The 48264-nt window shown below is 37.2% G+C and carries 43 protein-coding genes (1 of these 43 cut by a window edge); 19 read left to right on the top strand and 24 right to left on the bottom strand.

Annotated elements, in window-relative coordinates:
- Window positions 1-191: 191 nt before the first annotated feature.
- Window positions 192-1169 carry a zinc-binding dehydrogenase gene (locus GH715_RS04775; RefSeq protein ID WP_153834394.1) on the bottom strand — a complete coding sequence of 326 codons (978 nt, stop codon included), beginning with the start codon at window positions 1167-1169 and terminating at the stop codon, window positions 192-194.
- Window position 1170: 1 nt separating this feature from the next.
- Entirely contained in the window at window positions 1171-1644 is a 474-nt protein-coding gene (locus tag GH715_RS04770) for a DUF6884 domain-containing protein (RefSeq protein ID WP_153834395.1), read from the bottom strand.
- 666 nt (window positions 1645-2310) lie between these two features.
- Between GH715_RS04770 and ilvB the strand changes: the two genes are divergently transcribed.
- From ilvB to GH715_RS04730, 8 genes are all read left to right on the top strand, one after another.
- The gene (gene ilvB / locus GH715_RS04765) at window positions 2311-4044 is read left to right on the top strand and encodes a biosynthetic-type acetolactate synthase large subunit (RefSeq protein WP_153834396.1); all 1734 of its coding nucleotides are present in this window, start codon (window positions 2311-2313) and stop codon (window positions 4042-4044) included.
- Window positions 4041-4559 carry an acetolactate synthase small subunit gene (gene ilvN / locus GH715_RS04760; RefSeq protein WP_153834397.1) on the top strand — a complete coding sequence of 173 codons (519 nt, stop codon included), beginning with the start codon at window positions 4041-4043 and terminating at the stop codon, window positions 4557-4559. Before ilvB ends, ilvN begins: the two co-directional genes overlap by 4 nt.
- Window positions 4560-4617: 58 nt before the next feature.
- Window positions 4618-5649: a ketol-acid reductoisomerase gene (ilvC, locus tag GH715_RS04755; protein ID WP_018932850.1), complete on the top strand. Its 1032-nt coding sequence runs from the start codon at window positions 4618-4620 to the stop codon at window positions 5647-5649.
- Window positions 5636-7159, top strand: a complete 1524-nt coding sequence (locus tag GH715_RS04750; protein ID WP_018932851.1) for a 2-isopropylmalate synthase — start codon at window positions 5636-5638, stop codon at window positions 7157-7159. Before ilvC ends, GH715_RS04750 begins: the two co-directional genes overlap by 14 nt.
- 24 nt (window positions 7160-7183) lie before the next feature.
- The gene (gene leuB, locus GH715_RS04745; protein WP_153834398.1) at window positions 7184-8254 is read left to right on the top strand and encodes a 3-isopropylmalate dehydrogenase; all 1071 of its coding nucleotides are present in this window, start codon (window positions 7184-7186) and stop codon (window positions 8252-8254) included.
- Between the two features lie 129 nt (window positions 8255-8383).
- On the top strand, window positions 8384-9802 hold the full coding sequence (gene leuC, locus GH715_RS04740; RefSeq protein ID WP_153834399.1) for a 3-isopropylmalate dehydratase large subunit: 1419 nt from the start codon (window positions 8384-8386) through the stop codon (window positions 9800-9802).
- A 21-nt stretch (window positions 9803-9823) separates the two neighbouring features.
- Window positions 9824-10408 (top strand): 3-isopropylmalate dehydratase small subunit, encoded by a 585-nt coding sequence (leuD, locus tag GH715_RS04735; protein WP_153834400.1) that lies wholly within the window; start codon window positions 9824-9826, stop codon window positions 10406-10408.
- A 164-nt stretch (window positions 10409-10572) separates the two neighbouring features.
- Complete coding sequence (locus GH715_RS04730; protein ID WP_153834401.1) at window positions 10573-11271, top strand: TraR/DksA C4-type zinc finger protein; 699 nt, start codon at window positions 10573-10575, stop codon at window positions 11269-11271.
- A gap of 66 nt (window positions 11272-11337) precedes the next feature.
- Here the strand turns inward: GH715_RS04730 and GH715_RS04725 are convergent, their stop codons facing one another.
- The 9 genes from GH715_RS04725 to GH715_RS04685 all read right to left on the bottom strand — a co-directional run bounded on the left by GH715_RS04725 (window position 11338) and on the right by GH715_RS04685 (window position 19317).
- Window positions 11338-11943, bottom strand: a complete 606-nt coding sequence (locus GH715_RS04725) for a DUF421 domain-containing protein (protein ID WP_018932856.1) — start codon at window positions 11941-11943, stop codon at window positions 11338-11340.
- Between the two features lie 104 nt (window positions 11944-12047).
- On the bottom strand, window positions 12048-12794 hold the full coding sequence (locus GH715_RS04720; RefSeq protein WP_153834402.1) for a CPBP family intramembrane glutamic endopeptidase: 747 nt from the start codon (window positions 12792-12794) through the stop codon (window positions 12048-12050).
- A gap of 904 nt (window positions 12795-13698) precedes the next feature.
- On the bottom strand, window positions 13699-14370 hold the full coding sequence (gene deoC / locus GH715_RS04715; RefSeq protein WP_153834403.1) for a deoxyribose-phosphate aldolase: 672 nt from the start codon (window positions 14368-14370) through the stop codon (window positions 13699-13701).
- 9 nt (window positions 14371-14379) lie between these two features.
- Entirely contained in the window at window positions 14380-14781 is a 402-nt protein-coding gene (locus GH715_RS04710; RefSeq protein ID WP_153834404.1) for a cytidine deaminase, read from the bottom strand.
- A gap of 20 nt (window positions 14782-14801) precedes the next feature.
- Window positions 14802-15614: a purine-nucleoside phosphorylase gene (locus tag GH715_RS04705; RefSeq protein ID WP_163578454.1), complete on the bottom strand. Its 813-nt coding sequence runs from the start codon at window positions 15612-15614 to the stop codon at window positions 14802-14804.
- A 16-nt stretch (window positions 15615-15630) separates the two neighbouring features.
- On the bottom strand, window positions 15631-16809 hold the full coding sequence (gene deoB / locus GH715_RS04700) for a phosphopentomutase (protein ID WP_153834405.1): 1179 nt from the start codon (window positions 16807-16809) through the stop codon (window positions 15631-15633).
- A gap of 17 nt (window positions 16810-16826) precedes the next feature.
- Complete coding sequence (locus GH715_RS04695) at window positions 16827-16991, bottom strand: XapX domain-containing protein (protein WP_153834406.1); 165 nt, start codon at window positions 16989-16991, stop codon at window positions 16827-16829.
- Between the two features lie 95 nt (window positions 16992-17086).
- The gene (locus GH715_RS04690) at window positions 17087-18388 is read right to left on the bottom strand and encodes a pyrimidine-nucleoside phosphorylase (RefSeq protein ID WP_153834407.1); all 1302 of its coding nucleotides are present in this window, start codon (window positions 18386-18388) and stop codon (window positions 17087-17089) included.
- 203 nt (window positions 18389-18591) lie between these two features.
- Window positions 18592-19317, bottom strand: coding sequence for a GntR family transcriptional regulator (locus GH715_RS04685; RefSeq protein ID WP_153834408.1), 726 nt, complete (start codon window positions 19315-19317; stop codon window positions 18592-18594).
- Window positions 19318-19544: 227 nt separating this feature from the next.
- Between GH715_RS04685 and htpG the strand changes: the two genes are divergently transcribed.
- The 3 genes from htpG to GH715_RS04670 all read left to right on the top strand — a co-directional run bounded on the left by htpG (window position 19545) and on the right by GH715_RS04670 (window position 23783).
- On the top strand, window positions 19545-21425 hold the full coding sequence (gene htpG, locus GH715_RS04680) for a molecular chaperone HtpG (RefSeq protein WP_153834409.1): 1881 nt from the start codon (window positions 19545-19547) through the stop codon (window positions 21423-21425).
- 224 nt (window positions 21426-21649) lie between these two features.
- Window positions 21650-23587: an aconitate hydratase gene (locus tag GH715_RS04675; protein WP_153834410.1), complete on the top strand. Its 1938-nt coding sequence runs from the start codon at window positions 21650-21652 to the stop codon at window positions 23585-23587.
- Between the two features lie 34 nt (window positions 23588-23621).
- Window positions 23622-23783 carry a hypothetical protein gene (locus GH715_RS04670; protein ID WP_163578451.1) on the top strand — a complete coding sequence of 54 codons (162 nt, stop codon included), beginning with the start codon at window positions 23622-23624 and terminating at the stop codon, window positions 23781-23783.
- A 45-nt stretch (window positions 23784-23828) separates the two neighbouring features.
- On the opposite strand, the gene GH715_RS04665 is transcribed toward GH715_RS04670, so the two are convergent.
- From GH715_RS04665 to GH715_RS04635, 7 genes are all read right to left on the bottom strand, one after another.
- On the bottom strand, window positions 23829-24872 hold the full coding sequence (locus GH715_RS04665) for a lactonase family protein (protein WP_153834411.1): 1044 nt from the start codon (window positions 24870-24872) through the stop codon (window positions 23829-23831).
- A gap of 268 nt (window positions 24873-25140) precedes the next feature.
- Window positions 25141-25398 (bottom strand): hypothetical protein, encoded by a 258-nt coding sequence (locus GH715_RS04660; RefSeq protein ID WP_153834412.1) that lies wholly within the window; start codon window positions 25396-25398, stop codon window positions 25141-25143.
- 77 nt (window positions 25399-25475) lie between these two features.
- Window positions 25476-26012, bottom strand: a complete 537-nt coding sequence (locus GH715_RS04655) for an RNA polymerase sigma factor (RefSeq protein WP_153834413.1) — start codon at window positions 26010-26012, stop codon at window positions 25476-25478.
- A gap of 14 nt (window positions 26013-26026) precedes the next feature.
- Window positions 26027-28033 carry a DUF6449 domain-containing protein gene (locus tag GH715_RS04650; RefSeq protein WP_153834414.1) on the bottom strand — a complete coding sequence of 669 codons (2007 nt, stop codon included), beginning with the start codon at window positions 28031-28033 and terminating at the stop codon, window positions 26027-26029.
- Window positions 28008-28907, bottom strand: a complete 900-nt coding sequence (locus GH715_RS04645) for an ABC transporter ATP-binding protein (protein WP_153834415.1) — start codon at window positions 28905-28907, stop codon at window positions 28008-28010. Before GH715_RS04645 ends, GH715_RS04650 begins: the two co-directional genes overlap by 26 nt.
- On the bottom strand, window positions 28882-29289 hold the full coding sequence (locus GH715_RS04640) for a GntR family transcriptional regulator (RefSeq protein WP_153834416.1): 408 nt from the start codon (window positions 29287-29289) through the stop codon (window positions 28882-28884). Before GH715_RS04640 ends, GH715_RS04645 begins: the two co-directional genes overlap by 26 nt.
- 434 nt (window positions 29290-29723) lie before the next feature.
- Window positions 29724-30332: an alpha/beta hydrolase gene (locus tag GH715_RS04635; protein WP_153834417.1), complete on the bottom strand. Its 609-nt coding sequence runs from the start codon at window positions 30330-30332 to the stop codon at window positions 29724-29726.
- A 185-nt stretch (window positions 30333-30517) separates the two neighbouring features.
- Between GH715_RS04635 and GH715_RS04630 the strand changes: the two genes are divergently transcribed.
- Window positions 30518-31141, top strand: coding sequence for a precorrin-2 dehydrogenase/sirohydrochlorin ferrochelatase family protein (locus GH715_RS04630; RefSeq protein ID WP_153834418.1), 624 nt, complete (start codon window positions 30518-30520; stop codon window positions 31139-31141).
- On the opposite strand, the gene GH715_RS04625 is transcribed toward GH715_RS04630, so the two are convergent.
- From GH715_RS04625 to nirB (GH715_RS04605), 5 genes are all read right to left on the bottom strand, one after another.
- Window positions 31138-32184 (bottom strand): anthranilate phosphoribosyltransferase, encoded by a 1047-nt coding sequence (locus GH715_RS04625; protein WP_153834419.1) that lies wholly within the window; start codon window positions 32182-32184, stop codon window positions 31138-31140. The genes GH715_RS04630 and GH715_RS04625 overlap by 4 nt on opposite strands.
- Window positions 32156-32923 carry a sirohydrochlorin chelatase gene (locus GH715_RS04620; RefSeq protein ID WP_153834420.1) on the bottom strand — a complete coding sequence of 256 codons (768 nt, stop codon included), beginning with the start codon at window positions 32921-32923 and terminating at the stop codon, window positions 32156-32158. The genes GH715_RS04625 and GH715_RS04620 overlap by 29 nt, the downstream gene beginning before the upstream one ends.
- Before the next feature lie 12 nt (window positions 32924-32935).
- Window positions 32936-33718: a uroporphyrinogen-III C-methyltransferase gene (cobA, locus tag GH715_RS04615; protein WP_153834421.1), complete on the bottom strand. Its 783-nt coding sequence runs from the start codon at window positions 33716-33718 to the stop codon at window positions 32936-32938.
- 672 nt (window positions 33719-34390) lie between these two features.
- A complete protein-coding gene (nirD, locus tag GH715_RS04610; protein ID WP_018934047.1) occupies window positions 34391-34717 on the bottom strand; it encodes a nitrite reductase small subunit NirD in 327 nt (108 codons plus the stop codon).
- 17 nt (window positions 34718-34734) lie between these two features.
- On the bottom strand, window positions 34735-37134 hold the full coding sequence (gene nirB / locus GH715_RS04605) for a nitrite reductase large subunit NirB (protein WP_153834422.1): 2400 nt from the start codon (window positions 37132-37134) through the stop codon (window positions 34735-34737).
- 235 nt (window positions 37135-37369) lie between these two features.
- Here nirB (GH715_RS04605) and nirB (GH715_RS04600) point away from each other — a divergent pair, with 235 nt between their 5' ends.
- From nirB (GH715_RS04600) to GH715_RS04585, 4 genes are all read left to right on the top strand, one after another.
- The gene (nirB, locus tag GH715_RS04600; RefSeq protein ID WP_153834423.1) at window positions 37370-39694 is read left to right on the top strand and encodes a nitrite reductase large subunit NirB; all 2325 of its coding nucleotides are present in this window, start codon (window positions 37370-37372) and stop codon (window positions 39692-39694) included.
- Window positions 39695-39943: 249 nt separating this feature from the next.
- Window positions 39944-42079 (top strand): assimilatory nitrate reductase catalytic subunit NasC, encoded by a 2136-nt coding sequence (nasC, locus tag GH715_RS04595; protein WP_153834424.1) that lies wholly within the window; start codon window positions 39944-39946, stop codon window positions 42077-42079.
- Window positions 42080-42506: 427 nt separating this feature from the next.
- Window positions 42507-43949 (top strand): MFS transporter, encoded by a 1443-nt coding sequence (locus GH715_RS04590; protein ID WP_153834425.1) that lies wholly within the window; start codon window positions 42507-42509, stop codon window positions 43947-43949.
- Between the two features lie 144 nt (window positions 43950-44093).
- On the top strand, window positions 44094-45539 hold the full coding sequence (locus GH715_RS04585; protein WP_153834426.1) for a nitrate/nitrite transporter: 1446 nt from the start codon (window positions 44094-44096) through the stop codon (window positions 45537-45539).
- A gap of 57 nt (window positions 45540-45596) precedes the next feature.
- Here GH715_RS04585 and GH715_RS04580 read toward each other — a convergent pair whose 3' ends face one another.
- Entirely contained in the window at window positions 45597-45824 is a 228-nt protein-coding gene (locus tag GH715_RS04580) for a hypothetical protein (protein WP_163578453.1), read from the bottom strand.
- A 230-nt stretch (window positions 45825-46054) separates the two neighbouring features.
- Between GH715_RS04580 and GH715_RS04575 the strand changes: the two genes are divergently transcribed.
- The 3 genes in view from GH715_RS04575 to GH715_RS04565 are tightly spaced (each overlapping or abutting the next) and all read left to right on the top strand, a layout consistent with a single transcriptional unit that may run on beyond the window.
- Window positions 46055-47188 (top strand): ABC transporter ATP-binding protein, encoded by a 1134-nt coding sequence (locus GH715_RS04575; protein WP_153834427.1) that lies wholly within the window; start codon window positions 46055-46057, stop codon window positions 47186-47188.
- Window positions 47185-48111: a carbohydrate ABC transporter permease gene (locus tag GH715_RS04570; RefSeq protein WP_153834428.1), complete on the top strand. Its 927-nt coding sequence runs from the start codon at window positions 47185-47187 to the stop codon at window positions 48109-48111. Before GH715_RS04575 ends, GH715_RS04570 begins: the two co-directional genes overlap by 4 nt.
- Window positions 48108-48264, top strand: partial view of a carbohydrate ABC transporter permease gene (locus GH715_RS04565; protein WP_153834429.1) — the start only. The gene runs 656 nt beyond the window's last position; 157 of the gene's 813 nt are visible here — the first part of the coding sequence; its start codon is at window positions 48108-48110; its stop codon lies beyond the right edge, outside the window. The genes GH715_RS04570 and GH715_RS04565 overlap by 4 nt, the downstream gene beginning before the upstream one ends.

Raw genomic sequence — 48264 nt, 5'->3', positions numbered from 1 at the left:
TGAAGGTAAAACCCCACGGAAAGGGAAGCGGGCAGCCGCAGCGATGGTTTCCTGTACATGCTATTTCAAAATGGCTCCTCTGCATACAAATGCGTTGATACCGCGGATTATATACTTTCTTTCCTTGGAACAAATGTCCGTACGCTCAGCCCAGAATCATTTGTACCTCGCAGCATACGCTGTTTAGCTTTTTACATATAAATATATATTTTGCCTAGCTGCTTTTGTGACTCTAGATGAGTAAAGGCTTTATCTATATCAGCCAGTGGATAACCTTTATCAAGTAGCGGTTTTATATGATGTTTTTCGATGAAATCAATCAACTCGCGTAACTCTTCCCTACTCCCCATTGTCGATCCAATTAGTTTGTATTGTCCATAGAAAAACGAACGCAAATTAAATGTAATCTCATCGTTAGTAGATGAACCAAAAGTAACTATTCTGCCACCTTTTTTCAGTACTTCTAAAGACTTGTTAAACGTAGCACCTCCTATACTTTCAATCACGATATCAATCTGTTCATCAGCTAAGACAGTTTTCCAATCTTCATCAGTTAAGATTCCACGATCAAAGCCTAGTTGCTCTGCTTGCTTTAATTTATCATAATCTCTCGAAGAAGTTATCACTCTTGCTCCTGCTGCTTTAGCCATCTGGATGATAAAGGATGTTACTCCTCCTCCTACTCCAGGAATAAATAATGTTTCCCCTTCTTTTATTTGTCCTTGTGTAAATAATGCACGATAACCAGTAAGGGCAGATAAGGCAAAAGTTCCTGCTTCTTCCCAATTTAAATGAGTTGGTACTCTTTCAACAAAGTCTTCTTCAATAAGAATTTTTTCAGCGAATGTACCATTATATGGTACTCCCACGATTTCAAAATCTTTCGGTGGTGCCTCTGAATTATTATACCAGTTTAAGCCTGGATTAATAATTACTTCCTCCCCCATTTTAAACCGAGAAGATCCCTCACCAGCTTTTTCAATCACACCAGCTCCATCAGATCCTAGAATATAAGGTTCTGGTTTATTACCAACACGATCTTTTATTTTCAAATCCCTATGATTTAACCCTGCTGATTTTAAACGTACTAAAACTTGCCCCGCTTTCGGCTCTAGCTCAGGCATATTTACTAATTGATATGTTCCGTTTTGGACAACATATGCTTTCATATTAAGACTCCTCTCTTATAGTATGTAGAGCTTGGTTATTCTCAATGCTATTCTTTAATAATCCTTGCATCTGGCCAATGCCTTTTGTTCCTAACAAAGGGTATTGAATACTATCTGCTTGCTGAAATGTTTGATTAATAATTGGTTGATATTTTTTTCCTGTCAACACAACAATATCGTGAAATACATCAAGCCCCTTTTCCTTTAATTGATTTCGTAATAGATTAACCGATATTACATCTGGATCATTAGGGCGAAATGTGACATCATAGTTACTCGGTACCGTATCATCTGGTAATAACAAACCGTGTTTTCCAGATATAATAACCCAATTTTCGAAATACAATTCAGCATATTGACGGCATAAACGATGCAATACACCTATGTACGCATATTTTGCTTGAGTTGGACCTATATCAGGGGTTTTATCCCATATTTTCTTTTTCCCACAAGGGATAATACACAATTGCGACATGATCATCTCTCCATTCTAACCATTCTATTATATATAACTAATTAGCAGCATGTAAAATGTAAAAAAAAGATTGTCAGATTAAAACTAGATAACAGCAATAATGTAATCGCTTACGAATATTGCACCCCGAAAGAAATGTCAGAAAATTATTAAAAAACGGTTGACCAAACGACTTTTTGGTTGTATTATTGTCGTCAATCAGATATTTCAGAAAATTAAACATTTTTTAAAAAATATCTGTAGACAGGATAGAATCAATCGTATAGTATAAATTATAGAATATATATATAAAGCGTTGACGGGAACAAAGGATTAGGATCATGTATTGAAAGAGAGCCGAGGATGGTGGAAGCTCGGTAATACACCCTTTTCCGAATACTCATCCCAGAGTGCTATGTTGAACAGACTTTCCTAGTAAGCATAGCCAGGTGTTCATACACCTGTTATCAAAATGAAGCTAGTTAAAAATGTAGCTTCATAAGGCAATATTTGTAAGAATATTGCGAATCAGGGTGGTACCGTGAAAAGAAAGGCCTTTTCTCCCTTGTTATTTGCTATTTCGGTAGCAAGAACAAGTTAGAAATGGCCTTTTTTCTATATATAATGAAAATGAAATGATTATATTATATTTAATTTTTCAGATTCTAACATTTAGGAGGGATTATAATGGAAAGAACACAAAAGCAAGTACAATCAGCTACAGACTATAATGAACCCAAAACAGGCGCTGATTTACTTGTCGAATCGTTAATTAACGAAGGTGTCGATACATTATTCGGTTACCCAGGCGGAGCAGCTTTGCCTATTTTCGATGCTCTTTATAAAGCTCAGGATGCTTTCGATCAAATCCTAGCTCGACATGAACAAGGTTCCATACATGCAGCAGAAGGTTATGCAAGAGTTTCCGGAAAACCTGGTGTTGTCGTGGCCACTTCAGGTCCTGGTGCAACTAACTTAGTAACTGGTATTGCTGACGCAATGATTGATTCGTTGCCGATGATCATCATTACGGGTCAAGTTGCCCAAGGAGTAATTGGAACGGACGCATTTCAAGAAGTAGATGTAATGGGTGTGACTACACCAATTACAAAGCATAACTATCAAGTTCGCGATGTTAAAGATTTACCCCGCATCGTCAAAGAGGCGTTTCATATTGCAACAACAGGACGTCCTGGACCAGTATTAATTGATATGCCGAAAGATATATCTGGTGAGGTGATTGAAGCAGAATTCAAACCAAATGTGGAATTGGATCTACCAGGATATCAACCAACAACCAAACCGAACCCATTACAAACGAAAAAACTTGCTGAAGCGATTGGTAAGGCAAAAAAACCAGTCTTACTAACAGGTGCAGGTATCTTATTTGCAAAAGCTTCTGAGGAAGTCCAAGAGCTTGCTGAAAAATATTCTTTACCTGTCGCCTCTACTCTTTTAGGTTTAGGAGCATTCCCTGGTGACCATCCATTATTTATGGGAATGGCAGGTATGCACGGGACATACGCTTCTAATACCGCTTTGTATGAATGTGACTTATTAATCAATATTGGAGCAAGGTTTGACGACCGTTTAACCGGTAAATTAACATCCTTTGCTCCGAACGCAATAGTAGCTCACATTGATATTGATCCAGCAGAAATTGGTAAAAACGTTGCTACAGATATACCGATTGTTGGAGATGCCAAGGCAGCAGTAGAGAAACTTTTGTCACATGATATCCAACATCCTGAGCATGATGAATGGCTTGTGCGCATTCACGAAAACAAAGAAAGCTATCCACTATGGTTCAATAACCCTGATCAGGAGATGATCGGACAATGGGTTATTAAGAAAGTCCACGAGGCAACCAAAGGAAATGCCATTGTGACAACTGATGTCGGGCAACATCAAATGTGGGCAGCACAATATTACACCTTCACCAAACCAGACAAATGGGTATCATCTGGTGGCTTAGGAACAATGGGTTTTGGCTTTCCAGCAGCAATTGGTGCACAGCTTGCTAAGCCTGATGAGACCGTTGTAGCTATTGTTGGTGACGGTGGTTTCCAAATGACGCTTCAGGAATTATCGATACTGCAAGAAAAAGGCTTGCCAGTCAAAGTAATTATTGTAAATAATCAAGCATTAGGAATGGTTAGACAATGGCAGGAAAAATTCTATTCCGAGCGTTATTCACAATCCATTTTTAGCATTCAACCTGATTTCGTTAAGTTGGCAGAATCCTACAATGTTAAAGGATTACAAGTAACAACTCAAGATGAGTTTATTCAAGCATTGCCTGAGATTTTCGATTATGAGGGTCCAGTAGTAGTAGATGCTCGCGTCTTGCAGCAGGAAAATGTATTCCCAATGATAGCACCTGGTACAGGACTAAATGAAATGATTGGGGTGAAACCATGAAACGAATTATAACTGCAACGGTGAGAAATCGCAGTGGTGTATTAAACCGCATAACAAGTCTCTTACAACGACGTCAATTTAACATCGAAAGTATCTCTGTTGGCAGAACTGAAACAGAAGGTATGAGTAAAATGACTTTCGTTGTTGAGGTTGAAGATTCACAAAAATTAGAACAAGTAACGAAACAGCTTAACAAGCAAATAGATGTTATCAAAGTTTCGGATATAACAGATAAAGCTATTGTTGCACGTGAGCTTGCATTGATAAAAATTGTCAGCAACAGCCAATTACGTGCAGAGGTTCAAGGTATTATTGAACCATTCAGGGCTTCGATTATTGATGTAAGTAAAGATAGCTTATCCATCCAAGTTACTGGTAAGCCAGATAAAGTAGAAGCATTAATTGAACTGCTACGACCATATGGCATTAAAGAATTAGCACGCACAGGCTTAACTGCTTTTGTTCGTGGACAACAGCCCAATACAGATGGCAGTTTTCAATCACTATTAGGTTAATAATAATAATCACATTATTATAAATAAAATAAAATTAATGGAGAGGATGTAGTTTATTATGACTAAAGTACTTTATAACAACAATATTAATGAAGAGGTATTACAATCTAAGAAGATCGCCATTATCGGTTATGGTTCTCAAGGCCATGCACATGCATTGAACTTGAAAGAAAGTGGTTTTGATGTAGTGGTTGGTCTTCGTAAAGGTCGTTCTTGGGATAAAGCGGTAGAAGATGGTGTGGATGTAAAATCTGTAGCAGATGCATCTAAAGAAGCAGATGTTATTATGATCTTACTTCCTGACGAATATCAGCCATCCATTTATAAAGAGGCAATTGAACCAAACTTAGAAGCTGGAAATGCCCTAGTATTTGCGCATGGATTTAATATTCACTTTAATCAAATCGTACCTCCAGCAGATGTAGATGTATTTCTTGTAGCTCCGAAAGGGCCTGGTCACTTAGTACGTAGAACATATGAAGAAGGTGCTGGTGTACCTGCACTTTATGGTATTTTCCAAGATGCAACAGGTCAAGCAACAGATGTGGCTCTAGCTTATGCAAAGGGAATCGGAGCAGGCCGTGCTGGTATTCTTGAAACAAGTTTCCAAGAAGAAACGGAAACAGATTTATTTGGTGAGCAAGCTGTACTTTGCGGTGGTACTTCTGCTCTTGTAAAAGCTGGTTTCGAAACGCTTGTAGAAGCTGGGTATCAACCAGAAGTTGCTTATTTTGAATGTCTACATGAATTAAAACTAATTGTAGATCTACTATATGAAGGTGGATTAGAGAACATGCGCCACTCTATTTCTGACACTGCTGAATGGGGTGACTTCATGTCAGGTCCACGTATTGTTGATGAAGATACAAAGGCACGTATGAAAGAAGTATTATCTGACATCCAAACAGGTAAATTCGCTCAAGGTTGGATTCTTGAAAATCAAGCTAACCGTCCTCGTTATGCTGCTATTAAGAAAGCAGAAAGCGAACATCAAATTGAGAAGGTAGGTAGAGAACTGCGTGAATTAATGCCATTTGTTAAACAAAAGGCAATTAATAAAAAGGAAGTGGTCTCTAATGACTCAAATTAAGATTTTTGATACGACACTTCGTGATGGTGAACAATCACCTGGTGTCAATCTCAATCAACTAGAAAAATTAGAGCTTGCTAAACAATTAGAACGCTTTGGGGTAGATGTTATGGAAGCAGGGTTCCCTGCTTCCTCCAAAGGCGATTTTGAAGCTGTAAAAAAAATTGCTGAAACGGTGAAGAATGTATCTGTAACTGGTTTAGCTCGTGCCGTTAAATCCGATATTGATGCTTGTCGCGATGCTTTACAAAATGCGACTCATCCTAGACTTCACGTTTTTATTGCCACCTCCCCTATTCATATGGAATATAAATTAAAGAAAACTCCAGAAGAAGTGATTGAAACAGCCGTCGAAATGGTCAAATACGGTAAACAATTTTTTGATCATGTTGAATGGTCTGCAGAAGATGCATCACGTACTGACTTAGATTTCCTTGCAAAGATTATTGAAAAGGTCATCGATGCTGGTGCTACCGTGATTAACTTACCTGATACAGTTGGTTATACTATGCCACGTGAATATGGTGCCATGTTTAAGTATATTAAAGAAAATGTACCAAATATTGATAAAGTTGACCTTTCTTGTCATTGCCATGATGACCTAGGGATGGCTTTGGCTAACTCTATTGCCGCAGTAGAAAATGGTGCTACTCAAGTCGAAGGTACAATTAACGGTATCGGTGAACGTGCAGGAAACGCATCATTGGAAGAGTTTGCTGTAGCGTTAAAAATTCGCAATGATTATTATCCTTATTATACTAATTTAGTTTTAAATGAAATTAAACGTACTAGTGATATGGTGAGTAAATTCACTGGTATGACGGTACCTGGAAACAAAGCGGTTGTTGGCCGAAATGCTTTTGCACATGAATCTGGCATTCACCAAGATGGTGTATTAAAAAATGCGCAAACGTATGAAATTATTACCCCAGAATTAGTCGGTGTTCATTCTAATAACCTTGTATTAGGTAAGCACTCAGGTCGTCATGCATTTACAGATAAAATTAAGCAGCTTGGTTACGAACTTCCAGAAGACAAAATAAAAGAAGCATTTAAGGCGTTTAAATTATTAACTGACCGTAAAAAAGAAGTCACAGACGATGATTTGTTTGCAATCCTTACTGACATACAAACAGATACCTCGAATGTGAAACGTTATCAACTGCAAAATTTCCAAGTTCAATATGGTTCGAATGATCAACCAAGTGCGACAGTATCACTTACTACTCCTGATAATGAGCAAGTAGAAGATACGAGCACAGGCTCAGGTAGTGTGGAAGCACTATATAACACATTAGATCAAATAATTACAGAAGAAACACACCTTACTGATTTTCAACTAAATTCAATTGGTCAAGGTCGCGATGCACTCGCAGAAGTACATGTCAGCTTAACTGTTGATGGAAAGACTGTAAGTGGACGTGGTTCCGCACAAGATGTGTTAGAAGCTGCTGTGCAAGCATATCTAAACGGTGTAAACCGAGCTATTTACCAAAAAAAAGCAATCTAAGTCGTTATGTAGGAGGTCAATGAATTGAGCAAAAAAATCGTCCTGCTTCCGGGTGATGGAATTGGAGCAGAAGTTATCTATGCTGCCAAAGAAGTCCTAGAAGCAATTAGCCAAAAATATCATAAAGTTTTTGAATTTTCTTCATACGACATCGGTGGTATTGCCATTGATAATCACGCCACTCCCCTACCTGACGAAACGGTAGAAGCTTGCAAAAGTGCTGATGCTGTTTTATTAGGTGCAGTAGGTGGTCCAAAGTGGGATAATAACCCTTCAGATTTAAGACCCGAACGTGGTTTGCTAGGTATCCGTAAAGCACTTGATTTATATGCGAACCTGCGCCCTGTTAAAGGCTTCAAAAATCTTTTACATGCATCTCCACTAAAAGAAGAAATCATACAAGGCAGTGACTTATTAATTGTTCGTGAACTAACTGGCGGGTTATATTTCGGAAGACCAAGTGAACGTCTTGATGATGGGAATGCTGTTGTTGACACATTAGCATATACACGAAAAGAGATGGAACGTATTATCGACAAAGCTTTTCAAAGTGCAGAGTTACGCAATAACCACCTAACCTCTGTTGATAAAGCAAATGTGTTAGAATCTAGTAAACTATGGAGAGAAATTGTCGAGGAAAAAAAGGCAGAATATCCAAATGTCACCGTTGATCACGTATTAGTCGACGCTGCGGCAATGAAACTGATCACGAATCCGACACAGTTTGATGTGATAGTTACAGAGAACATGTTTGGTGATATTTTAAGTGATGAAGCTTCTGTTCTAACTGGATCACTTGGGATGCTCCCTTCTGCTAGCTTAGCTGAAGACGGTGTTGGCTTATATGAACCTGCGCATGGATCTGCACCTGATATTGCTGGTAAAGGTATTGCCAATCCAATTGCGATGATCCTTTCCGCTGCCATGATGCTTCGCTACTCATTTGATATGAATGAAGAAGCACAAGCAATTGAAGATGCAGTAGAAAAAGTATTAAATCAAAACTATCACACCGCAGATTTGAAAAATGACAATAATGGAAAGCTAGTCAACACAACCGAAATGACACAGTTAATCGTTGACGCAATCCAATAAGAAGACGGAAACTTCGGCGTACCTATTCCACATAGATAAACGCCGATCTTTTTCTAAGTGAACAACTACTATAGTGCTGAACAAAGCAACTTTATGTTGATAAAAACTATTACGTAAGGAGTGAAACAGATGCGAAAACCAAAGACTATTATTGAAAAGATTTGGGAAAAACATATCGTTCATCATGAAGAAGGGAAACCTGATCTTTTATATATTGACTTACACTTAGTCCATGAGGTTACTTCCCCTCAAGCGTTTGAAGGGCTTAGAATCAACAACCGAAAAGTACGCAGACCTGATCGCACCTTTGCAACCATGGATCATAACGTACCAACGATCCACCGTAATGTTATCAAAGATGAAGTATCCAAAACACAAATGGAGACATTAAAAGCAAACTGTGAAGAGTTTGGTGTACCTTTAGCAGATATCCATCATCCAGATCAAGGTATCGTACATGTAATCGGGCCAGAATTAGGATTGACACAACCTGGTAAAACAATTGTTTGTGGTGACAGCCACACTTCTACTCACGGAGCATTCGGTGCATTAGCCTTTGGTATTGGTACCAGTGAAGTGGAACACGTATTAGCTACCCAAACCATCTGGCAACAAAAACCAAAAACATTAAATGTAAAAGTCAATGGTAAATTAGGTACAGGTGTAACAGCAAAAGACTTAATTTTAGCAATTATCGGTAAATTTGGTGTTAAATTTGGTACTGGATATGTTATCGAATATACCGGAGAAGCAATTCGAGATCTGTCTATGGAAGGTCGTATGACAGTCTGTAACATGTCGATTGAAGCTGGTGCTCGTGCAGGTTTGATCAGCCCGGATGACACTACTGTTGAATTTTTACGCGGAAAACGCCATGTTCCAGATGGTCAAGAATTCGAGCAGCTTGCTGAAGAATGGAAAGCATTAGCAACAGATGAAGGTGCCATTTATGATGAGCAAGTCGAAATTGATGCGGACGAAATTGAACCACAGGTTACATGGGGAACAAACCCTGGTATGTGTATTCCCGTGAGCGCAAACGTTCCAACTGTTGATGATGCAAATCATGAGAATGAACGTGAAGAAATAACGCGTGCTTTAGAGTACATGGGCCTTGAAGGTGGCGAACCAATCTCTTCTGTTGAAATTGAACACGTATTTATCGGATCTTGTACTAACTCTCGACTTGCAGACTTAAAGAGAGCATCTGAAATAGTCAAGGGACATAAAGTCAATCCTAATGTTCGTGCCATTGTTGTACCTGGGTCTCATAGTGTCAAAGCTCAAGCCGAAAAAGAAGGTATCGATGTCATCTTTAAAGATGCTGGTTTTGAATGGCGTGATGCTGGTTGCAGTATGTGTCTTGCCATGAACGATGACGTTGTTCCGGAGGGCGAACGTTGCGCTTCTACTTCTAATCGTAATTTTGAAGGTCGTCAAGGTACTGGTGCTCGTACACACTTAGTAAGTCCGGAAATGGCTGCAGCAGCTGCAATCAAAGGACACTTTGTTGATGTTCGTCATTTATCCATTCCAACACCAAGCTAAATGTTAAAGGAGGCTACCAAAATGGAACCAATTCGTAAACACGAAGGGCTAGTATACCCTTTGAATCGCGCGAATGTTGATACTGATCAAATCATTCCTAAACAATTTCTCAAGCGTATTTCACGTCAAGGATTTGGTCAATTTGTTTTCTATAACTGGCGCTTTGACTCAAAGGGTGAATTGCGTAACGATTTCTCTTTAAATCAGCCAAAATATCAAGGAACATCTATCTTAGTAGCAGGAGAAAACTTCGGCTGCGGATCCTCCCGTGAACATGCTCCATGGGCATTGCAAGATTATGGCTTTAGAGTAATCATAGCTCCAAGCTATGCTGATATTTTTTATAACAACTGTACAAAAAATGGTATTTTACCTGTTAAATTAACAGAAGATGAAGTACAGACCTTAATTAACAATGCGGAAGCTAATCAATATCACTTAACTGTAGACCTTGAAGCAAAAAAAGTCTATGACACTCAAGGTTTTGAAGCGTCTTTTGATTTAGACGACTATAAGCGAGAAATGCTTCTAAATGGTTGGGATGAAATTGCTGTTACTTTAACCCATGAAGATAAGATATCTCAATTTGAAGAAGCAAAAGGTTAATCTAAAAGCTGATTTCCTTAAGATAAGGAGGTCAGCTTTTTTAAATACCCTTCTATAATATATCCTCTCCTCTCCTATTTCCTTTATCCATTTCATTTTCCAAAATCATCTTTAGTGGGATATGAAGATTCGGACATACTAACAGATATAAGGAGGTGTAATATTTGCTACATCCCACTGAAATACAACAATGTAAACAGGAATTATTAACACGAAAAAAAGAAATGAAAGAGCATCTCAAAGATCATTTCGGATTAGAACAAGCCATTAATAAAGAATCCGTTTCAGAATTATCCAATTATGATAACCATCCAGCTGATACAGGTTCAGAGCTATTTGAACGAGAAAAAGACATTGCACTTAACGAACACGAGGAAAAAGAGCTAGCTGATATCAAACAAGCATTACAAGCTATTGACAATGGAACGTATGGAAAATGTGAGATCTGCCACAGTGATATACCTGCAGAACGTATGATGGCAATGCCTACTACTACTCGATGTATAAAGCATGCAGAACATGATGTCAAAAAGCAAAGACCGATCGAAGAAGATATTCTCCACTCCAATATCGATGAACAGGAATTAGAAGGTGATGATCATACGATGTTTGATGGTGAAGACGCATGGCAAAGTGTAGAAATGTACGGCTCCTCTGATGGCCCTTCAGACTTTTATGATACTGAAAAAGATTATGATGATATGTATTATCATTCAGAAGAACAGGTCGGAAGCGTAGAGGAACTCGAAGGATTTCTATTAGCTGGAATGGATGGAAAATATATTGGTGTCAATGACGCACATGAAAAATATGAAGATTATTTAGATGAGAATGATATCAAGTCGATTTTATATGATCAATAATGTAAAAATTCCTATAGAGCTTTAAAAAACATTATGTAGGACCACCACAGATTGGTCCTACATAATTTACTCTAAATGTTTAGGAGGTGGTGTTTGGTGTTGCTTATCCGCTACCTCCTGAAATATATTATCCTTAGGATTTGTATTATTTTGTAGGGTGTTAATGCTTAGTTGCAATTGTTGTAATTGGTTAACTAGCTGTTGTAAATCACCTTTAGTCATTGGTTGAGCTTCAGGCTTTAACATGTATCCTAATTGTCCATTCGGTTCCAATGTTGCCGATTCTACATCGCTGAGTTTTTGAACATTTTGTTGCCGTAACAACATCTCTAATAAATCTACTGATATACGATATTTCCTTAAATTTTCTTCAATAAGTTGGCCATTTTCAATTAATACATTGGATTTACCTGTGATTAAAGCTTCAGCCTTATCCGATTTTATTTGTACATATTCCATCACAATTAATGTAATAATCAAAATTGCACTTATGCCGAATGTAACCCAGATATTTTCACCTGCTACAGGCTGAATGAGCAGTGACCCTATCGCAATCATCAGAACAGTTTGTGCTAATGTCATTTGAGATATTGACTTCCTGCCAGCTATCCGAAGAAGAAACGTTCCTATTATAATAATTAAAACAGCTTTCCAAATCCAATCCCATTGCACAAGGCAACACCCTTTCACAGTTGAAAATTTTTAGGTTGAAAATTCCGTACTGTTCTACTTCTAGGATGAGCATGTCAATGATGGATTATGTATTTAATTCTTCCTTAAATAATATCTAACAACGCTAACATTCCAGTAACTGCGTATATGTTCCAAAGAATATGAAGCATAATCGGAACTACTAATGACTTAGTCAAACGATATAACACAACGAAAATCATCCCCATTATGGTTGCGGATATAAAATGTCCCGGATGTAATGCTCCAAAAATCACAGCAGATACTATTAGTCCTATCCAAAAGGAATATTTTTCTTTTAAAAATTTATGTACTAAGCCTCTGAACATAATTTCTTCTTTAATTGGCGTTAGCAAAGTAAATGCAAGGTAAAATAAGAGAATGTTAAACCAATGATCTGACATCCCTTCTAAACCAAACGTATCAATTTGACTTCCTCCCTCTTCCCACTTGAACACATGGAGAATAAGAAATTGACTGATGTAAGTAAAAACAAATGCTATAAAAAGATATAAATATGTTTTCACTTTTTTTAGTGGTTTCCATGAAAAGGACATCTTCAGAAAATGCCGCACCTTTTTAAATATTAATAGTGCGATCACAATACCTAGGGCATCTATGATTAACGTGTAATGACTTTGCATCAATAAACTCGTATAGTTTCCTTCCGTTCCTCCATCTAATATCAACGCAAAGATTCCTAAGATAAAGCCTAACACTAGTACAAATCCAAGGTATGATAAGAAAAAGCCAATCACGCCACCCCAGCCTAATCCTACATTGTCTTTCAGATCTTTCCCCTCATTTTCTTTGTTAAAAGTAAGTTCTTCCATGTTAACTCCCCTTTAATAAATCGATAGTTCATTTACGAGTTCAATCCTTATAATGTTTCATTTTTTAGTACTTTAATTGCTTGACTATAGTTATCCAATTAAGAAAAACCGGCAAACCCCGCCGGTCCTTTATTACTTTAGTAGTAATGATGAAATATTTGAACAGCTTGACCACCGCTCCGGCTGCCCACTTCCCTTTCCGTGGGGTTTGTCCTTCAGCTAACTTTTTCGAGCCAAAACCGCTCGAAAAAGTGGATCTTCAGGTCAAACAATTCCCACAGGAGTGGAAGTGAACGGCCTTCGCTAAGGTCTGTTCTACAATTCTAGCATGAAGTAACATAGCTGCTTTTATACTTATGGATAGCGATTCTCGCTCTTATCCATTGTATAAAAGGCAACCTATTACTTCTGACAAGAATTGTTGCACCTTCTCATAGCGGAGACTAATTACGGAGACTCCTGCGGGAACAGCGCGAGCCGAAAATCCACTTTGCAAAGTGTTTTTCTTTGCAAAGTTAGTTGAGGTGCCCGTGGAAAGCGAAGTAATTAGTCGGAGCGTTGGCAAATACACTTAAAATATGTCAAAATAACTACTTCGTTAAACACGGTCATTGCGCTGATTATATACTTTCTTACCTTTTAAGAAAAGCGCAGAGCGCCCGCTTAGATACGTAGCGGCTCTGGAGCTAATCGACTGAGATCCACTTTGGTAAGCGCTCTTTGCTTACCAAAGTTAGCTTAGGCGAAAATCCCGTGGAAAGGGAAGTGGACAGCCGCAGCGATGGTTTCCTGTACAAGCTATTTCACAATGGCTACTCTGCTTACAAATGCGTTGATACCGCGAATTATATACTCCCTCTATATTACAACGAAAAAGGATACAGCACTGCTGTATCCACTAATCTTAATAATCACTATTACTTTCTTCACCATTTACAATCGCTACACTGGCACTTGCTCCAATTCGGGAAGCGCCTGCATCGACCATTGCTTGTGCTGTTTGTAAATCACGTACGCCACCAGAAGCTTTTACCCCAATATCTGGTCCGACTGTTTTACGCATTAAGGCGATATCTTCTGTTGTAGCCCCTCCAGTTGAGAAACCTGTAGATGTCTTAACATAATCAGCTCCTGCTGCAACCGCTAATCGGCAGGCTGTTTCTTTTTCTTCATCCGTTAATAAGCATGTTTCAATAATTACTTTTACTAATGCTTTTCCAGATGCAGCCTGTACTACTGCTTCGATATCTTGTTGAACTAGCTCATGTTTTCCATCTTTTAAGGCTGCAATATTTATTACCATGTCAACTTCTGTCGCACCTTTTTCGATAGTATATTTCGTTTCAAAAGCTTTAACTGCCGAAGACGTCGCACCTAATGGGAAACCAATCACCGTACAAACTGCTACATTCGAACCGGTTAATAATTCTTTTGCATAGCTAACCCATGTCGGATTAACACAAACAGAGTAAAAACCATATTCTTTCGCTTCATTACATAACGTCTCAATTTGTTCATTTGTTGTATCTGGTTTTAATGCAGTATGATCAATTTTGTTTGCTAAAGTCATATTCATCCTCCTTCATTATTTTACATTGGACATATCATCAGCAATAAACGCACCTGGAAGTAACTCCCTAACCGTCGTTTCTTGTACATCTCCTTGAAGATTCGTTAATAGCACTTTCATATCAGGTTCACAAAGCTCTGCCAAGACTTGACGACATGCTCCACACGGTGATACAGGGCGATCTGTATCTGCCACGACAGCTATCATTTCAAATTTCTTAGAACCTGATGCATAGGCATGAAATAAAGCAGTTCTTTCACCACAATTAGTCATCGAGTAAGCAGCATTTTCGATATTACAACCGTGGAAAATGTTTCCTTTGTCATCCAATAACGCTGCGCCTACTTTAAACTTGGAATACGGTACATACGCTTTTTCACGTGCCTTTTTAGCTTCTTCTATTAATTGTTTTTCCATCTCGTTCTCCCCCTTTTATTTTAGCCAATATCTTGTATTAACTGTTTTACAAATTGTAAAAAGGATTCCCGAACTTTTTCTGTCGTTTCAATAACTTCATCGTGTGTTAATGGTTGATTTAAAATTCCTGCCGCCATATTGGAGATACAAGAAATACCGACACATTTGATGCCCGCATGACGAGCAACAGTAACTTCAGGTACAGTCGACATCCCAACAGCATCTCCTCCAATAGTATCTAACATACGGATTTCTGCCGGAGTCTCATAACTTGGTCCAGTATTCCAAACATAGATACCTTCTTTTAAGGTAATGTCTAGTTGTTCAGCCGCTTGTTTTGCTACTACTTGTAAGTCACGATCATATGCAGTTGACATATCAGGGAATCGAACTCCATGCTCATGAACGTTTTCTCCGATTAATGGATTTTGTCCAGTGTTGTTGATATGATCCGTAATCAACATGAGATCTCCTGGTTCTAAAGATCGGTTCACACCACCTGCAGCATTTGTTACTAATAACTTTTCAACACCCAATTCTTTCATAACACGGACAGGGAATGTTACGGCATCTAGTCCGTAACCTTCATAGTAATGAAACCGCCCCTGCATGGCGATAACATCGACACCTTGCAAGTTTCCAATTACTAACTGTCCTGCATGTCCTTCAACAGTTGATACTGGAAATCCTGGAATTTCTTCATATTTGATTTTAGTTGGGCTTTCTATTTCATCTGCTAGCATACCTAAACCCGATCCCAGAATTAAACCAATTTTAGGTTGTGGTTTTATTTTGTCTTGTAGATATGCAGTTGCTTCAGCTAACTGGTTCACTTCAAACAGCCTCCTATTACTCAATTTCTTTCAGAAAACTTTTCCCGTTTACTGGTAATGTTACACCAAAATTGTCTGCAATGGTAGCACCAATATCAGCAAATGTTTCTCTTATTTCTAATTGTTTACCGTTTGTAATTTGATTATGACGAATTAATAGCGGGACATACTCTCTCGTATGATCTGTTCCGTGATGGATAGGATCGTTACCATGATCCGCTGTAATAATGAAAAGATCATCATCTTGCAATTTTTCAAGCATCTCTGGTAAACGCTGGTCAAATGCTTCCAATGCTTCTCCATAACCTTGGGGATCACGACGGTGGCCGTATTTCGCATCAAAATCAACAAGATTGAGGAAATTCAATCCATGAAAGTCTTTATCCATTGACTGGATGAACTTCTCCATACCATCAGCATTGTCCTTTGTACGAATGGCTTCTGTTACCCCTTCACCATCGTAAATATCAGATATTTTCCCTAATGCAATCACATCATAGTCAGCATCTGCTAATTCATTCATTACCGTTCTACCAAAAGGCTTCAATGCATAATCATGACGATTAGAGGTACGCTCAAAAGCGCCTGGTTCACCGACAAAAGGACGAGCAATAACACGCCCAACCATATATGTTTCATTTTTCGTTAAATCACGTGCGATCTCACAAATTCGATATTGTTCCTCAATCGGAATAATATCTTCATGTGCTGCAATTTGTAAGACAGAATCAGCTGATGTATACACAATCAGATCACCTGATTTCATATGTTCTTCACCTAACTCTTCGATAATGGCCGTACCAGAAGCTGGTTTATTACCTATAACTTTTCGTCCTGTTTTCTCTTCTAATTGTTGTACTAGGTCATCTGGAAATCCATCTGGAAATGTTTGAAATGGCTGGTCAATATGCAAGCCCATGATTTCCCAATGTCCTGTCATTGTATCTTTCCCATTTGAAGCCTCTTGCATTTTTGTGTAGTGTGCTTTCGGCTGCTCTGCTTTTTCGATGCCTTTAATTTCACGAATATTACTTAAACCTAATCTGCCAATATGAGGCATATGTAAGCCGTTCATATGTTCAGCAATGTGGCCTAATGTATCCGCACCTTTGTCATTGAACTGTGCTGCATCTGGGGCTTCTCCAATACCAACCGAATCTAATACAATTAAAAATACTCGTTTATAAGATTTCAATAGTATTCTTCCTTTCTTTAAAAAATTGACTTTAACCATTCGGCAATCTGTCCTCCGAAATAAACACCAAATATACCAACTACACCAGCGAGTACGGGTGGAGCAGGCAAAGGTAATTTCATGAATTTAAAGACGATGCCGATAATGATTCCAGCAAGTAAGCTAAGGACAATCTCTTTCATGCTGTCTCACTCCTATTTTATCTGCTTTGATGTAGGATGTCCAACCTCTTTAGGTAGAGCCTTTTACTTTGCATAAAAGACTCATCTTGTATTACTTAGTGAATAATATCGTAAATTAATGAATGTTTTGTTGTGTTTTCAGCTTTGATCGTATAAGCTTCGATGATTTTTTCTTCTACTTCTTTGATATTTTCCTGATTACTATATACTTTAACCAGTGTCTCCCCTTCTGATACTTGATCACCAATCTTTTTCTGTAACACTACCCCTACAGCCAAATCAATTTCTGAATCTTTGGTTAAACGCCCTGCCCCTAGCATACTTGCTGCAATACCGATTTCATCTGCTACTATTTCTTTAACAAATCCAGCATGTGTTGCTTTGATATCTATAACATATTTTGCTTGTGGTAATTTACTTGGATCATCTACAACTGATGCATCGCCACCTTGTGATGACACGAATGTTTTAAATTTCTCTAATGCTTTACCTGAGGCAACTGCATCTTCTAGTTTTGCTCTTGCTTCTTCAATAGAATCTGCTTGTTTCGCTAAATATACCATTTGACTTCCTAGTGTTAAACACAATTCATATAAATCTTCTGGCCCGTTTCCTTGTAACGTATCTATTGCCTCTTTGATTTCAAGTGCATTTCCTACAGCATGACCTAATGGCTGGTTCATATCTGAAATAACTGCAATTGTTTCACGACCTGCTCCATTTCCGATATCCACCATCGCTTTTGCTAATTGTTTTGCATCATCCAAATTCTTCATAAATGCGCCTGATCCTGTTTTGACATCCAATACAATTGCATCTGCACCAGAAGCTATTTTTTTACTCATAATCGAGCTAGCAATTAATGGGATCGAATTCACAGTAGCCGTGACATCACGTAAACCGTACAATTTCTTATCAGCAGGAGTTAAATTCCCACTTTGCCCCACAACAGCTACTTTTTGTTGATTGACAAGTTGATTAAATTTTTCAGCTGTTAATTCAACTTGAAACCCTTTAATTGATTCTAATTTGTCAATGGTTCCACCAGTATGTCCAAGCCCTCTTCCAGACATTTTTGCTACAGGAACACCTACAGATGCTACTAAAGGAGCCAATATAAGTGTAGTAGTATCACCAACTCCTCCAGTTGAATGTTTATCTACTTTAATACCTTGTATATCTGACAAATCAACTTGATCACCAGATTCTACCATTGCCATGGTAAGATTTACTCGCTCTTCTGTTGTCATCCCCTGAAAATAAAGAGCCATCGCCATAGCAGACATTTGGTAATCAGGTATTTCCTCTTTTGTATAACCATCAATCATAAAATCGATTTCATCTTTTGTTAAACCTTGACCGTCACGTTTTTTAGCAATTAAATCGACCATTCTCATCGTACTGACACACCTTTCTTATATAGTCTGTTTTTGTTTATGTACCTATTTTTCCTATGCATAATTGATAGGACGTCCAACAACCTATTGTCGATAAAAAGAACCCTTATATATTGGATTCGGTTTCATTATATAGGTAAGACGTCCAACAAGTCAATATATTTTTGTTCACTATAAAAACCATCCTTATCAGATGGTTTTTATTAAAATATTCGTTTTCGAATGACACTAAAACTTACCTGATCCGCTCTGAAAAAGTTTAGTGAATATAAGATCGGTTGGTCATCCGTGTCATAATGCGTCTGTTTTAAAATCAATAGCGGCTGATCTGGGTCTGATTCTAGTATCTCGGATATCTCCTGATGGTAACCTATCGTTTTTATATCTGCCTTTGCATAACTTATCGTAATACCTTTTTTCTCTTGAAAAGAATATAACATCGATTCTTCTCCAAAATAATAGTCCTCTCCAATTAAAGAAACTGGCACCTTGTCAATACAGTAAACCAATGGCTCACCATCAGCTGTCCTTACACGTTTGACAAGGTAAACTCGATCCTCATCATTCAACTCTAATTCTTGTTTATCTTCACTAACGGCATCAGCTATCCCCTGAAAAAGTAAATTAGTTCCAGGTTCTTTACCCTCTCTTTTGATAAAATCGGTAATACTGAATAATTCCTCAATACCACCAGAAAAAGAAGGTTTTTTATTCACAAATGTGCCTATTCCATGTTTACGAATAATAACATTTTCTTCTTCTAATATCCGGAGCGCTTCTCTTAATGTATTTCGCGATACATTTAACTGCTTCGCAAAGTCCATCTCGGAAGGCAATCGTTCACCAGGTTCTAACTCTCCATCATTAATTTTGGTTTTAATTTGTTCAATCACGTGCATATAACGTGGCGTTTGGTAATCAAAGGCCATGTTGACTTCCCCCCTTTATGAACCGAACAACTTTTCATAAGAACATCTTATCATAAAAAAACAAAAAAATACTGTCTCTTTTTTAAAATAAGTGATTGTTACCAAGAAGTCAAACCGCTTTTGTGCTTGACACTACAAGGGTTTTGTGATAATTATTATGTGTTAGCACTCAGTGAACAAGAGTGCTAAAAATACATAAAACAAGTATCATAAGGAGGAGAATAACAATGGAACAAAAGCAATTCCAAGCTGAATCTAAGCGATTGCTTGAAATGATGGTACATTCCATCTATTCACAAAAGGAAATCTTTTTACGTGAACTTATTTCAAATGCTAGTGATGCAATTGATAAAATCTACTATAAAGCTTTAACAGATGATAGTATCTCTTTCAATAAAGATGATTACTACATTCGAATTGAACCTAATAAAAATAATCGTACGTTAACTGTTAAAGACACCGGTATTGGAATGACAAAGGAAGAATTAGAAGATAACTTAGGAACAATTGCTAAAAGTGGTTCTCTTGCTTTTAAAAATGAAGTAGAAATGAAAGATGGACAAGAAATCATTGGGCAATTTGGTGTAGGGTTCTACTCTTCTTTTATGGTTGCTGACAAAGTAACCGTATATACTCGTGCACTTCATAGTGATCAAGGCTATAAATGGGAATCTAATGGTGAAGAAGGCTATACAATCGAACCTTATGACAAACAGGATATTGGAACTGAAATAATTATCCAACTAAAAGAAAATGCTGAAGAAGAAAACTATGATGAATTCCTTGAGGAATATAAATTGAAATCAATCATCAAAAAATACTCTGATTTTATTCGCTATCCTATTAAGATGGAGGTTACTGAAAAGAAACCGAAAGAGGATAATGAAGAAGAATTAGAAGACGTAATCGAAGATCAAACACTTAATAACATGGTGCCAATCTGGCGTAAAAATAAACAAGAGCTAAGTGATGAAGATTACGAAAGCTTCTATCAAGAGAAACATTTCGGATTTGATAAGCCATTAAGCCACCTGCATATCAGTGTAGATGGTATGGTGAGATTCCAATCCATTCTTTATATTCCTGAACAATTACCGTTTAACTATTACTCACAGGATTTCGAAAAAGGATTAGAACTATATTCCAATGGCGTATTGATTATGGAAAAATGTGCTGACCTCCTACCAGATCACTTCAGTTTCGTTCGGGGAATTGTCGATTCTGAAGATCTTTCACTAAATATTTCGCGAGAGATATTACAACAAGACCGTCAAGTAAAATTAATCGCCAAAAATATTGAGAAGAAAATCAAGAACCATTTACAAAGTATGCTGAAAAATGACCGTGAAAAATATGAGCAATTTTATGATGCATTTGGTCGTCAAATTAAATATGGTGTTTATGCGGACTTTGGTGCCAATAAAGATAAATTAAAAGATTTATTACTGTTCTACTCATCTAGCGAGCAAAAGCTTGTGACATTAAAAGAATATGTGGAACGTATGCCAGAAGATCAAGAGCATATCTATTATGCAACTGGTGAATCACATGACCGCATCGAAAAATTACCACAAACAGAAATGGTTAAAGATAAAGGCTATGAAATTCTATACTTTACAGATGAAGTCGATGAATTTGCTATTAAAATGTTGATGAACTATGATGACAAAGAATTCAAAAATGTATCAAGTGGTGACCTTGATCTAGAAGATGAGGAAACGAAACAAGAAGCAGAAAAACAAAAAGAAGAACATAAAGATTTATTAGAGGAAATGAAAGAAATTCTTGGCAACAAAGTAAAAGATGTTAAGCTTTCCACTCGTTTAAAAACACACCCTGTCTGCTTATCAGCTGAAGGTGATGTTTCGATTGAAATGGAAAAAGTCTTAAAGCAAATGCCTGATAACCAGAACATTGAAGCAACAAAAGTATTGGAAATCAACAACAAACATGAGATTTTCCAGGCACTAGTACAAGCGCACCAATCAGACAAAGAAAAAGTTAAACTATATACCAATATTTTATATAACCAAGCATTACTTATTGAAGGCCTCCCTATCGAAGACCCAGTAGCCTTGACAAACGATATGTGTAAAGTAATGGTATAAAAAAAGTCGCAGTTCTCAAACTGCGACTTTTTTTTGAGTTATCGGGCATTTTCAATGAGATATCGGGTCCTTAAATAATATATTCTCCGTATTGATTAAAAATCAGAAGTGAACTTCCCTTCTGATTTTTTGTAGTGGAAAGTTTATAAACGACTAAAATGTGTAATATTAACTGTAAGGTACATTCTAAATATGTCGGAAAAAAATTTAGGAGGACAAAAGAGATGAAACAAAATGTCGCTCAAAAGTTAATTAGTAAACATCTAGTTTCCGGGGAAATGCAAGCAGGTAAAGAAATCGGTTTAAAAATTGATCAAACGTTAACACAAGATGCTACAGGTACAATGGTAATGCTTGAACTGGAAGCAATGGGGATCGATCGTGTTAAAACGGAAGCTTCTGCACAATATGTGGATCATAATTTAATTCAAGAGGATTTTCGTAATGCAGACGACCATCTTTTCTTACGTAGTGCAGCACGTAAGTTTGGTATTTACTATAGTCGTCCAGGTAATGGAGTCAGTCATCCTGTCCATATGCAACAGCTTGCCAAGCCAGGAAAAACATTACTAGGCTCTGATAGTCATACATGTGCGAATGGTTGTATGGGAATGCTTGCTATTGGCGCAGGTGGTATTGATGTTGCAATGGCGATGGCTGGAGAACCTTATTACGTAAAAATGCCAAAAGTGATGGGCGTAAAATTAACAGGTAAACTACCACAATGGGTTAGTGCTAAAGATGTCATTCTTGAAATGTTACGTCGCCATGGTGTCAAAGGTGGAGTTGGCAAAATTATTGAATATTATGGTCCTGGTGTTAAAAATTTATCTGCAATGGATCGACATGTTATTGCTAATATGGGAGCAGAACTTGGAGCAACAGCTACAGTCTTTCCATCAGATAATGAAATCAAAGACTTTTTAAGGCAGCAAGGCCGGGAAAATGATTGGATGGAACTGACAGCTGATCGTGGTGCTCAATATGATGAAGAAGAAAACATTGATTTGTCAGAGTTAGCACCATTAATAGCGAAGCCATCTAGTCCTGGAAATGTCGTACCAGTCGCAGAAGTAGCAGGTGAAACGATCTACCAATCCTATATCGGTTCATCCGCCAACCCAGGCTATCGTGATTTTGCGATTGCCAGTGAAATTGTAAAAGGTAAACAAATTGCATCGGGTATTTCCTTTGATATTAACCCTACATCTCGTCAATTATTAGAGCAGTTGGTGGAAAATGGGCATATTGCTAACCTTCTTTCTGCTGGTGCACGAATGCACCAAGCTGGGTGTAATGGTTGCATTGGAATGGGACAAGCACCTGCTACAGGGAGAAATAGTTTACGGACTACACCAAGGAACTTTCCGGGCAGATCTGGTACTAGGGAGGACAGTGTGTTCTTATGTAGTCCTGAAACAGCAGCTGCTTCTGCTCTGACTGGAAAAATTACGGATCCAAGAACTTTAGATATGAGGTACCCAAAAGTACAAGAACCGAAAAAATTCACAACCGAAGGAATGCTGGAGGCCCCTCCGGAAAACAATGCAGATGTTGAGTTAGAAAAGGGACCAAACATTACGACAATCCCAGATTTTGAACCAATAAAAAATAATTTCGATCTACCGATTTTGTTAAAAATGAGTGACAATATTTCCACAGACGAAATTTTAGCTGGTGGCTCCAGAGTATTACCATATCGTAGTAACATTCAAAAAATCAGTACATTCGCCTTTGAAATCGTTGATGATGACTATTATGATAATGCAATGAAAAAACGCGATAATGGTGGTCATGCGCTTGTCGCTGGCGTGAATTATGGTCAAGGTTCAAGCCGCGAACATGCCGCATTAGCACCTAGATATTTAGGATTAAAAGTCGTGCTTGTAAAAGATTTTGCTCGTATTCACTTACAAAACTTAATTAATTTCGGTATTCTTCCGTTAACTTTTGTTAATGAAACGGACTATGATTATCTAACGCAGGACGACATTTTAGAATTCCGTGATATACATGAAACGATCCAGGTAACCGACACATTTGACATTAAGGTGAAAGGAAAAGATCATACCATTCCAGTACGACATGACTTAACGAAACGTCATATCGATATTATTTTGCAAGGCGGGATTATCAACTGGATTAAGCAAAAACAAAAATAAAATGAAAGGAAGTATAACAATGGGTTCTCAACATATGAAATGTAAAGCTTGTGAAGGTACAGGGTTATTGATGGATGATGAAGAGTGGCGCTATACTTGTTCGATATGCCATGGTGATGGCTTTATATCACGTTATGAATCGAAGGAAAATATGGAATTAATCGATGTAGATCTCAATAAAAGGACACTTGAATGAATAAGATTGAAAGAAGGCCACTTTGTTATTTGTGGCCTTTTTCCATTAATAATTTAAAAATTTTACACAGACAGCTTCTGGAGCTTGTACGTCTTTTTGTAACAAGGTGAGTGTTCCTTTTTCTTGATCTCTTTCGAATAATACCAGTGTTCCGGATTCTTGATTAGCTGCTACGATAAATTGTTCGGTAGGATCTAATACAAAATCACGTGGCCAATCCCCTTCTGTGTGCGTCCATTCTAGAAACTCAACCGTATAATCTTCCTTTATGCGATAGATCGCAATCGAATTGTGTCCCCTGTTTCCTGCATAAACAAACTTTCCATCTGAAGAAAGATGAATGGCGCTTCCTTGACTATTTTCATTAAAATCGCCTGGAAGTGTAGAAATATATTGAACTTCTTCAAACGTTCCTTCTTTTTCGTGATATTTAAGTACGATTACTTCATTACTAAGCTCTGTCATCACATAAGCGTAGGAAGCCTTTGGATGAAATGCAATATGACGTGGTCCACTTCCAGGTTTTACAGTTAATACACTTACTTCCTGTAAAACGTCTCCATCTGGACGGTACGTTGTTATCGTGTCACTACCTAAGTCCACCACGACTACATATTGTTCATCTGGTGTATAACCTGCAAAGTGAAGATGAGGCTTTTCTTGGCGCTCATGCGGTCCGTTCCCTTCATGTTCAATCGCTTTTGGCGGCTGTAGTGATCCGTCTTCATTAGTTAAAAATGCCTCTACCTGCTTCGTATGATAATTGGCTGTTACGACAAGCTGATTCTCTCTGTCTACACTGACATGACAAGGAGCTGAATCATCTGTTGCTTGACTGTTTATTCTGTCTAAAGTTCCCGTTTCATCGTTAATCGTAAAAGCAGTAATGCCACCTTGTTCTCCTTCTTTTGAAACTGCATATACATATTGATTATTGTTACTAATAGTTAAGTATGTAGGATTATCAAGATTTGCCGCAACTTCTACATTCGTTATTTGCTTCTTTTCTGTATCCAAAGTAAAACGATAAACACCTTGGCTTTCCTTCTTCGTATACGAACCTATATAACCTATGTATTGTTTCCCCATAATCCAAAATCCTTTCTTTTTACAAAATTTTCACTCATTTTATTATAGCAAACATCAAAGATGAAAGAAAACTTGGCAGTTGCCAAGTTTTCCAAATCATTATATCGTTCTGTTTCTGCGCATTTGATAATATGCATATGCACCTATACCAATAGAAGCAAGCATTGGTAGCATTCTGTTTCCTCTTCTCATGTGTATCCCTCCATTCAATTGGGTACACCTATATTCTTTGCCATTTGGATAATTCTAATCGGCATTATTGTAGGTTTTACTGGAATTTGCTGCCGACGAAAAGAAAGAACAAAATAAATAAACCAATGGTGAACGGTAAGGCACCGATTAAGCTGAGACTCATACCATTATAGCCACCTACTACTTCATTGCCAATTAAATAAATGATGACACCAGCAGCACAGCTTACAAATCCCCACCAATAGGCAAGCTTTTTCCATAAACTGTACACTGCGCCAATCAGAAATAAGCATAAAAATATCCACGGTAAGACAACATATATAATGTAACTCATGTAATTCATCCTTTGATTAACCATACTATACTAATCCTATTATAAACCTATTTGATAAAAGAAAAAACCAGAAACATTTAAGCTCCTGATTTTAACAAATAATCTTGATTAACTTGATAATGCTTTTTCAGCAATTGTCTAGTTCTAAATATCCGAGTTTTAACAGCTGAATGACTAATCTTTAACGTTCTTGCTATCGTATCATCGTCTAATTCTAATTTAAATTTTAACTGAAAAACATGTTTTAACTTCTTGCTTTTATTTATGCATTGCTCTAATTCATCCAATGTTGATTGCCAGTTTATCTGATCATCTACTTCATTTGTAGAACAGAGAGTCAATTCTTCTATCAAGTATGGATTGTCGAACAAACATGTGTGACGACGCTTTTCCTTCCTTAACATATCGATTGCGGTTCTTGAGGTGACTGTTCGTAACCATGCTCCCCACTTATCAATAGCTCCTATTTCTGCGTGTTGTTTCATCACCTTCATCCATGACTCCTGGACAACGTCTTCTGCAATTTGCTGATCTTTCACAATTTTTAAAGCTGTATAGTACATCATTGACTGATATTGTTCTACTAATGATTGATAAAAGTCATTCGCGAACATGGATTTCACCTCCCTTATTCAAAATAGTCTGTTACAAAACTTGGCAACTGATCTTCACTAACTTGATAAGCTTCGATAAAATTTTTATCGGATGGTCCGTAATAAGCAATCTTCCATGTTCCATCCACATCATTGTTCAGGCTAACAAGTTCTTCAATTTGCTCACTGTCCTCCACAAGCATCCATTTGTTACGATCAATTTTTTCCATATGAGGTAGTTCATAAACGATTTCTTCATTTTTCTGTGTGTTAGAAATGGCAACCATGGAAACATCAGTCGAATGAATGGTTAGACCGCGATCTAACTCTTCTTGTTCCAAAACTTCTAATACCTTTGAGTAACTATTTAATAAAGGCACGTGATAGAAGTAGGTCTGTTCCGACTCCACCTCAAATTCGAGATACTTCGATTCTCCATAGAGCCTGCTATGAGTCATTTCTTCATATGAAGTTTTCAGATAATCTTGCTTTAAAGCATCAGTAATTTTGTTAATGGTATACTGATCAGTTACTTGCTGTCTATAATCATAGCCAGAGACAGTAACAGAACTTATACGATTATTTTTGTCATTTAACCAATCTAAACTGGATTGTTTGTATTCTATCGATTCTAAAATTGGTTTTACATATTCTTCCACTTCATCCATGGACGGAATAAAATATTGCCTTACCATTCTTTTTCCATTTTTTAAATGATAGATGATTTCTATGTCTGTTGATTTCTCCATGTAAATATTTTCTTGGTACTGTCCGATATGATCATTTGCTAGGATATATTCATGTAGGTTAATGACCTTCTCCATTAATTCCGGATTGGTAATATTTGATTGTTCTAATTTTTGATCTAATCTACCACCGTACCAATTATTAAATGTGTTTTGTTCAACAAAATAAATTCCTTCCACTTCCCCTTTTTCAGGAACATTTGCCTCGAATCCATACCAATCGAACATGACAGATAATATCACCACGATAGAAATTCCTATATAAATCATGAACCCCTTCCATTGGTCAAATACTCGCCATGTTTTCTGAATTAACATTTTTGCTAACAAATAACCAAATAAAGCACCACAGATATAACCAAATATCATCCATCCTTCAGACTGCTGCTGAACTGCACCAAAATAAACTCCGCCAAGTAACATAAAACAAAACGTAACACCAAATTTAAAAATTGGCTTTAGTAAAGGAAAGGCAATCGTTTGGTTGGCAGATTCTATCGGACGAATTCGATATAATATCAAAGATATGCCAATAAAGATAACAGAAATCAACCAATATATTCCATATATCCAATTAGCAATTTCGAGGTTACTTTTATTAGACAGCTCCATAAACCACCATATCGGTGTTAAATTGCTGGAAAAGGAAAAGAAACTTGCATTATGAACACTAAAACCTTCCAATAGCATATTTAAATTTTCGTTAATTAGCATGGAGATTCCCGCAGGAAAAATAATAAATATAAAGCTTAAACCACCTTGAACTACCGACATACCTGTTAATGTACCAACAAAGTATGCAATAGCATATAAGAAAGTTGTAAAAGTTAAAGTTTCATAAAACCAATTTAAGATGTCATTACTTTGATAAATAAACGCAACGTCCATCACGCCAGACAAAACAAAGAGAACACAAGCTGTGATACATACTGGAATAAGGATCATCATGTAACCTATTAAAAATTGATGAGCAAAAAGTTGAGAACGTCTCAGCGGTAAACTATGAATAAAATCTGCTGACCCTTTCACATGCATGTACCGAGATGTAAATACAGCTGCTAATACAGGAATAATAAGAAATAATACACCTTGTATTTCACCATTTAGACCAAATAGACTGTCAATATTTTGTCGGTAATAGTTGATATCATTCGGATCATTTTTTGTTTTGACCATAATAATTTGTAACGGTAATAAGAACAACAGGGCAAGAAAATAACCGATACCAATCCAACCGAAAGAACGGAAAGCTTGCTTCCATAATTCTTTTTTAAAGTATGATGTTTTCAATGGCATATCCAACACCCTCCATTTCATAGATAAAAATTTCCTCTAGTGTTAATGGTAAAATATCAAACACAATTGGATTAAATCGTTCGATTATTTCCTCTACTTCCTGGTCATCACCACGGATAATACAGATATAAACACTTCCACGTTTCTCTTGATGGAGGATGTCTAACTTTTCAAAAAGTGTCTGATCTACTTCTTCTTTGAAAGCAATTTGTACTTTGTGAATATCTGACTTAAGTTCATCTAAGTCTTTTTCTAATAACAGTTTTCCACGATGAATGATACCAACAGCATCACAAATATCCTCTACTTCTCCCAAGTTATGAGAAGAAACAAGAACTGTCATTTCTCGTTCGGCAACATCTTGAATAATCCAAGATTTAATTTTCCGACGTATGACCGGATCTAAGCCGTCAAAAGGCTCATCAAGAATTAAGTAATCAGGCATTGCGCATAATGCGAGCCAAAAAGCTACTTGCCTTTGCATCCCTTTTGAAAAACGTTGGATTTTGCGATTGGGATCTAAATCAAGTGCCTGTTGCATTTGATCAAAACGTTTTTGGTTCCAATTGGGATAAACATTCATATAAAAGGTTGCCATTTGTGCTACGGTGTAGTGGGAGAAAAAAAACAATGAATCGGGAATGAATATCATCCGTTCTTTTAGTCCTACATTTTCAAATACCGGCTTTCTTTCCAGTTCTACAGCCCCTTCATTTTGCTTGATAATACCTGCGATTGTCTTTAATAAGGTTGTTTTACCAGCACCATTAGACCCGAGCAAACCGTAGATCGACCCTCTTTGGATTTTTAAACTTACGTCATTCAATACATAATCTTTTTCGTATTTTTTAACGACGTTCTGAACTTGAATCATCTTCATCCCCCCTTGTTACCGATTGCTCCACTTTTGTAATCAATTTTTCTAACTCTTCTATGGTTATTCCTAAAAAAAGTGCCTCTGCTATTTGTTTTTTCAATTGCTCTTTCACTTTTTTGATTTCAGCTGAATTATCTGTCATCATGATATGATTCACGAAGCTTCCCTTCCCTTTCACTGAATATATATAGCCTTGTGCCTCTAATTCACGATAAGCTTTTTGAATCGTATTAGGGTTAATCGACAGCTGCTGAGCGAGCACACGAACAGAGGGCAACTTCTCATCTTTTTCCAAGACATTATTAATGATTAACTGCTTCAGGCGATCTACTAGCTGCTCATAAATTGGCTTTCGACTACGCAAATCCAATTCAAACATAACACCCTCCCTTTCCACTGTGTGAACTGTATTAATTGTATTAACTGTATTAATATATTTAGTACAGTTATATTATATACCTTACTTTGGAAAATGCAAGAAGAATTTTTTTCTTGGGAGTCTCTCGAATACACTTTTTCGGTTTTGCCATACAAGAAAAGCACAGAGCGCCCGATTAGAAACGTAGCGACTTCAGAATTAACTGAGATAAAGGAATCACGGTGAGTTTACGAGCCGATGATGACTTTCGCCTAAAGGCATAAGTGCGACTAAGCCTCTGGTTTCACCAATCGGCAAGTCTTCTTTATCGTAGGGCAATTCGCGAAGTCGCCTAGTTTCTGGGCGCTCGGAGGTAGACATCTGCGCAAAATTTATACTTTCCTATATTACAAAAAAAGCTATGCACCTTATAAAAAAGATACATAGCTTCACACTTAAATATTTTTATTATGATACCACTCTTTTGCAGCTTCTGCTTCTGTTTGGGTTAACTGATGTCCATTATTTTCCCAGTGAACCTCTACATCTGCCCCATTTTCTTTCAAAATTTCTTCCAGATCAAGTGATTCTTGCTCCGTACATAATGGATCATTTCGGCCAGCTGTTATCAATACTTTTACACCTGCAAGATCAGGTAGTTCAATACCTCGTCTAGGCACCATTGGATGATGCAGAACAGCAGCATTTAATGCATCTTGATAATGGAATAATAAACTGCCAGCAATATTAGCCCCATTTGAATAACCGACTGCAATGACGTAATTACGATCGAACCCATACTCTTCAGCAGATTCATCCAAGAATTCATGCAACTCTTGTGTTCGTAACACTAGATCTTCTTCATCAAATACACCTTCAGCTAATCGTTTAAAAAAACGTGGCATTCCATTTTCAGAGACACTCCCACGTACACTTAAAACATTTGCATCAGGATCAATAATATTCGCTAATGGCAGCAAATCATTCTCTGTTCCACCAGTACCATGAAGCAGTAACAGTGTCGGTCCTTGTAGACTTTTACCTTCTTTAAAAATATGTTTCATGTAAACATCCTTTCCGAATAGCTCAACTTCAAAATACGTTCAGATAATCAAGCTATCTTTAGTTTAAGAAATTACGCAATCTTCTGTCAATCAGCTTGCCTTGACACCTTTCGAATACTACAATGAAGGGAGACTTTCATTAATGTGCAGATAACGTTGTAACAAAGAATAGGAGGGATAAACACATGAACTATTTACCTTTTTTCTTAAATCTAGAAAATAAGCAAATTGTGATCATCGGAGGTGGAAAAGTAGCAGAAAGACGTTTAAGACGACTGCTTCCATTTAAAGAAAATATTACAATTGTTAGTCCTACACTGACCGAATCTCTACAACAACTTATTCATTTACATAACATCCATTTGCTCCAGACAAAATGTGAACTAAAACATTTTAAACAAGCAAATCTTATTGTTATTGCAACTAACGATGTGGAGACAAATCAATATGTCGTACAAAATGCACCATCATCTGCTTGGATAAACGCTACACATCAAGCTGAAGCAGGGAATATGCACTTTCCCATTACCATTCAAAGAGGTAAATTACAAATTGCCATTTCGACTGGTGGAGCTAGTCCGATCTTAGCAAAAAGATTAAAAGAATCGATAGAAGCAGAATTACCAGATCAATACGAACAATATATTGATTTTTTATTTGAAGCGAGACAACTTATGAAGCAATTAAATATTTCTTCTTCTGTTCGCGAAAAGCTATTACATGAAGTTGTAGAAAATCCGATTTATTCACAAAAAGAACAACAAATTTGGATCGAAAAAATAAAAAAGACAAATGTGATGGAAAATTAAGCCTCACATTTGTCTTTCTGCAATTCTTTTAACTTCTGCATGGCTCTACCGGATTTTATTTGCTCTTCTGCTATTTCAATCCCTTCTTCAATAGAACGAGTAACCTTAAATAAATAGTAGCGCAAGCCAGCATTTAATAATATTTGATGATAATAATAGCTGTGTTCCTGTTTCTGTTCACCGGAAAAAATAGCATGAATAATACTTGCTTGTTCCTTAGCAGATAGTTTGACGGTTTTATCAAAATCTTTATATTCTAATCCGTAATCTTTCGGTTTGACGATAAAAGAGTTCAACCCATCTGGTGTCCAATCAAACACAAAACTATTACGATGAACTGGTACATCTTCAGATCCTTCTAAGCCTTGAACGATATATACATGTTGGTAGTCTAGGTGTTTAAAGACTCCTTCTAATTTGTTAATTGCGGTACGGTGAAATGCACCTAACATTACATTTTTCGCTTGAGAAATATTGATAAGTTTTTCCACCGTATTGAATAAGGTACGAACGCCAATCTCTTTACGAATGGATCTTAACTTAGCGAGTGATGGACTGTATTGTTCTGTATCCGCAAAAGCCATATTGATTTTCTTCATTTTCTTTTCTATTTCGTCACGATCACTATCAACTGCAACTCCTAATTCGGAAAAAATCGTTTTTAAGGATGTCCCATATTTTGGTGGTAATGTATCGCTAGCTGATAGAAATACCGGTACATCATAATCTGCTAACAATAATGATACAGGTATGGTTGCAGCAAAAGAGTTTCGACCATTATAAGGTCCAGCAAAGTCGATTGCTTTCTCTCTGACTTCATCTGGTAAACGTAACCTTTTCGTATGTTGTTGTAATGTATGAATAAATGCCAATAACTCTTCATGTGTTTCCGTCTTTATCCGTTCTGCAACCAAATATGCTGCAATTTGGGCAGTGGTTGCTTCACCAGATACAATACTTTCTGCTACTTGCAATGTTTGTTGATAATCTAGATCCTTTGATCCTTTTTTCCCTCTAGCTACTTCTTTCAGCCATTGTTGCATATCCGTCCGCTCCTTCTCTCGCTTCTGCCACTCTTTCTACTAATACTTCGACTACATTGGGATGGTGCCCTAAATAATCAGCGAGCAATACCTTTTGCCCTTTCTTTAAGTCTAATGACTCGATATACTCTTTAATTCCCTTATCTAATAAACCAGTAAAAAGAAGATATGGCAGGACAAGAACTGATTTACTTTGCTTCACCTTTTCCAATAAGAATGGCTCAAACTTTGGCTGGCTCGCAGCTAAAAAGCATTTGTCTATCTGATTTTGAGGAAAATGGCTCCTTAGCATACTGACAATTCGTTCGGTATCCTTTACTGCCGATACATCACTACTTCCTCGACCGACAAGTAAAATATCGATCTCTTCCAGATTATCGGTACAGGCTTTGATTCGATCTACTAAAATATCTACCATTTTCGGTTCCACTTCGATTGCTCGACCATAAACGAATTCCACTTCCGGAAAGCGATACTTCTCTTTGGCAATCAGGTCTGGAATGTCTTTTTTGGCATGGCCAGCTGTCAATAAAAGAATCGGCATAATAACAACCTTCGTCGCTCCTTGATCGACTACCTTACGAACAGTTTCGGCTAAATCAGGTTCTTGTAATTCTAAAAAACAAGTCTCTTGGATTCGGGCACTAATATTCTTCTTGACTTTATCGATTAATGCGAAAGATTCTTGTTTGGCTTCTTCTAACCTACTCCCATGACAAATATAAATGACAGCTTCCATTGTTTCTCACTCCTAAAATGCTTTTAATGTAGCAATAGTCTCTTGATCTTGAAATCTATCTTTTAAATATTGTAGTTTTTCACCAACTTTAACTACTTCGCCAATGACAATCATTGCTGGGTTTTTCACCTGATGTTGTTCTACAAGGTGGACAATATTCTGTAAAGTTCCTGTAACGACTTTTTGATTTGGCGTAGTGCCTTCCTGAATAATTGCAATTGGCGTTTGACTTGATTTTCCACATTTTATTAATTGTTCCGTAATAAAAGGTAAATTACTCATCCCCATATAAATAGCTAACGTATCCACCGATTTAGCTAAATACTCCCATTGAATATCTGAAGGTTCTCCGTTCTTACAATGACCTGTTACGACAGCAAAAGAACGACCTAATTCACGGTGTGTAATCGGGATATCTGCATATGCAGGTGCTGCAATGCCTGAAGTGATGCCAGGCACAACTTCATAGGCTACTCCACTTTTCGCCAATGCTTCTGCTTCTTCTGCACCACGACCAAATACAAAGGGATCTCCTCCCTTTAAGCGTACTACAAATTTCTTCTTTTTGCCATATTTTACGAGCAAATGATTGATCGTTTCTTGCTTCATTAGATGTAACTTTGGTAATTTACCACAATATATAAGGTCTGCCTCAGGTTTAGCTTCTTTCAATAATTCCGGATTAACAAGTCGGTCATATAAAATAACGTCTGCATGCTGAATAGCTTTTAATGCTTTCACCGTAATCAAATCCGGATCACCAGGACCTGCCCCAATCAAATAAACCTTCCCCATATTTGTTCCCTCCATATTCATGATTACTAAACTAGTAGCTTATAATCTCTTGTAAATAAATTTGTTAGTGGATACATACCGCGAAGTAATGAAAGTTGAAAAAGTGACGCTTCCTCCCATTCTGAATAATGATGAGTGCTGAAACGACGCTGCGGAAAAAATACTCGCTTTCCGTGGGGAACGCTTCAGCCAGGGAACTTCTTGATTGAACATCTTTGCTCCCTTGCACCGAGGAAGCCTACTTCGAAGCTTTCCTAGGAGACGCAGGTGCATCACGCGGGGTCTTCAGACTGTTCCTTTCCCACAGGAGTCTCGCATTTTTTCCACAGCTTAGTGTAGTGTTCTGATGAAATAACAGAAATCCTAAGATTATAGTTCCCTAAGTTCCATTCTTACAATATCAGAACACTAAAATAAACGTAGGCAGAATACGGAGACTCCTGTGGGACAGCGAGAGCTGAAGATCCACTTTGCAAAGTGGTCTTCTTTGCAAAGTTAGCTGAAGCCGAGCCCACGGAAAGCATAGTATTCTGCCGGAGCGCATGGTAGCACTTATCAAAATTCAGAATGGAAGAGAGCAAATCCATGTCCAGTTACTGCGCAGTTTATGTTTACTGCTCATTTCTTGATTTATAAGAAAAGCCATGTACAAATACATGGCTTTTCCGTTGGTTATTTTTCTGGAATTTCTACATATACTTGGTTATCTTCGATGCTAGTTTTATAGGTTTGAACACAGCCTTCGTCAGGCGCTTGCACTAATCCGTCTGATACGTTAATTTTCCAATCATGTAACGGGCAAAAGACATGCTCTCCACTTACCATACCTTCTGACAGCACTCCGCCGCGATGGGGACATTTGTTTTCGATTGCTTTCACATTCCCGTTAGATAAACGAAATACTGCAATTTCTTTATCCTCTACAACTACTGCTTTACCCAAACTTACTGGCAAATCTTGATAATTTCCGATAAATACTTTTCGTACTGTTTGTTCCATTCTGCTTCCCCCATCCATTATTTCGTCGCTACTTTTTCATATAAGTCTTTAAGTGTCGTTTCACTTTCCAGTACTTCACTCCAAGGTTCCTTATAAATACCTAGGGCCTCATCCATCCGTTCGTTCAATTCTTTACGTAGCTTTTCATCATTCACAACTTCTTGGATATGTTCAATACCAACACGTTCTACGTAATGTGATGTTCTTTCTAGGTAACTAGCATTCTCACGATAATATTGTAAAAAGGCTGCAGTATATTCTAATACTTCTTCCTGCGATTTAACTTTTACAAGTAATTCAGCTTTTCTAAGCTCAGTACCACCATTGCCGCCAACATATACTTCCCATACACCATCTAAACCAACAACACCTACATCCTTAATTCCACCTTCTGCACAGTTACGTGGACAAGCGGATACACCCATTTTTACTTTGTGAGGTGTGTTTAACCCTTCAAATTTTTTCTCTAATTGAATTCCCATCCCTGTAGAATCCTGCGTTCCAAATCGACAAAACTCAGCGCCTACACAAGTTTTAACGGTACGTACTGATTTGCCATATGCATAACCGGAAGGCATTCCTAAATCCTTCCAAACATTTGGTAAGTCTTCTTTTTTCACACCCAGTAAATCAATACGTTGACCACCAGTTAATTTAATCATACCGACATCATATTTTTCTGCTACATCTGCAATGGTACGCAAATCTTCTGCGTTCGTCACACCACCATACATTCTCGGCACAACGGAATAAGTGCCATCCTTTTGAATGTTAGCATGTAACCGTTCATTGACAAAACGTGATTCTCGTTCATCTTCATGTTCTTTCGGATAAATCATTCCTAAGTAGTAGTTAAGTGCTGGCTTACACTTGGAACAGCCTTCCTCAGTTTTCCACTCTAATACGTTCATCACTTCTTTTGTATGTGTTAAACCTTTTTCTTTAATTTCTGCTACTACTTCATCACGGGTAAAGTCTGTACAAGCGCAAATCGATTCTTTCGTATCTGCTTCATATTCGTCACCTAGCGTTTCCGTTAATAATTCAGATACTAGGTTTTTACAAGTACCACATGAACGAGATGCATTGGTAGCACCTTTCACTTCTTCCACTGATGATAGACCATCTACTTTGATAGCATCGACTATCGCACCTTTTGATACACCATTACAACCACAAATAATTTCATCATCACTCATCGAAGCAACAATACTTTCCCCATCATCAGCACCCTGTTGACTCTCTAAGTACTCTTCTACATTAGCACCTTTCGTAATCAAACTCTTTAATTTGGTACCTTCTTTTGTATTACCGAACAATACCGCACCAGTTAGCTTATCATCCTTCACTAATATCTTCTTGTACGTATTTTGCCATTCATCAAAAACTTTGATTGATTTTGTTTCCGCTGTTTCATTAATTAATCCAGTAGAAAAGACATCTACTCCAGATACTTTCAATTGTGTCGAAAGTACAGAACCTTTGTATCCTTGATGATTCATACCGCAAATATGTTTTGCTAAAGCTTGACCTTGTTCATACAACGGAGCAACCAGACCATAAACCATGCCATTATGCTCCGCACATTCACCAACTGCATAAATATTTGGTACGTTGGTCTCCATATGGTCACTTACAACAATTCCGCGGTTTACTTCAATTCCTGTTTCCTGTGCCAACGCTACATTCGGTTTGATCCCCACTGCCATGACGACTAGATCTGCAGGGATGGCACCACCATCTTTAAATTTCAAACCTGTTACACGTTTTTTACCTGTAATTTCAGCTGTTTGTTTCTCCAGATAAAAATTCATCCCTTGTGACTCTAGTTCTTTCTGTAGTAACTCACCAGCTGGACGATCTAATTGACGTTCCATTAAATAGTCTGCCAAGTGAATAACATCTACTTCCATACCTAGATTCAGTAAACCACGTGCTGCCTCCAAACCTAGTAAACCACCACCAATTACAGCAGCTCGTTTATAGTTTTTCGAGGCGTCTATCATTTTTTCACAATCTTCTATATCACGGAAAGCTGTTACCCCTTCTTTATCCGCGCCTGGAAGTGGCAACATAAATGGATTGGAACCAGTTGCAATAATCAAATGGTCATAAGGAGTTTCTTTTCCTTTGTCGGTATATACAATTTGATTATCTTTATCAATTTTTGTCACCGTTTCACCTGGATAAAGTAGAATTCCATTATCTTCATACCATTGCCATTCATTTAACGTAATATCTTTTATCTCGGTATCTCCTTGTAATACTTTTGATAATTGAATACGATTATAATTTGGATATGGTTCTTTACCAAATACGGTAATATCGAACTGGTCAGGTAAAAGTTTCAAAATCTCTTCAATGGCACGAATACCTGCCATACCATTTCCAATTAGTACAAGCTTTTTCTTCTCCATTTTGAATCCCCCAATTTGAGTGTGGAAATTTAACTTGACTTCAGCGTACACCTCTAGAAAAAAAGTTTCTATTTTGTTGTTAACTTTTCTAACACCATTTTTCAAAAAATTAAAATTATTCTCCAAAAAAGAACGTAACATTTTCTAACAGAGAAAAGGAAAACAAATAAACTGCATGATATTCTGCATGTGATGCTAGAATTACCTAGTTTCAAAGTTGGGAGGAACTATTTATATGAAAAAACAGCACCTCGTTATGATAGGGAACGGTATGGCTGGATTAAAAACAATCGAGTATTTGTTAAAAGAAACGAATCAATTATACAATATAACCATTTTCGGATCTGAACCTTACACCAACTATAGTCGTATCATGCTGTCATCTGTTTTACAGGGTGATGTAACGTTCGATGACATTACGATTCATGATTGGAAATGGTATGAAGATAATGAAATTACCCTATATCCAAATGAAACGGTTATCGAAATAGATGATCAACAGCAATTAATTGCTACTGATAAAGAAAGAAAAATAAATTACGACAAGCTTATTATCGCCACCGGTTCAAATCCGTTTATTTTGCCTCTTCCCGGTATAGATAAAGAAGGAGTTATGACATTTAGAACGATTGATGATTGTAAAAAAATGATCGAAGCTGCTAAGCATTATAAAAAAGCAGCAGTTATAGGAGGTGGGCTACTCGGATTGGAAGCAGCCCGGGGATTATTAAATTTAGGGATGAAAGTTGATGTCGTTCACCTTGCTGATCGGCTCTTGAATAATCAATTAGATGCTAAAGCAAGTCTCTTATTAAAGAAAGAACTAGAACGACAAGGTATGCATTTCTATCTAGAGAAAGAAACATCAGAAATTTATGGAGATGTGAGTGTTGAAGGCTTGCGTTTTAAGGATGGTACATCTATCAATGCAGATTTGGTCGTCATGGCAGTTGGAATTAAACCGAATATTGGCTTGGCTCAGAAATCTGGGATTGAAGTCAACCGAGGAATTGTCGTAAATGATCAAATGGAAACAAGTACTCCGAACATTTATGCAGTCGGAGAATGTACAGAACATAACGGTATGGTATATGGACTTGTAAAACCCTTATATGAACAGGCAGAAGTGCTTGGACAACATCTAGCAAATCAACAAGCTCAATATACAGGATCTACTGTTTATACCCAGCTAAAGATTTCAGGAATCGATCTTTTCTCTGTTGGTAAAATAGACGAAACCGATCAGACAAAAGCCATTTATTCCTATGATGAAATTGGAGAAACATACAAAAAAGTCTTATTTTACGAAGACAAGGCAGTTGGCGCTGTTTTATACGGAGACACCTCACTTGGTGGCAGCTTGTTAGACATGATCAAAAAACAAAAATTTATACCTGATCACCAAAAAGCGGAACTGTTACAACCAGTTAAAATTGAAGAATCCTATGCAGCCACTCTTCCTAGGAATGAACATGTATGCACTTGTAACAGTGTTTCCAAATCTTGCATTATTGAGAATGTGTTAAATAAAAACCTAAACTCGGTTAATGATGTGAAAACACACACAAAAGCATCTAGTTCATGTGGTGGATGCAAGCCTGTTGTACAGGAATTGCTCGACTATATACAGAGCGATTTCTTTCATGAAACAGTAAAAGATAATCGTTTTTGCTCATGTACTTCCTTAACAGAAGATGAAGTGGTTCGGGCAATCCAACAGTATAACTTAACATCTATCAATATGATTATGGAAACACTGGAATGGAATAACGCCACAGGTTGTTCTTCATGTCGTCCTGCTCTTCATTATTATCTGGAAATGATTTATCCAGAACATTATGTGCATGAAGATTTTTTATTTCTAGATCATAAAACAAATGCTTTTCTTGAGAAAGATGGTACTTACACCATTGTACCGCAGTTATACAGCGGAAAAATAACAACAGAACAATTCAAACGGATTAGTGATGTGCTGATAGATTTTAAGATTGATACTGTATCCATATCATCTGATCAACGCCTTATAATAAACGGAATTCAGGAAAGTGACCTACTTTCTGTTTGTAACGCCTTAAATATGACATTACACAGTTATCACCCTTCATCACTTCGAAGTATACAAATACCAGAGTGTAACTGTAAAAGAAAGAAAGAAGAACTTTCTACACTAGTACAAGAAATAGAACAACAAACTGAATTTTTGAATCTACCAAAACCTCTCACGATAAAAGCATTTTGCTGTAAGAATATGCTAGCAGAGCATTATTTTGATCTAGCACTGTTACAAACCGGTAATGGATGGGAATTCTTAACCGATCAAGTGATTTTATATGCAACCATTAACCCACAGGAAATGAGAAACGTATTACTTTCATTTCTTCAATATTATCGGCGCTCCGCTAATTATAATGAGAAAATCGCACAATGGACTGAACGTGTTGGGATCGTCCATATTCGGGAGGTTCTCTTTGATTCAGAAACACAACAAATGCTCTTGGATGATTTAAAGAGAGATCAAATAAATCGCAAACAATTAATGATTCGTCATCCCCAATTATAAAGTGAGACTTCCTTCAGTGGGGCATCTTGCCCCACTGAAGGTTAGCGACACTTATCAGGGTGTTAGCGTCCGTTATCCCCACTTACTTTTACTATTCCATGACTTGGGGATTCTACGGACGATTAGCACCGTGGAAAAGTTAGACTTCCTTCAGTTGGACATTTTTGCCACACTGAAGGTTAGCGACACTTAACAGGGAGTTAGTGCCCGTGATAATAAGCCTTATTTTGAGAAAGGAAGAAGATATTTATGACCGAATTAATGCTCAAATATTTCCGCGATAAACAACAGAAAGTTCAATCCGAACAAATATATGAAACACAGTGTCCTTACTGTAGCATGCAATGCAAAATGCAGTTAATTGAGCAGCGAATCATATCAAGAAAGAAACACAAAACGGTTGGTAAAGATAATCCTACCTCACAAGGCAGATTGTGTGTGAAAGGAATGAACGCCCATCAACATGCACTTCATCATGATCGCTTAAAACAACCACTAAAGCGAATCAATGGAGAATTCGAACCTATTACATGGGAAGAAGCATATCAATTGATCCAAGAAAATTTTGAACAGATTCAAAAAGAAGATGGAAAAGATGCCTTGTCTGTTTATGGAAGTGCATCTGTTACGAATGAAGAAGCATACTTGTTAGGCAAATTTGCGCGTGTTGCTCTGGAAACCAGACACATTGATTATAACGGCAGACTTTGTATGGCTTCCGCTGCAACAGGTGCAAACATGACATTCGGAATCGATCGAGGCTTTACCAACACTCTTCAAGAAGTGCCACATACTAGATGTATTATTTTAGCAGGTACTAACATTGCTGATTGCCAGCCTACTATCATGCCATATTTTGAAAAAGCAAAGGAAAATGGCGCCTATATTATTGCCATCGATCCACGAGAGACTAGTACAACCAATTTAGCAGATCTTCATATTAAAAATATACCTGGCACAGATGTTGCAATCGCCAATGGTGTTTTAAAAATATTAATCGACCTAGACTTAATTGATCATGCTTTTATCGAACAACGAACAGAAGATTTTGCGGAAGTAAGAGCATATATCCAATCGATCAAATTAGATGATGTTGCCAAAACAGCAGGAGTTTCCCTGGATGAATTATATCAAATCGCACTTGTATTTGGCCGTGAACCATCAGGAATGATCTTTACCGCTCGTGGTATCGAACAGCAAATCAACGGAACAGAAACTGTCCGAAGCTTTTTAAACCTGCTACTTGCTACTGGTAAGATTGGTAAACGTAATTCTGGGTATGGTGCAATCACCGGTCAAGGAAATGGTCAAGGAGCGAGAGAACATGGACAAAAAGCCGATCAGCTTCCTGGTTATCGCTTAATCGAAAATCTAAAAGATCGGCAATATATTGCAAATGTCTGGGGAATTGAAGAAAAAAATCTGCCTAGAAAAGGTGTTTCTGCCTATGAAATGTTTGAAAAAATTATGGCTGGCGAGATAACTAGTATGTTTGTTATGTGTTCCAATCCAATCGTTTCCAATCCTAATGCCAATTTAATCAAAAAGGCCTTACAAAAACTAAAGTTTCTCGTTGTTTCGGATCTATTCTTATCTGAATCTGCCAAACTAGCAGATTTAGTTTTACCAGCCACCTCTTATTTAGAGGATGAAGGCACATTAACAAATGTCGAAGGGCGAGTAATGCTTAGAGAAGCTAATTATCCTATACAAGGTGAAGCAAAACATGACTGGCAGATTCTTTGTGATATTGCCCAAAGACTAGGTAAAGGGAAATATTTTGATTTTGATCAGGCAGAAGAAATTTTCGAAGAACTTCGTATCGCCAGTAAAGGTGGCAAGGCCGATTACTCTGGTATCACGTATGAGAGATTACGTCAAGAACAAGGAATTCTTTGGCCCTGTCCGTCAGAGGACCATGCAGGAACAAACAGACTGTTTGAAGATTCATTTGCCCATGAGAACGGAAAAGCAAAAATGGCTGTCATCCCTTATCAAAGTATAGATAACAAACCGACTATTACACAGGAATATCCATTATATTTAACTACTGGTCGAGTAATGAGTCACTATTTAACAGGTGAACAGACTAGAAAAAGTCCTTCCTTAGCTGCCAGAGATTTTGAAGCTTTTTTAGAAATTCATCCGCAAACTGCGGAAAAACATGGTATTGAAGCGGATTCACTCGTACGTGTCACTTCTGAAAAAGGGTGGATTATCGTGAGATGTAGGTTGTCAAGCACGATTCGCAAAGACACTGTTTTTGTTCCCTTTCACTGGACTGAAAAACAAAATGTTAATCGGCTTGTATCTGATCAACTAGATCCCTATTGCCGAATGCCCGGCTTTAAGATGAGCGTCGTTCGATTGAGTCCAGTGAATTAAAAAACATACAAAAAAATGGATACTTATCACATGCGTCTTTGCATAATAAAACCCTAAATTAACACTAGATATAAACTGCGAAGGAATGTGGTATTTAGATGTGCGGTCACCTAAGAGATAATTTTGAAATATATCGTGATGATAACTACCACTCCGGCTGCCCACTTCCCTTTCCGTGGGGTTTGCCCTTCAGCTAACTTTTTCGAGCCAAAACCGCTCGAAAAAGTTAGCTGAAGCCGAGCCCACGGAAAGCGCAGTATTCTCCCGAAGCGTATTGCAGCATTCATCAAAATGCAGAATGGAAGAGAGCAAATCCGTGTCGAAGTTACTTCGCAGTTTGTCTAAAAAGCGTTGTTGTAAAGCAGCAACGTATATGAATAGGCCTAAAATTAGCAAATTAAAGATTACATTTACAAGGAGTTATATAATGACTACACGTAAACATGACTACGATGGACAAAAGCAAATGCTAACAATCGCAACACTTGCGTTTTTTATAAGTGTGATGGTTTGGTTCAATATGGCACCTTTTCAATCAACGATTCAGGAACAATTATCACTGTCTACTGATGAAATTGGTGCGTTGATGATCGTAAACTTAGCTTTAAGTATTCCCGGACGTATTGTAATCGGGCGATTAGTTGACCGTTATGGTCCGAGAAATGTATTCTCCATTTTACTTATCACAATGAGTATCCCTTGTTTTGTTTTTGCTTTTGGAACCACGTATATGCAACTACTCATCTCGAGACTAATATTAGGAACAATTGGTGCCAGCTTTGTAATTGGAATTAGAATGGTAACGGAATGGTTTCCGACAAAACAAGCCGGATTTGCACAAGGAATTTATGCCGGCTGGGGTAATTTCGGATCTGCTTTTGCTGCCTTGACTCTACCAACATTGGCAGTCTTATTCGGGGGTGAAAATGGTTGGCGTTATGCAATGTGTTTAACCGGTATGTTAGCATTGATATATGGTGTAGTTTTCTATTTAAAAGCAAAGAACACACCAGGCTGGAAAACGTTTCAATATACGAAAACAGCCAATCCTATTAAAGCTACAAGTCAGAATGATTTCATAATTCTACTACTGCTTACGGTCCCTATTTATGGTGGTATGGCGATACTAGTATGGACATTACAACAAACTGGTATATTATCTAATCTAATAGCAACACTCCTCTACAGTGCAATTGTACTGTACTATGCTATTAATATGATAAAAAGGTGGAAGGTTAATCGAAGTTATTTACAGCAAAAACTAGCAGATAAGGAAAAGTTTTCGATGAAAAATGTGGCCATTTTAAGTTTTGGATACTTTGCTACTTTTGGATCAGAACTTGCTATTATTTCGATGCTACCAATGTTCTTCCAAAATACGTTCACTGTTAATGCTGTTTTTGCAGCTGCTATCGCTAGTAGCTTTGCTTTTACAAACTTAATTGCACGTCCGGCTGGGGGCTGGCTTAGTGATCGTTTTGGACGAAAGAAAGTTACAATGCTACTATTAGTCAGCCTTTCTCTTCTATATATTATGATGGCTTTTGTTAATGGCAATTGGCCCATTTACCTGGCACTATTCCTGACGATCTGCTGTTCATTAGTAAGCCAAGCAGCCTCAGGAGCGATTTTTTCCATGGTATCACTCGTGAAAAAAAATCGAACTGGACAAATAGCTGGAATGGTTGGCGCTTACGGAAATATCGGCTCTCTTTGCTTTCTAGCAGTATTAAACTTATTCGTCCCTTTTGCCTTTTTTATCACTATATCTATTATGTTATTAATATGCTTCTTGGCAACAACTCAACTGAATGTCAATCAGTCAAAGTCAGCGTTACAAAGAACGAAATTAAAAGAAAAAGCAATATAAAATCACTGCAAATTGTTGTTAGATAATATTACAGCAATTTGCGGTATATTATTTTTTCCTTGTTAGAGAATTTTACCACTTAATTGTTTATCGTTCCTAAACTCCTATAATAAAACCATAACATCACTACAGGAGGTTTATGGAATGAATTCAGGTTATCAAGGAAATATTAAAACACTAGGATTTACTACCTTAGCATTTTTTATTACGTTTGTTGTATGGTTTAACATGGCTCCATTTATGACAACGTTAAAAAGACAATTTGGGTTATCAAATGACGAAGTTGCCTTACTTGCCGTTGCGAATGTAACACTGACCATTCCTGCCCGAGTATTAATTGGAATGCTGGTTGATAGATTCGGACCAAGAAGAGTATATTCCGGCTTGTTAATTATATTAAGCATTCCTTGTTTTACTTTTGCTTTATCAAATTCATTTACACAATTGATGATTTCCCGTATCTTTTTAGCACTTATAGGTGCTGGGTTTGTAATCGGAATTCGATTAGTATCGGAGTGGTTCACCGAAAAAAATGTTGGATTTGCTGAAGGCGTTTATGGTGGCTGGGGTAATTTTGGTTCTGCTGCAGCTGCCATGACACTTCCAACACTAGCAATCCTTTTTGGAGGAGAAGATGGATGGCGTTATGCAGTTGGTTTAACCGGAATCATCAGTTTGGTTTACGGAATTCTATTCTTGAAATTAGTTAAGGATACACCGAATGGAGTTATTTATAAAAAACCAAAGAAAAGCGGCGCACTGGAAGTTACCAGTTATCGTGATTTAATAGGATTAATGTTGATGAGTATCCCCGTCTTCGGTATCCTTATATTTCAGAGCTACCGATTATGGAACCTAAATTTCATTAGTTCTTATGTATTAGTAATCATTGTTGTTTTACTAATTGCCATATTTTTATACAATTTACGAAAGATTTGGCATGTAAATAAAGACCACCTTCGAAAAGGTGTACCTGAAAAGGAAAAGTATTCTTTTAAGCAAGTAGCTATTCTAAATTTTGCCTACTTTTGTACTTTCGGATCTGAGCTAGCTGTAGTATCGATGCTACCTCAGTTTTTTGAAGAAACTTTCTCACTTGGAGTGGCACAAGCTGGACTTATTGCCAGCAGCTTTGCATTTATGAATTTAATGTCTCGACCTAGCGGTGGTTTACTAAGCGATAAATTTGGCCGTAAAAAAACCCTTATGATTTTTACGGCTGGATTAGCTTTTGGGTACATCGGTATGGCATTAATCGGATCCAGCTGGCCAATCTGGTTAGCCGTTATCATTACCATGTGCTGCTCTTTCTTTGTGCAAGCTGGTGAAGGTGCAGTATATGCTATGGTTCCGATGATAAAAAAACCGGTTACTGGTCAAATTTCTGGAATGGTCGGTGCATATGGTAATATTGGGTCTGTAATTTTTCTTACAATCTTTACAATGGTCAGTCCTTCCATATTCTTCATCTTGATTGGTCTATCAGCTGTTGTATGTTTCCTCTGCATGTTCTTCCTTGAGGAACCAGACACGGAAGAGGTAACTGAAAAAGCAAAGAAACCAAAAACAAAAAATGTTGTATCGTTTTAAACGTCATCTTAACGGGTGCAAAACTAGTAATAGCCAGCTATAGTAGCTGGCTATTTTTCATAAGTTCAACCCTGGTTCCACAATCATTTGCCACCAAATAATTAAACTAATAATAATAGCAATAAAAACGATTAAACTTTTCACGGCATATGGTAAACGATTAGGAATAAATTTCAAGGCTAAACTAAACACAAGACCTGCCACAAACATGAAAGTCACAGCATAAATCAGCATTCCTAAAAAATTATCTACAGGCAAAGCCATTGCTTCTCTTATAATGTCCACATTTACACCTCATTACAACAATAAACATTTTTATCTATAGATTTCTTTACCAATACTATCATACAATATTCTGTCTATTATGGAAGTATTTTTTCTCGAATTTTATTAATTAATGATAAAATTTGTTAATTTTTGTATATATTTTTTTACACTATATTAATACTGCATACATAAAACTTCTCTATAATCGGCAGTGACATACAAGCTAATCTATTAAAGGAGAATCTATTATGTATTCTGTCGAACTTAAACAAGTCGATAAAAGTTATGACAAAGAACAACTTGTTGTCAAAGATGTCAGCGTAACCATTGAACCTGGGGAATTTTTTGTACTTGTTGGACCTTCAGGATGCGGAAAAAGTACACTGTTACGAATGATAGCGGGATTGGAAGACATAACTTCAGGTTCGCTATTAATTGATGGCAAAAAAGCAGATCACCTCCCACCCAGCAAACGTCAACTATCCATGGTTTTTCAAAATTATGCGCTCTATCCTCATATGACTGTTGAAGATAACATTACATTTGGTCTCGATGTTAAAAAAATGCGTAAAAAAGAAAAGAAAGAAAAGTGTTATGAAATTGCTGCAATGCTAGGTTTAACAGATTATTTAAAAAGCAAGCCTCGTCATTTATCAGGTGGCCAAAGACAACGTGTTGCTTTAGCAAGAGCTATTATAACTAACTCCCCTATTTGTTTGATGGATGAGCCTTTATCTAATTTAGATGCCAAATTAAGAGCACATATGCGTTCAGAAATTCGTGAATTACAGAGAAAACTAGGGATTACCTTAATTTATGTTACACATGATCAGGTAGAAGCAATGACAATGGGAGATCGGATTATGGTATTAAATGAAGGTGTGATTCAACAAGTCGGAAAACCAATCGATGTTTACAATACACCAGCAAATCCATTTGTGGCAAAATTTATCGGTTCACCGCCGATGAATTTGACATCTGGATTAATAGATAAAAATTCTTCTAAAATTACTATTAATAATGAAATTTCGATACCTGTTGATCACTTAGTTGTGAATGACGTAAACAGTGATCAAGTTCTTGTTGGTATTCGTCCTGAGAACATCAAGATTCAGGAAGAACCATCTAGTCTGGATTTGTCTTTTGTCGTAACAATCGATCATGTGGAAATTTTAGGGACAGAAACATTACTAAAATTTAAATGGAATGATGATTCTGTTTGGTATGCCAAGTGGTATGGTCAATGGGATATTCACGTTGGCCAGACATTGCGATTGACACTGGATCCAGATTCGCTTTGTATCTATGATGGGCAAACAGAAAAATTACTTCAAGGTCCCAAAAATATTCAACATCAGCATGTTCGCGAGGGAATCATATGAAAAGCACAGCAGAAATACAAGAGAAGTCCATTAATAAGATAGATTTAAAGTGGCGATTTATACATTGGAGATCAGCAATCTTATATTTACTACCATCCATCATTCTTTTTAGTGTCTTTTTATTTTACCCACTTGGAAAAACCCTATATTTAAGTTTCTTTTTAACGGATCAGCAAGGAACTGCAAATGTTTTTGTCGGTTTAGAAAATTATCAATATATTCTCCAGGCAGAAAGTTTCCATAAAAGTATTAAAGCAACTATTTTGTTTGTGCTTTACACCGTACCGACTGGTGTTATTATTTCTTTATTCCTAGCTTTACTAGCAAATGAAAAGATTAAAGGTGTTGGCATTTTTCGAACCATTTACTCCTCGACAATGGGAATTTCCGTCGCTGCCTCTGCGGTAGTCTGGTTATTTATATTCCATCCAAGTATGGGGATTTTAAACCAGCTCATTACTTCTATAGGTGGCACTTCTATAGATTGGTTGCTACACCCAGATTGGGCATTAGTTTCCGTTTCTATCACAACGATTTGGATGAATATTGGATTCTCTTTTCTCATTTTATTAGGTGGCTTACAAAATATTGATGATCACCTTTATGAAAGCGCCAAAATTTCAGGGGCAAGCTATTTCTACCAATTGAGAAGAATTACGATTCCTATGCTATCGCCTACTTTATTTTTTGTTATTACCGTTTCACTAATTAATGCGTTTCAAACGTTTGGACAAGTTGATATTCTCACACAAGGCGGACCATCTGAGTCTACTAATTTGATCGTTTATTCTATCTATCGGGAAGCCTTTGTTAATTACCAGTTTGGTACAGCAAGTGCACAATCAATCTTCCTGTTTATATGCATTTTAATTGTAACAATTTTACAATTTAAATTCGGAGAAAGGAAGGTGCACTATCAATGAAAATACTTCGCCCTATCATCACATATTTACTGTTAATATTAACAGCTGTCATCGTCTTTTTTCCGGTAGTATATGCGTTCTTGATCAGTTTTATGAGTAGCGCAGAACTGTTACAAGGGAAATTTATACCGGAAAGCTTTCATCTAGAAAATT

Source organism: Gracilibacillus thailandensis (assembly GCF_010994055.1).
Taxonomy (GTDB): domain Bacteria; phylum Bacillota; class Bacilli; order Bacillales; family Amphibacillaceae; genus Gracilibacillus; species Gracilibacillus lacisalsi.
This window is presented reverse-complemented; position numbering and strand designations above follow the sequence as displayed.

Excerpts from the sequence above, each read along its gene's own strand:
- GH715_RS04775 (WP_153834394.1), bottom strand. The coding sequence starts at position 1,169 with ATGAAAGCATATGTTGTCCAAAACGGAACATATCAATTAGTAAATATG.
- GH715_RS04770 (WP_153834395.1), bottom strand. The coding sequence starts at position 1,644 with ATGTCGCAATTGTGTATTATCCCTTGTGGGAAAAAGAAAATATGGGAT.
- ilvB (WP_153834396.1), top strand. The coding sequence starts at position 2,311 with ATGGAAAGAACACAAAAGCAAGTACAATCAGCTACAGACTATAATGAA.
- ilvN (WP_153834397.1), top strand. The coding sequence starts at position 4,041 with ATGAAACGAATTATAACTGCAACGGTGAGAAATCGCAGTGGTGTATTA.
- ilvC (WP_018932850.1), top strand. The coding sequence starts at position 4,618 with ATGACTAAAGTACTTTATAACAACAATATTAATGAAGAGGTATTACAA.
- GH715_RS04750 (WP_018932851.1), top strand. The coding sequence starts at position 5,636 with ATGACTCAAATTAAGATTTTTGATACGACACTTCGTGATGGTGAACAA.
- leuC (WP_153834399.1), top strand. The coding sequence starts at position 8,384 with ATGCGAAAACCAAAGACTATTATTGAAAAGATTTGGGAAAAACATATC.
- leuD (WP_153834400.1), top strand. The coding sequence starts at position 9,824 with ATGGAACCAATTCGTAAACACGAAGGGCTAGTATACCCTTTGAATCGC.
- GH715_RS04720 (WP_153834402.1), bottom strand. The coding sequence starts at position 12,794 with ATGGAAGAACTTACTTTTAACAAAGAAAATGAGGGGAAAGATCTGAAA.
- deoC (WP_153834403.1), bottom strand. The coding sequence starts at position 14,370 with ATGAATATGACTTTAGCAAACAAAATTGATCATACTGCATTAAAACCA.
- GH715_RS04710 (WP_153834404.1), bottom strand. The coding sequence starts at position 14,781 with ATGGAAAAACAATTAATAGAAGAAGCTAAAAAGGCACGTGAAAAAGCG.
- GH715_RS04695 (WP_153834406.1), bottom strand. The coding sequence starts at position 16,991 with ATGAAAGAGATTGTCCTTAGCTTACTTGCTGGAATCATTATCGGCATC.
- GH715_RS04690 (WP_153834407.1), bottom strand. The coding sequence starts at position 18,388 with ATGAGAATGGTCGATTTAATTGCTAAAAAACGTGACGGTCAAGGTTTA.
- GH715_RS04685 (WP_153834408.1), bottom strand. The coding sequence starts at position 19,317 with ATGGCCTTTGATTACCAAACGCCACGTTATATGCACGTGATTGAACAA.
- htpG (WP_153834409.1), top strand. The coding sequence starts at position 19,545 with ATGGAACAAAAGCAATTCCAAGCTGAATCTAAGCGATTGCTTGAAATG.
- GH715_RS04675 (WP_153834410.1), top strand. The coding sequence starts at position 21,650 with ATGAAACAAAATGTCGCTCAAAAGTTAATTAGTAAACATCTAGTTTCC.
- GH715_RS04670 (WP_163578451.1), top strand. The coding sequence starts at position 23,622 with ATGAAATGTAAAGCTTGTGAAGGTACAGGGTTATTGATGGATGATGAA.
- GH715_RS04665 (WP_153834411.1), bottom strand. The coding sequence starts at position 24,872 with ATGGGGAAACAATACATAGGTTATATAGGTTCGTATACGAAGAAGGAA.
- GH715_RS04660 (WP_153834412.1), bottom strand. The coding sequence starts at position 25,398 with ATGAGTTACATTATATATGTTGTCTTACCGTGGATATTTTTATGCTTA.
- GH715_RS04655 (WP_153834413.1), bottom strand. The coding sequence starts at position 26,012 with ATGTTCGCGAATGACTTTTATCAATCATTAGTAGAACAATATCAGTCA.
- GH715_RS04650 (WP_153834414.1), bottom strand. The coding sequence starts at position 28,033 with ATGCCATTGAAAACATCATACTTTAAAAAAGAATTATGGAAGCAAGCT.
- GH715_RS04645 (WP_153834415.1), bottom strand. The coding sequence starts at position 28,907 with ATGATTCAAGTTCAGAACGTCGTTAAAAAATACGAAAAAGATTATGTA.
- GH715_RS04640 (WP_153834416.1), bottom strand. The coding sequence starts at position 29,289 with ATGTTTGAATTGGATTTGCGTAGTCGAAAGCCAATTTATGAGCAGCTA.
- GH715_RS04635 (WP_153834417.1), bottom strand. The coding sequence starts at position 30,332 with ATGAAACATATTTTTAAAGAAGGTAAAAGTCTACAAGGACCGACACTG.
- GH715_RS04630 (WP_153834418.1), top strand. The coding sequence starts at position 30,518 with ATGAACTATTTACCTTTTTTCTTAAATCTAGAAAATAAGCAAATTGTG.
- GH715_RS04625 (WP_153834419.1), bottom strand. The coding sequence starts at position 32,184 with ATGCAACAATGGCTGAAAGAAGTAGCTAGAGGGAAAAAAGGATCAAAG.
- GH715_RS04620 (WP_153834420.1), bottom strand. The coding sequence starts at position 32,923 with ATGGAAGCTGTCATTTATATTTGTCATGGGAGTAGGTTAGAAGAAGCC.
- cobA (WP_153834421.1), bottom strand. The coding sequence starts at position 33,718 with ATGGGGAAGGTTTATTTGATTGGGGCAGGTCCTGGTGATCCGGATTTG.
- nirD (WP_018934047.1), bottom strand. The coding sequence starts at position 34,717 with ATGGAACAAACAGTACGAAAAGTATTTATCGGAAATTATCAAGATTTG.
- nirB (WP_153834422.1), bottom strand. The coding sequence starts at position 37,134 with ATGGAGAAGAAAAAGCTTGTACTAATTGGAAATGGTATGGCAGGTATT.
- nirB (WP_153834423.1), top strand. The coding sequence starts at position 37,370 with ATGAAAAAACAGCACCTCGTTATGATAGGGAACGGTATGGCTGGATTA.
- nasC (WP_153834424.1), top strand. The coding sequence starts at position 39,944 with ATGACCGAATTAATGCTCAAATATTTCCGCGATAAACAACAGAAAGTT.
- GH715_RS04590 (WP_153834425.1), top strand. The coding sequence starts at position 42,507 with ATGACTACACGTAAACATGACTACGATGGACAAAAGCAAATGCTAACA.
- GH715_RS04585 (WP_153834426.1), top strand. The coding sequence starts at position 44,094 with ATGAATTCAGGTTATCAAGGAAATATTAAAACACTAGGATTTACTACC.
- GH715_RS04575 (WP_153834427.1), top strand. The coding sequence starts at position 46,055 with ATGTATTCTGTCGAACTTAAACAAGTCGATAAAAGTTATGACAAAGAA.
- GH715_RS04570 (WP_153834428.1), top strand. The coding sequence starts at position 47,185 with ATGAAAAGCACAGCAGAAATACAAGAGAAGTCCATTAATAAGATAGAT.